Here is a 56,032-nt window from a genome sequence, read left to right on the forward strand (position 1 = left end):
GCCCATCTCGAGGGCGTGGTGCCCGCGAACAACCAGCTCAAGGTGATGCTGCGCATCCTCGACAGCTGGCGCACGCGCGAGCAGACCGGTGCCGGCCGTCGCCTGCACCTGCACTTCTACCACTCGCCGGTCGAGGTTCTCGGCGAGGACCGCGGCGGTCCTGTTCAGGTGAGCGGGCTGCGCTTCGAGCGCACCGAGCCGACCGGCGAGGGCAGCGGGGTGCGGGGCACCGGAGAGTTCCGCGAGATCGCCGTGCAGCAGGTGTACCGTGCCGTCGGGTACTACGGCACGCCGGTCGTCGACGCGCCCTTCGACGAGCACGCGGGCGTCGTGCCGAACGTCGAGGGACGGGTTCGGAATGCTTCCCGCACCGGCGACGCGGAAGCCCGCGTGATCCCCGGTCTCTATGCCACCGGCTGGATCAAGCGTGGACCGGTGGGCCTCATCGGCCACACCAAGTCCGACGCCATGGAGACGATCGCGCACCTCGTGGCCGACGTCGAGGCCGGAGCCGTCCCCGCCCGCACGGTGGATGGCGACGTGCTCCAGTTGCTCGACGAGCGCGAGGTCGAGTACACGACGTGGGACGGCTGGCTCGCGCTCGACGCCCACGAGCGCGGACTCGGCGCGACGCACGAGCACACCCGCGAGCGGGTCAAGGTCGTGCCGCGCGACGAGCAGGTGCGGATCTCGCGGTCGGGGGCCCTGGTCCTGTGACGTATGTGATCGCCCTTCCCTGCGTCGATGTCAAGGACCGCGCCTGCATCGACGAGTGCCCGGTGGACTGCATCTACGAGGGTGACCGGTCGCTGTACATCCACCCGGACGAGTGCGTGGACTGCGGTGCGTGCGAGCCGGTGTGCCCGGTCGAGGCGATCTACTACGAGGACGACCTGCCCGACGAGTGGCAGGACTACTACAAGGCCAACGTCGAGTTCTTCGACGACATCGGCTCACCCGGCGGTGCGGCCAAGTCCGGAGTCTTCGCCACCGACCACCCGATCATCGCCGCACTGCCCCCGCAGGGAGAAGGCCATGGCTGACGCCGGCGCCACCGAGGTGGACGTCGTGATCGTCGGGGGCGGGCCGGCGGGGCTCTCCGCCGGGCTCAACCTGGCGCGGGCACGGGCATCGGTCGTGATCGTCGACGCCGGCCGTCCGCGCAACGCCGCGACCCTGCGGTCCCACGGGTTCCTCACGCGCGACGGCGTGTCGCCGCTCGAGCTGCGCAAGCTCGCCCGCGCCGAGCTGTCGGCCTACCCCACGGTCCGCTTCTTCGATCGAACCTCGGTCACGGCGCTGCTCGAGCAGGACTCCCGCGACGGGGGGCGCTTCATCGCGGCACTGCAGGGCCGGGGCTCCGGCATCCCACCCGCCATCGCGGCGCGCTCCGTCGTGATCGCCACGGGACTGCGCGAATCGTTGCCGCCGATCCCGAGCTTGCGCGCGTTCTACGGCATGTCGATCTTCAGCTGCGCCGCCTGCGACGCGTGGGAGCTGCAGGACAAGGCGCTCGCGCTCATCGGCGAGACCCCGGATCTCACGGCACGCGCCCGCCTGATCGCGCGGTGGACCGACCGGCTCACCGTCTTCACGAACGGGTCCGACGCGGTCGACACCGTCGAAGAGGCCGAGCTCGCGGCATCCGGGATCGTCGTCGAACGCCGGCCGATCGAAGACCTCGAGGGCGACCGGGGCGCCGTCAGCGCGGTGCGCCTCGCCGGCGGCGACCGCATCCAGATCGACGGCGGATTCGTGCGGCCGCAGTGGCACCCGGTGCTCGACTTCCTGGGCGGGATCGACATCGAGCGCGACCGGTTCGGCAACCTCGAGACCGACCGCTCGTGCCGCACATCCGTCCCGGGGCTGTATGCCGCGGGGGATGCCGCAGCCCCCGGCCCGCAGCAGCTCATCGTCGCCGCGGGCCAGGGTGCGCGTGCCGCCGCCGTGCTCGTGCACGACCTCGTCGGCGTGCGCACCGCGCACTGAGCCGTCAAGCCCCCCGGCTTCGTCCGGTCAGCTGGAAGGTCAGCGTCTCAGCCAGCCATTCCTCGAACCGGGCCGGAGACCAGCCGGAATGGGCGACGAGCTCGCCGTAGACCCCCGCAGCCGCGTATGCCCGGAAGATCGATTGGGCCTCCTCGAGCGGCACCGACAGATGCGACTCGAGCGACGCGATCAGCCCGTCCATGACCCGGTTGCGGCCGCGGAGCTTGGCGTGCAGCAGATCCCGCGTCGCCTGGTCCTCGTCCAGCGCGGACTCGAGAATCCGGACGACGTCGAAGTCTGTCGAATACAGCGTGGTGAGCCAACCAGCCGAGCGGCGAATCCGCTCCATCGGATCTGCCACTTCGAGCCCCTCGCGGGCGAGCTCTCGGGCGCGCGACCTCGCAAGCCAGCGCTCGCAGATCGCGGAAAGGATCTCGCGCTTCGCCGCGAATGCCGCGTACACCGTGCGTGTTCCGACACCGGCTTCCTTCGCAATGCCCTCCATGCTCGTCGCCCCGTAGCCATCTCGCGCGAAGAGCAGCTGCGCGGCGTCGGCGATTCGAACTCGTGTCGCGGCATCGTGACCGTGCACGCGGCGATGCCCGACCTGAGCTTCACGATCGCCGACATCGCACAGGTCGGACCGACCGTTTGGATCCGGGCCGAGGGAACCGGCACCAACACGGGTCCCTTCATCGGGGCGCCCAGCGACCGCCCCGTCCACTTCACGGTGATCGATGTCGCGACCGTTCGCGGGGGCAGGATCGTGGAGCACTGGGGGTGCCCGATCGATTCGCAATCCTCGTGCAGACCGGGCAGCTGGGACGCCTCACGTCGTGACACCGCGCCGCGGGGCGGTGATGTTGTCACGAGCTCCGTGCGGGCGCCGCGGCATCCGTCAGACTGGGCGGATGCCGATCATCGACAACGCCGTCTACGTGGACGGCAAGCGGATCACCAACCCGGGCAGCCTCGAGCAGACGTTCGAGTACATGCGCGCGCAGGGCGGGATGGCGTGGATCGGCCTGTTCCGCCCGACGCCCGAGGAGGTCGCGCAAGTCGCCGCCGAGTTCTCGCTGCATCCGCTCTCGGTCGAGGACGCCCTCAGCGGCCACCAGCGCGCCAAGCTCGAGCGCTACGGCGACATCCTGTTCGCGGTGCTGCGGCCGGCGCGCTACATCGACGAGACCGAGACCGTGGAGTTCGGCGAGCTGCACGTGTTCGTCGGACCCGACTTCGTCGTCACGATCCGGCACGCCGAGTCGCCCAACCTCGCCCGGGTGCGCCGTCGGCTGGAGGGTCAGCCCGAGCTGCTCGCGCGCGGACCCGAGGCCGTGCTCTACGCGATCCTCGACGAGGTCGTCGACGAGTACCACCCGGTCACGGAAGGCGTGCGGAACGACCTCGACGAGATCGAGGACGCCCTGTTCGGCGAGGCCGACAGCGGGCTGTCCCGGCGCATCTACGAACTCTCGTCCGAGGTGATCTCGTTCCAGCGCGCCACCGAGCCGCTCACCGGCATGCTCGAGTCCCTCCTGCACGGCGCCGACAAATACGGCGTCGACATCGAGCTGCAGCGCTCGCTGCGCGACGTGCTCGACCACGCGCTGCGGATCAATGAGCGCCTGTCGTCGTTCCGGGTGATCCTCGACAACGCGCTCACGGTCAACGCGACGCTCGTCACCCAGCGCCAGACCGAGACGGCCCTGAGCCAGAACGACCAGGTGAAGAAGATCTCGGGCTGGGCGGCCATCCTGTTCGGGCCGACCCTGGTGGGCACGATCTACGGCATGAACTTCACGTATATGCCGGAGCTCGACTGGCCGTGGGGCTACCCGCTGGCGCTGGCGCTCATGGCCGCGACGTCGGTCACCCTGTACATCGTCTTCAAACGGCGCCACTGGCTCTGAGCCGTGAGGGCCGGTCGGGTCCGCCGTGGGGCAGGATGGCATCGATGACCGATCAGCCCGACGACGAACTGCGAGCGCTTCGCGAGCGCGCATACGGTCGCCACGCCGACATCCACGAGGACCCGGCGGCGATGGCGCGACTGCGTGAGCTCGAGGCGCGAGCGCGAGTCAGCGCGGCCGCTCCCGAGAGCGGGCCGGTAGCCGCCGCGACAGGGACGGATGCCCCCTCCCGGGTGGCCGCGACCGCTCCGGTCGTAGACCGCACCAGCGCAGCGCCGGCGTCGGCAGCGCACGGGACGGCACCCGCGGCCTCCGCGCATGCGGTGCCCATGCCGGTCGCCGGGCGGACCGCGACGCTCGCCGCTCCGCCGGACGCCGCTCAGCTCGACGCGGCTGAGCCCGACGGCGTGGCTGTGCCCGGCGACGTGGCTGTAGCCGGCGACCTGGTAGCGAACCCCTCGCCTCCTTCGGAGGAGGCTTCCACGCCTGCCCGGCCGTGGTGGAGACGACGGATGCCGTTGCTCTGGGTGGGCTCCCTCGCCGCCGCCGTACTGCTCGGCGTCGGCCTGACGCTGGCGGTGCAGGAGCTGAGCAGCGGCACCGTCGCCGAGCTTCACGAGGACGCGGAGATGGAGTGGCCCTCCGAGATCGGGGGATCGCGCGCCGACGGCTCACGCGGCTTCGACTCGTTCTACGGCCTGGCGGTCATCTCGCAGCCGCAGCAGATGGGGCCCGCCCAGACCGACGTCATGGAATGCCTCTCGGTGTTCTCGGGCAGAGGCGACAATCTGTACTACGCAGGCGGGGCGTGCGGGACGGGAGCCTTCCCCGCCACAGCGACGGCGGTCGTCGGCGCGCAGTCGCCGCAGGAGCTTCGCGACCGGTTCACCGACGGCACCGTGCTGCAGTTCGTTCTCGACGGCGATCGGGTCCGCGTCTTCGCCGCGTCGCCCGCGCCGGCGCCGGCCCTGGACGACGGCGATGAGTCACGAGCCGGATGACGAGCTGCGCGCGCTGCGTCGGCGCGCGTACGGCCGCGACGCCGACATCGACCGCGACCCCGTTGCGCTGCGACGGCTGCGTGAGCTCGAGGAGGAGGCGCACCGGCGGATCCCCGAGGGACCGGAGCCCGGCGAGCGCACGACGGCCCCGGCGGACGAGGACGCCCTCGGCACGACACCGGCGGCCGGCATCCGTTCCCCGGTCGGCCCGCTGACGACGCGGGACGCTGTCCTGTCCATTTCGGCGCCGGACGACGGGCCAGACCCCGGGCTTCTCGATCCCGCCACGGAACGTGCCGACGGCGTCGCGGAACCTGCCGACGGCGTCGCGGGCGATTCTGCCAAGCCGTCGATCCCGGCCTGGTGGCGCCGCCGGTCGACGCTGCTGTGGAGCGCCGCGGTCGTCGGCGCGCTGGTCGTCGGGGCTGCGGTCGCTCTGTGGGCGGGACAGCAGCAGGGCCACGTCGCGGTGCTGCAGCAGGCCGATGTCGAGGACTGGCCACGCAACGTCGTCGGTGAACCGCCGGAGGGTTCGCGACTGTTCGAGGACTTCCTCGGGCTGACGGTCGTGATCATGCCGCAGTCCTTCGGCGGAGGCGACGAGACCGAGTGCCTCTACGTCCTGGAATCAGGCGGGCAGGGGTTCATGTCGACGATCGGCTGCTCGGCGGGCGGCTTCCCCGCCACCGCGGCCCTGGCTGTCACCGAGCGTGCCCCCGAAGAGCTCCGCGAGCGATTCGCCGACGGCACGGCGCTGCAGTTCGTGCTCACCGGTTCGCAGGTGCACGTCTACGCCGACGAGCCGTGAACGCTCAGGCGCCGCGGCTCCCGGCATCCGATGCGCTCACGTCGGTGCGGTGGAAGTTCTGGAACGAACGGGATGCCGTCGGCCCCCGCTGCCCCTGATACCGATTGCCATACGGCCCGGAGCCATAAGGGTTCTCGGTCGGCGACGACAGCCGGAAGTAGCAGACCTGGCCGATCTTCATGCCGGGCCACAGCTTGATGGGCAGCGTCGCGACGTTGGAGAGCTCGAGCGTCACGTGACCCGAGAAGCCGGGGTCGATGAAGCCGGCGGTCGAGTGCGTGAGCAGGCCCAGCCGGCCGAGCGACGACTTGCCCTCGAGGCGGGCGGCGACGTCGTCGGGCAGCGAGATGAGCTCGAACGTCGACCCGAGCGCGAACTCGCCGGGATGGAGGATGAACGGCTCGCCCGGATCGACCTCGATGAGGCGTGTGAGCTCGGGCTGATCCTCGGCGGGATCGATGAACGGATACTTGTGGTTGTCGAACAGCCGGAAGTAACGGTCCAGTCGCACGTCGACGCTCGAGGGCTGCACCATCGCGGGATCCCACGGGTCGAGCCCGATGCGCCCCGCGTCGATCTCGAGCCGGATATCGCGGTCACTGAGCAGCACGCAGCCAGCCTATCGGGGCGTCGCTCCCGATCGGCCGGCCGGCGTCACACGCCGTCAGCCCGCCGAGAGACCGGACGGATCAGCACCGCGTGGTCGTGCGTCCGACTCGACGAGTTCCGCGAGGGCAGCGGTGACCGACCCCCATCCGTCGAAGAAGCCCAGTTCTTCGTGCCGATCACGCGACGCGGGATCGGCGTGGCGCACGATCACGCGGTAGTCCGTCCCTTCGGGATGCTCGCCGAGGATGATCTCAGCGGTCATCGGCACCGGGCTCGGGTTGGCGGGCCGCCAAGAACTCGTCACCGCATTGGTGAAGACCAGCCGCTGAGCGGGTTCGACGACGAGGAAGATCCCATCCGTGTGCGGCAGGAACTCGCCGTCGTCGTCTCGCATCGAGGTGACGAAGCCGCCGCCGGGGCGTACATCGAGCTGTTCGGCGCGCGCTTGCGTGGGGGCCGGAACCCACCAGCGCTCCAGTTCCGAGGGATCGGTCCACGCGCGCCAGATCGCGTCCGGCGACGCGCGGATGACTCTCTGCAGGGTCAGGTCGAGGGTCGGGTCGATTGCTCTGGCAGTCATCAGTTCTCTTTCGGATCGGTGACGGATTGTTCGAGACGGTCAGTGCGCGACTCCCAGAGTGTGCGCTGCTCGGCGAGCCAGTCATCCAGCACGGCGAGACGTTCACGGTTCAGGACACAGGTGCGCACCCGGCCCACCTTGCGCGTTCGAATCAGGCCGCTCGCCTCGAGCGCACGCACGTGCTTCATGAACGACGGAAGCGTCATCCCGAACGGACGCGACAATTCGCCGACGCTGGCAGAACCCCGCCCCAGGCGACGGACGACTTCGCGGCGAGTCGGATCGGCGAGGGCATCGAACACTCGGTTCAGCGCATCATGGTTAGCCACAAGGGAAAGTATTGCAGGCAACGACACTTAGCGCAACGGCTAAGTGTCGCGACGAACGCTCTCGAGCGTCACGTGGGGACGTGAACACGCTCGGGTCGAGCTGTACTTGCTATGCTGGCGCGTGGCGTTCCGTCAGGGATGCCACGCGGGGCTGTAGTTCAATGGCAGAACTTCTGCTTCCCAAGCAGACAGCGCGGGTTCGATTCCCGTCAGCCCCTCCATGTCACGCTCAGTCGCCGCCCATGAGTTCTCGCCGTGGGATTTCTGGCGCGATGCCGACGACGACGCGCGCGAAGCGCAGCTGGAGTGGCAGCAGTCGGTCCGGGCCGGCAAGAGCGACCACGAGTTCGGCATGCAGTGCTTCCTGTCCGAGCTCGCGTCGATCGACAACGACGTGCTGCTCCTGGGGGACCGCACGTATGTCGCCGCAGGCGCGTATCTGACCGGCGACCTCCGCGCCGGCGCCGACTGCAGCATCAATCCGTACACCGTGATCCGCGGTCGGGTCGAACTCGGCGACGGCGTGCGCATCGGCGCGCACACCTCGATCCTCGGCTTCAACCACTCGATGGAACCGGGATCGCCCGTCTTCCAGCAGCCGCTCACCTCGCAGGGAATCGTCATCGGCGACGATGTCTGGATCGGCTCGCACGTCGTCATCCTCGACGGCGTGCGCGTCGGCTCGCACGCCGTTCTCGCGGCGAGCGCGGTCGTCACCAAGGACGTGCCCGAGGGGGCGATCGTCGGCGGGAACCCCGCGAAGTTCATCCGATGGCGCGTCGAACCTGAAGACACCGGCGTCGCACCCGACGCTGCCGCCGAGGCCGCCGCACGTGCGCTCGACGACGACCGCGATGACGCGGACGGGACGGATGCTGCGGCGTCTGGTCCGATCGCGAACCACGCCGATCCACGCCCAGCGCCTGAGCTCGAGCCGCAGTCTGAGCCGCGGGTCGAGCATGGCCGGATGACCAGGCCCGAACGGGCCGCCCGAGTCCGGACGGACGCAAACGTCGGTGGGAGCGCAGCGGGGGCCGGCGCGCGGGAGCCGGCGATCGCACGCGACGCCCGATTCGAGGTACGCCGCTCGACGGGGGGAGACGTCGCCCCAGCCTCGGACGCCATCGCCGGCCTCGCGGAGCGCGCCGCCGAGTTCGCGCAGCAGGCGCGGGCCGAGGCATCCGTCATCCTCGATCGCGCATGGCGAGAGGACCTCGAGCTCTTCACCGACCGGCCCGGAGTCGATCCCACGGTTCGCGCACAATGCGACGCGGTCGAGATCGCCGACCTTCTGCTCGGCACGGCGCCGACACAAGCACCCGCGGAGGTGCAGATCGCGCGTCTGCACGCATGGCAGGATGCCGCGACCGGCGCCGTCGCGCCCCTCGACGCGTCGGGTGCACAGGTGGAGGGTCTGCGATTCTCGAACGACGACGTGGCTTACCACGTGCTCAGCGCGGGGTATGCGCTGGACCTGCTCGGATCGGCATTCCCGGCTCCTCTCACGTGGGTGACCGCGGCGACCCCCGCAAGGGTGGTCGACTTCTGCGAGAGCCTGCCATGGGCCTCCGACGCGTGGGGCGCCGGGCACCACGTCGACGGCTTCGGCACCGCGCTGCTGTGGACACGCCGGGCGGGGCATCCGATTCCCGCGGGTGTGGAGGAGGCGCTGTTCGGGTGGCTCCTCACGCACGCCGACCCGCAGAGCGGCATGTGGGGTGCCGCGAGCCCGACCGAAGGGCTGCTCCCCGTCGTGAACGGGTTCTATCGCGCGACGCGAGGCACCTTCGCGCAGTTCGGGATGCCGCTCCCCTACCCCGAGCGGGTCATCGACACGGTGCTGCGTCACGCGCGCGATCCGCGCTGGTTCGGGTCCGGCGCTCGGAACGCGTGCAACGTGCTCGACATCGCGCATCCGCTGTGGCTCACTCAGCCGACCGGGTATCGGGGTGACGAGGTGCGAGAACTCGCGGGACGCCTGCTCTCGGAGGCGCTGACGACCTGGACGCCCGGCGCCGGGTTCTCCTTCCGCGAGCCGAGCGCCGCCACGCAAGGCCTGACCGAGACAGAGCCCGGGCTGCAGGGCACCGAGATGTGGCTCGCGATCGTGTGGTACCTCGCCGACCTGGCCGGCGTCTCGGACGCCCTCGGCTACCGCCCACGAGGCGTGCACCGGCCGGAGCCGGCGGCCGCCCTGCGGTAGACCCGATCGGCGTCTGGCGCGGGGCTCGTACACTGCGGGTATGAGCCGCACCGTTGTGCAACGCCGCGAGTGGGTGCTGCTCGGCGCTGTGACGGGCGCGGTACTCCTCGCGCTGGCGTGGGCCGCGCGCATGCCGGCCGTGTGCACGGCCGCTCTGCCATGCAACCGGGACTCGCGGCTGCTTCCGGCCGTGCTCGGCGCGATCGTGGTGACGCTTCTCGCGGTCGCGACCGCTGTGCTCGCCCACGGGAGTCGGCGGCGAGTGACGGAGGGTGTGCGCAGAAGCGAAGGGCTCATCGCGATCGGCGTCTCCGTCATCGTCGTGGTGGGTGTGGTCTGCGTCGCCGCCACGCTCTTCAGCGCGGGATTGGCGTTGCGCCTCTGACGCACGCGGCGCCGCCTCGGGCTACCGCGCGAGACGGCCGCGATCGACGGTGCCGGTGGCATATGCGCAGCACCGGCGTGCTCACCGTTCCTCCGGGATACCGCCCCCGAGCGCCGCGGGAGGAACCGGTCAGTGGTGCAGCCGGCAGCGCGAGCAACACAGCAGCCAGCGCGATCCGTCGCCGAGAGGACAACGGGTGAGCATGGAGGTGGCTGACCCGAGGCGAGGCGACATCGCTCGGCCCCAGTCTCCGTCGTGCCGACCGTCGATAGGAGCGGACGAAATCCAGGAAGTCGCCTCCGCGCACGCGCACGCGCGTTCAGCCGTGGCGGGCTCGAGGCAACGTCGACTCTCCGGAGCGTTCAGAGCTGGACTCGCCGGCGTCGATCGGCTGGCCCGCGACGCCCAGGTGCTCTCGATCAGCTGCGCGAGTGCGGCAACTTCCATACGTCGGGGTGCACGTCGGAGCCAGAGCGCCGCCTGAGTTACCGCGCTGGAACCGTTACCGTTTCGTGACGTGCCACCCCTCGCCGGGCGCCTCTTGGGGCCGGGAATGTCGGAGGAGGTTCGTATCTTTGTTCTATGAACTCGTTCGGGTCGATTCCCCCAGTGGCGCGGTTGACGGATGCCGTCACCCGCGTCGCCGCGCGGCTCGGCACCGATCCGACCGCGGTGACGGGCCTCGATGACGACGACCTGCTGCGACTGCTGAGCGAAGCGGCGGACGCGCGAAAGGCTCTGGACCTGGTGGTGGCTGCCGCCTCAGCGGAGGTATCGCGCCGCTCCACGCGTGACCTCGGATACGGCGGATTGGCGCAGCGGAAGGGCTTGCGCACCGGCACCGCGCTCGTGCAGCAGATCACAGGACTCGGTCGCCCCGATGTGACCCGCGCTGTCAGAGCCGGGGAAGAGCTCGCTCCGCCGCCGCCGGTGCACGAGGGGCCAGACGGCGGCGATACGGGGACGGATACGGCGGCTCCGACTGAACCCGTGATCGCGGGCTGGCTCGACCGCCTGCGGGGCGCCCTCGCCTCTGGGCTGCTGTCGCAGGCGCAGTTCCACGCCATCCGGACGGGGCTCGGCGAACCACCGGTCGACAGTTACCCGGATTTGGACCCGGACTTCCTGCCGCAGGCGTGGGATCAGGCCGTCGTGATCCTGCTCGACGAAGCGACGACACGGACCGTGGAGGACCTCCGCGATCAGGCCCGGATCGCCAGGGATCGGTTGGACCCGATCGGTGTCACGATGCGATTCGAGGAGCGGTTCGAGAACCGGTCGTTCCGGGTCTGGACCGACCCCGAGACCGGCCAGCGCCACGGTCGGTTTGCGTTCGACGATGATGCTGCCGCATGGGTCGACAGCATTCTGCGCGCAGCGCTGCGTCCCCGGCGAGGTCCTCGATTCGTCGGTGCCGACGCTGCCGAGAAGACTGCCGACGCCGAAGCCGACGTTCGCAGCAACGAACAGCTTCAGTACGACACGCTCATCGCGATTCTGCGCACCGGCGCGAACGCCGACCCGACGCAGGCGTTCGGCGACCGGCAACCCGGAGTGCGGATCGTCGCGGACGCCAGCGCCATCTCCGATATCGACGACCGGGGCGCGATGAAGGTCGTCGGCGTCGGGCACCTTCAAGACGGCGGGCAGGCGTTGCCGCCGGGAGTCGTTGAGAAGTACCTGTGCGACGCAGGCGCCGTACCCGTGATCTGGGACGCGCCGGGCCGTCCACTCGACGTCGGGCGCGAGTTGCGCCTCTTCACCCGCAAGCAGCGAATCGCGATCGCGGCGCGTGACGGCGGCTGTCTCTGGCCAGGCTGCGACCGGCCGCCCTCCGAATGCGAGTACCACCACAGCGACCATTGGTGGGAGCACCACGGCAAGACCGACGTCGACGACGGTGTGCTCCTATGCCGCAACTGCCACATGCGCCTGCACAACCAGGGCTGGCGCATCACGAGGGAACGCGCTCCCGACACCGGCATCGACACCTACTGGTTGCACGCGCCGCCCGACCCGATCACCGGCGCGATCGCCGATCCGGTCGAGCTGCGCTCGAAATCACCGCGGCGGTTCCGCGCGGCATGACCCCGAGTGTGTGCCTCGAAAACGAACACATCTGGGAGCGAGAAGACGGAGCGCACGGCAGACGCTGGCTGACAGGGGTCAGTCCAGTCCGTGGTCGTGGCCTCGGATGATCGCTTCCGGCGTGAGGGTGCGGATGCGGCGGATGCGGCCGACGGCGAGCGCGGCGCCCAGGAATGCCACAAGCCCGACACCCACAGCCGCCAGTGCGTATCCGCCGGTCGAAAGCTCCGCCAGCACCATCAGCCAGACAGCTCCAGCGAACGCGACGACGCTGACGCACAGCAGGACGATCGCGGGCCAGTAACGCATCGCCCCACTCTTCCAAACCGCGCCGCGCAGCGAAAGGATCACACTCCGCGCGAGGGAGCGACCGCCGGGTGCAGGTGCTCGGATGAGAGCGCGACGACCGCCTGCCGCGCGCCGGCATCGAGGCATCCCTCGAGCGAAGCACCCGCGAGCGACGCCGCCAGGAACCCGGCGAAGAACGCGTCGCCGACACCGTTCGTGTCCACCACCGAGACCGGATGCGCCGGCACGGACGCCCGCTCCCCCGACGCGGAGAGCGCGATCGCGCCCCGGCTGCCGAGCGTGCACACCGCGATTCGCGGGCCACGGTCGAGGCATCCCGCCATCAACGCCCACGGGTCATCCGTGGCATCGTCGTTCATGAACACCACGTCGGCGGCGCGCGCGAAGGGCTCGTGAAACGCCGATACCCCGTCGTAGTCGTGCAGGTCGGTCCAGATCGGAGCACCCGCCTCGCCCGCCCGCCGGCGTTCGACGAGCGAGGAGCCGACGCCGCTGAGGTCGACGACCGCGATGTCGGCCGCGGCGATCGCTTCCGCCATCAGGGAGACGGACCGATCGGATGCCTCAGATGGCGTCGCGACATACAGGCTCACACGCTCACCGGCCGGCGTCATCAGATTCACATGCCGCTCCGTCTGCGCGGACGGATAGCTCTGGAACCGCACGCCGGCGGACGACAACGCCGCAACCACCTCCCGGCCGGCGTCGTCGTCACCGACGAGCGCGTGCAGAGTGCTGTCGGTGCCCAGATCGGCAAGATGCAGCGCCTTGCCGGCCGACGTGCCGCCGAGGGTGTGCACGTCGCCGAGCGCGAACTGCATGTGCGGCACCGGCTCGGGAAGGCGGTCCAGGGTGATGAGATGGTTCCACGCAGCAGGGCCGCAGACGACCACCGTGGCGCGCGAGGAGTCAGTCACTCCAGAAGTCAACCACCACTCCTCCGCCCCACCGGCGGAGGGTCACGCGCCTCGGCGCCTCGTCGATCAAGACCACACGCGAGTCGGTGTCACCAGCGGTCCGAACTGCGCGAGCAGTACCGCGGGGTGCCCGTCCGTGCCCTTCGAGCCACCACCCCAGCCGTCGCGGCGCTCGAGGCGGAACCACACCCGGGAGCTCCGGATCCGGCACGACACCCTCCGAGGAGCCACCGCCGACCACCGCCGCCGCCACCCTACCGGCGGCAGGTCACGTGCCTCGACGCCTCGGCCACGCAGACCACACGCGCCTCGGCGTCAGCAGCGGGCCGACCCGCGCGAGCAGCTCTGCCGGGTACGAATCCGCGCGACTCGTGCCGCTTCTCCCGCCGCCGTCCGGGCGCACGAGACGGAACGAGACCGGCAGTTCGGCATCCGGCGCAAAGGCCTCCGAGAAACCGCCGCCGACCACCGAGCCGACCGCACGCTCGAGTTCCGTCGCGGTGCTCTCCCACTCTTCGTCGCACGCATCGCAGCCGCACGACGGGTAGCGGTCCTCGAAGAGGAAGCCGGCATGCACGACGACGCCGGGGAACGACGTGAAGACGAACGTGAGCGGTGCAGCGGTCTCGGCCGACGGGCTCACGCGCACAGCGCGGACCGCGTCCGTCGGCGGGTGCAGTAGGTCGCCCACGGCGTCGGGAGCTTCCTCCACGGCGGCATCGAACTCGTCCACCAACCACGCGATGAGAGCATCGCCGACCGTAAGGAGCGGCGCGAACCTCTCCGGATGGCTGATGACCGAGTACCAATCCTGCGGCGGAGACACGTGCGTTCGGCGGCCACCGTACGGCCGCCCCTCGTCATCGAGGAACGGAGGCACCGCTATGGCGGGCCGCACGTACTCGGACATTCAGCAACCGTAGCGCGGCCGGTATCCGTCGCTGATCTGGGCGAACACCCGGCCGGTCAGCGCGTCGTCGCCGCCCGTTCCTTCAGCACCGCGGCGAGTCGCTCGAGCTGCGACGGGTCCTCGAGCGCGGAACCGACGGCAGCGACGCGCACGCCGGCATCCAGGAACTCCTCGACGTTCGACGCGTCGAGCCCGCCGGTCGCCACGAACTCGACGTGCGGGAAGGGCCCGCGGATGTGCTTGAACCATCCGCTGCCGAGCCACGTCGCGGGAAAGGCCTTGAGCCACGTCAGTCCCAGCGAGACCGCGAGCTGAACGTCGCTGGGCGTCGCGACGCCGGGAAGGATCGGGATGCCGGCATCCTGCGCCGCGCGCACGACGGCCGCGTCGAGACCCGGCGACACCAGATAGGCGGCTCCGGCATCGCGGGCGACCGCGACCTGCTCCGGCGTGATGATGGTGCCGGCACCGACGCTCTTGCCACGCGACGCCCCTCGCGCGACTAGCTCGCGCAGGGCACGCTCGTCCTCCGCGGTCTGCAGCGGCACCTCGACCGAGTCGATGCCCAGATCCCACGCGGTCTCGGCCAGGGCGAGGGTCCGCTCGACCCCCATCCCGCGCAGGATCGCCATGAGCGGTGCCCCCGCGAACGCGGTCTCGAACCAGTCGATGTCGCCCGTCGTCGTCATCAGTCGTCTCCTTCGTCCACGGAATCCTTGGTGGTGCGCAACGTGCGGGCCGCACGTGCGTGGCCGGCGCGCAGCCGGTCGGCGATCGGGTGACCCGACAGCCGCCCGGCGAGGTACCCGCCGGCGAACGCGTCCCCGGCGCCGACGGCTTCCACGACCTCGACGACGAGGGCGGGTTCGAACACCTCGTCCGCGCCGACGAACGCTGTCGCGCCGACATCGCCGTCCTTCACCACGAGCTCGCCGACGTCGGGTAGGAGTGCGCGCACCTCGGCGGCGGCATCCGTTCCCCACAGGTTCTGCGCCTCGTCGCGGCCGACGAGCACGATGTCGGCCCGCCGCGCCAGATCGAGGAGCACGGGCGCAGCGGTCGGCGCCTCCCAGAGCGGCGCACGGTGGTTCACGTCGAACGACACCGGCACGCCGTGGTCGCGCGCCCGCGCGATCACTAGCGACAGGAACGCCGCCGCCGATGCGGAGATCGCGGCGGTGATGCCCGACACGTGCAGCAGGTCCACGCCGTCGAACGACACCGTCTCGGCGTCGACCTCCGACAGGTGCGATGCGGCCGAATCACGTCGGTAGTACAGCACTCCGTGCCCGGGATCCTTCACATAGAGGCCCGTCGGATGCGCGTCGTCGAGCACGACGCGAGAGACGTCGACGCCCCGCTCGGACAGCTGCCGCATGATCCTGCGGCCGAGCGCGTCCGCGCCGAGGCGGCTGAACCACAGGGCGTGGTGGCCGAGGGCGGCCACGTGCGCCGCCACGTTCGACTCCGCGCCGCCCGCGTCCAGCAGGAACGTGTCGGCATCGGTGGCGGAAACGGCGACGGCCGGCGTGACCATCGCCATCGTTTCGCCGATGGCGAGGAGCGTCGGGGGCATTCCTCCAGCGTAGTCAGGCCGCGGCATCCGTCATTCCCGCGTCTCTCTCCACTCCGACACCGCGAGAATCCGCCCGGCGGCCGAGGCGGCGGGTGGCACGCACCGTCTCGGCCGCCTGGATTCTCGGCGCTGGTGAGGGCCGATCGGCGACGGCATCCGTCAGCGAAGGTCGGTCACGGGCGCGGCGTCCATGTCGTCGAAGGCCTGGTTCTCACCGGCCATCGCCCACACGAACGAGTACGCCGCGGTGCCCACGCCCGAGTGCAGCGACCACGACGGCGAGATGACCGCCTGCCGATCGGCGACGAGCAGGTGCCTGGTCTCTTCGCGCTCGCCCATGAGGTGCACCACGCGGGCGTCCTCGGGCAGGTCGAAGTAGAGGTAGCACTCCGTGCGGCGGTCATGGGTGTGGGCGGGCACGGTGTTCCACATCGACCCCTCGTGCAGCTGGGTCACGCCCATCACGATCTGGCAGCTCTTGACGCCGTTCTCGTGGATGTACTGGTTCAGCGTGCGACGGTTCGAGGTCGCCTGGTCGCCGAGCTCTCGCACGGTGCCCTCGCCGGGCGACACGAGTGCGGCCGGGTATGCGGTGTGCGCAGGCGCCGAGAACAGATAGAACTGCGCGCCGGTCTCGCCGTCGGCGTCGGCGAACGACACGGAACGGATGCCACGGCCGAGGTACAGGCACGCTCCGGTGACGAGCGTGTAGACCTCGCCGTCGGCGGTCACGGTGCCGGTGCCCCCGACGTTGATGATGCCCACCTCGCGGTGCTCGAGGAAGTACTCGCTGCGGATCTCGGGGTAGCCGCCGAGTGCCAGCTCGGATCCGGCGGGCACAGCGCCGCCGAGGACGATGCGGTCGTGGTGGGTGTAGGTCAGCCGGATCTCGCCCGGCACGAACACGTCGGGGATGAGGTACGTCGCTCGCAGCTCCTCGGTCGTCATGCCGGGGATCTGCGCCGGATTGGTGGCGTATCGCTGGGGGATGTGCGTGTCGGTCACGGTATGTCTCCTGTGGATTGATCGGGTCAGCGGACGAGCCAGCCGCCGTCGACGGGGATGATCGCGCCGGTGACGTAGGCGGCGGCGTCCGAGGCGAGGAACACGAAGGCTCCCTGCAGATCGGATGCCTCGCCCCAGCGGCCCGCCGGGATCCGGCTGAGGATAGAAGCGGCACGGTCCTCGTCGGCGCGCAGCGGTGCGGTGTTGTCGGTGGCCATGTAGCCGGGCGCGATCGCGTTGACGGTGACTCCGCGCGCCGCCCACTCGTTCGCCAGCGCCTTCGTCAGCCCCGCCACAGCATGCTTGGACGCCGTGTATGCCGGAACCAGAATGCCGCCCTGGAATGACAGCATCGAGGCGACGTTGATGATGCGACCGCGCCCCTGTGCGAGCATGTGACGCCCTGCGGCCTGTGACAGGTGGAAGACGGCGTCGAGGTTGACCGCGAGCACGTCGTCCCAGTCCTCGAGGGGGAACTCGGCAGCCGGTGCGCGGCGGATCGTTCCGGCGTTGTTGACGAGGATGTCGAGGCCGCCGAGTTCGGTGATCACCTCGTCGACGGCCGAGCCGAGGTCTTCGGGCGTGGCGCTCACGAGATCCCGCTGCAGGCGGAGGACGCGCCGGCCGGTCGCCTCGACGAGGTCTGCGGTCGCGGACGCGTCGCCGCGGTCGAGCAGTGCGATGTCGGCGCCTGCCTCGGCGAGCGCGACCGCGGCGCCCTGTCCGAGTCCGCGACTGGTGCCGGTGACGAGCGCGACCTTGCCGTCGAGCCGGAAGGAATCGAGGATCATGCCGTGGCCTCCTGGTCGGGTGCGGCGGTGGTGGAACCGGTCGTGAGACCGCTGGTGAGAGGGCTTGTGAATCGCGTGGTGAGCTCGCCGATGCCGGAGATGCGCACCGTGACGGCGTCGCCTGCAGCGAGCGGCCGATGCACCTCCTGCGCGGCGGGCAGCTTCTGCGGGGTGCCGGTCGACACGATGTCGCCGGGCTCGAGGGTGAGCACCTGGCTCAGATGGTGGATGACGAACGCGACGCTGAAGATGGTCGTCGACGTGGACTGCGAGACGGTCACCTCGCCGTCGCGCACGACCTCGACCAGCAGATCCTGCGGGTCGGGCACGTCGTCAGCCGTGACGATCCACGGACCGATCGGCGCGAAGCCGTCGGAGCACTTGCCCAGCGCCCACTGGCTCTGGCGGCGCTGCCACGCGCGGTCCGACACGTCGTTGAGGATCGTGTACCCCGCGACGTGGTCCAGCGCCTCCTCGATCGAGACGCGCTGCGCCCGGCGGCCGATCACGACGGCCACCTCGCCTTCGTAGTCCACGTCGGTCGCACCCGGTGGAATCGCGACGAGGTCGTTCGGCCCGCCGAACGTGTTCGGTGTCTTCACGAAGACATCCGGATGCTCCGGCTCCGCCTCGGGCTCGGCACCGTCCGGCACGTGGCCGCGGTAGTTGTATCCGAGGCACAGCATCTTGCCCGGCATCACCGGAGCAATCAGCGTCGCCGGATCGAGTACCGGCAGGGAGGACGGATCGGATGCCGCCACCGCCGCGCGCGCAGACGCCATCGCCGCGGCATCCGACAGCAGCGTCGTCACCGACCCTGCCACATGGCCGAGATCGAGCAACCGGTCGCCGTCCGCCGCCGGGACGACGGCGCCGGGCCGCGAGCCGTCGTGCGTCGAGTACGTGACGAGCCTCACCAGTACTTCCTCCACTCGGGCCGTGCGACCCGCATGAGCGCCTCGAGGTAGAAGTAGTCCCCCCACAGCGTGCCCTCGTCCACGCCGTTGCCCTTCGGCAGGTCGTAGACGCTGTGCAGCAGCAGCGCGTCGGCCTCGTCGGGCGCCGCGGGCGTGTAGTTCGCGATGAGGGACGCCAGGATCGCGTGCGCCCGGCCCGTCCACTCGGCGGCACGCGCGGCATCCGTCTCCACCGTCGCCAGCTCCAGCAGCCCGCACACCGCGATCGCCGCGGCCGAGCTGTCGCGCGGGGCGTCGGAGCCGTCGGTGTAGACGAGGTCCCAGAACGGCACATCGTCGGCGGGCAGGTGGCGCAGGAAGTACTCGGCACAGCGCCGGGATGCCTCGAGCAGTTGCTCGTCGCCCACGACCGCGTAGTTCATCGCGAACCCGTAGATGCCCCACGCCTGACCGCGGGCCCAGCAGGACTCGTCGAAGGCTCCCTGTTCGGTCGCACCGCGAAGGGGCTCGCCGGTCTCGGCGTTCCAGTAGAAGGTGTGGAACGTCGAGTCGTCCTCGCGCATGATGTGCTCGCGCAGCTGCGCGGTGTGCCGGCGCACGGCATCGGCGAAGCGCTCCTGGCCGGTCTGCTCGCCCGCCCATGTCAGCAACGGCATGTTCATGAGGCTGTCGATGATCGTGCGGCCGCGCTGCGCCGGGTCGGACAGGTCACCCCATGCCTGGATGATGCCGGCCGGCTCGAGGAAGCGGCGCATCAGATGGTCGGCCGCCAGCAGCGACGCCGAACGTGCCGACTCGTCGCCGAGCAGGCGCCAGGCGGCCACCGTCGAGAGCGTGTACAGGAAGCCGAGGTCATGAGTGTCGAGATCCTCGCCGTCGCGCACGCGACGCTCGAAGTCCTCGGTGTCCACGAGGGCGGCGTCGCGGAAGGCCGCGTCCTCGGTCAGCTCCCACGCGAGCCACAGCATGCCGGTGCGGAAGCTCGTCGTCCACCCGCGGTTGCCGCCTTCGCCGATCGCCCCTTCTGCGGGGCGCAGCTCGTACCGGTCGTCGACGGTCGTGTCGCCCGGAAAGCTGCCCCCGAAGGTGGTGATGTTGCGGCGGACCGTGGCGAGTGCCGCCGCAATCGCGGCGTCGGTCTCGCGGGAGGATGCTGCCGCGCTGGTGCCCTGCACGGGCGAGGTGGACGTCATGGGGAGGAATCCTTCGTTGGAGAGCAGACGGGACGCGCGCCGGTCAGGCGCGGGCGGTCTCGTCGAGATCGAGATCGAGATCGGGGTCGAGGACCGGACGCAGCGTGTACCGCGAGTTCGTCCAGGCGAGATAGAGGGCTGCGGATGCCGTGAGCCCGAGTCCGATCGCGGGCGCTGCCGCGAAGACCGCGGCCTGCACCGCGAGCGCCGCCAGCGAGACCGCGGTGAGGTACCAGCGGCGCAGCCCGAGGTATCCGCTCGCCCGCAGCACATCGCGAAGGCGCGCCGTCGGCACCTCGGCGATCGCGACGAGCGCGATGAGGCCCACCGCGACGGCGAGCACGGCCAGCACCGCGAGGAGCGGCACCGTGAACACGGCGGCCGGGGTAGCCGACAGCATCCGGACGTCCACGAGCAGCACCACGACGAACGCCGTGACACCCGCACCGATCAGGAGCGCACGGCGCCAGGTGTCGCGCAGCCCGGCACCGAAGGCGCGGATCGGGCCGCGCCCCCCGTCGCCGTGCTCACGGAATGCACGGAACGCCGCGGCGAGCCCGGGTGCGGCGAGCGGCGCGGCCACCGCGAGGAGCGGCCACGACCGGGCGGGATCCGTCGTCGCGAGCAGCACCACGAGCGGGAGCGAGGAGACCAGCAGCAGGAGGTTCGTGATGAGCCCGAGGTACAGCATCCCGATCATGGATGCCCACATCTCGTGCGAGACCAGGCCGTTGAGTCTCTGAAGAGCACCGGTTCGCTTCATGGCTCAGCCCTTCAGTCCACTGGTCGCGATGCCCTCGACGAAGTACTTCTGGCCGAGGAGGAAGATGATCGCGATGGGAATGACCGAGATCGTCAGACCCGCGAAGAGCAGCGCGTAGTTGGTGTCGAAGAGGTTGGACACGAAGCTCTTCAGGCCGAGCTGGATCGTCCACAGGTCGGGGTTGCGCAGGTAGATGAGCGGCCCGAGATAGTCGTTCCACGTCGTGACGAACGTCAGCAGGGTGAGGCTCGCGAGTGCCGGGATCGACAGCGGCAGCATGATGCGGCGCCAGATGCCGTACTCGCTGAGTCCGTCCAGGCGTGCCGCCTCGGACAGCTCCTCGGGGATCGTCTCGTAGAACTGCTTCATGAGGAACACGCCGAACGCGCCGAACGCCTGCAGCAGGATGATCGCCCACAGCGTGTTCGAGACCTTGAAGTTCGACAGCAGGATGAACTGCGGGATCATGTACGACTGCCACGGCACCGCGATCGTTCCGACGTACAGCAGGAACAGGACGTCGCGCCCGCGGAAGCGCATCTTCGCGAAGCCATAGGCGGCGAAGGATCCGGTGAGCACCTGGAGGAAGGTCACGACGACCGCCAGGAACAGCGTGTTGCGGATCCACGTCAGCATGTCGGACTGGGTCCAGATGTCGATGTAGTTCTGCCACACGATCGTCTCGGGGAACCACTGCACCGGCACCGAGAACACCTCGTTGGCAGTCTTGAGCGAGCTCATGACCATCCAGGCGAAGGGCGTGAGCAGGCCGATCGCGAAGACGATGAGCGCGAGGTACATCGCGATCCGCGCCACGCGACGCCCGGGGGTCATCTTCTCCGTATCGGTCTGACGCGGGGCGTCGCCGGTGAGCTTGCGCAGCCCACGGCGGGGCGCCGGCGGCGCGACGATCGCGACGGTCCGAATGTCGGTCTGGGTCTGGCCGGCCATCAGATGCTCCGTTTCTTGTTCCACAGGAACTGGAGGATCGTCACGATGATGCACATGAAGAACAGCGCGACGGCCGCTGCCGAGGCGTAGCCGAACTGGCTCTCTTCGAAGCCCTTGCGGTAGATGAACTGCGACAGCACGAGCGTGGACTGTCCGGGTCCGCCATCGGTCATGACGAGGATCAGGTCGAAGATCTTGAACGAGTTGATCGTCAGCATCACGGTGACGAAGAACATCGTGGGCCGCAGGCACGGCAGCGTCACGTTGACGAATCGCTGCCAGACGCCGGCGCCGTCGACGCGGGCGGCCTCATGCAGCTCGCGCGGCACGGTCTGCAGGCCGGCGAGGAAGAGGATCATGTAGTAGCCCATGTCGCGCCACGTGCCGACGATGACGACGGCGGGCATCGCCCACTCGGGCGAGGTGAGCCAGCCGGGCGGGTTCTGGATGCCGATGAACCGGAGGAACTCGTTGATCGGGCCGAACTCGGGGCTGAAGAGCAGGTTCCACACCACGGCGATCGCGACGATCGAGGTGATGTAGGGGAAGAACGCCGCCGTGCGGAAGAAGGCGACGCCGCGCAGCTTGTTGTTCAGGAGCAGTGCGAGACCCAGCGAGACGACGATGGTCAGCGGGATGTGCAGCACCGAGTAGTAGAGCGTGTTGACGACCGAGATGCGGAAGCTGCCGTCGCCGATGAGTCGCTCGAAGTTGGCCAGGCCGATCCAGTCGGCCTTGCCGAAGACGTTCCAGTTGGTGAACGCCATGTAGAACAGCACGACGATCGGCACGAGGGTCAGCACGCCGAACCCGATGAAGTTCGGGAGGATGAAGCTCCAGCCGATCAGGGTGTTGCGCAGGCGCAGCTTCGAGCGGCGGCGGCGCGGCGGCACCGACGGCGGCGCTGCGGCCGCCTCGGTCGCGGTGATGGTCGCCATGGCGGACCTCCGGGTGGGATGAAGAAGACGTGGGGGTGTCCGGCGGCGGGCTCAGGTTCGGGTCCTGAGCCCGCCGCGGGACGGAGGCCGACAAGGGGCCGGCCGGTCGTCAGCGAGCGAGTCGTTCAGACGATCGAGTCGCCCAGACGGTCGAGGTCAGTCCAGTCCGACCTCGTTGGCGACGCGCTCCTGCGCCTCGGTGATCGCGTCGGCGACGGGCATCGATCCCGACATGATCGCGGTGTGCATGTCGTTCAGGATCCCCTGGATCGCCGCGGTCTTGTTCGACGTCGGGTTCTCGGGGAACACCTCGTGCGTCGAGTAGGCGAACTTCGACAGGTCGTCTGCCGGTGCGCCGTCGACGGCGAAGTACGTCTCGACGACCGTGTCGCTCAGCAGCGCCGGCGTGATGCCGATGCCGGCGAGGATCTGCGCACCCTCTTCGCCCGCCGCGAAGGCGAGGAAGTCCTTGGCCGCCTGTACCTTGGAGTCGTCGATCGCGGCGTTGATGCCGAAGCCCGTCGGGTCGCCGAAGGTCACCGGGGTGTTGTCCAGGCCAGCGGTCGAGTCGTCGACCTGCGGGATCGGCGCGATGCCCCACTCGAAGTCGTCCGCGTCGCCCGACGCCTGCTGTGCGATGAGCGTCGCGACGAACCACGTGCCCATGGGCAGCATGGCGGCGTTCTGCTTGCCGAACTCGCCCTGGTACGTGAGCTGGTTCGCCTTGGCGGTGTTGAAGTCGACCTGGTATCCGTCGCCCTGGAGCGCGAGCACGTTCTCGTAGAACGGCTCCATGTACTCGTAGTCACCGGTCAGGACGTCGGTGTCGGACTGCGCGCTGGCGAATCCCTGCACGGTCGACTGCCAGTTGTGGAGGTAGGCGCCCTTAGCCGTGCCGCCGGCGGCGGCGATGCCCTCGGTCAGCGCCGCGGCGGCCTCGCTGTAGTCGTCCCACGTCCACGAGCCGTCGGGGTACTCGACGCCGGCCTGGTCGAAGAGGGCCTTGTTGTAGAACAGCACCCACGAGTCGTTGCGGTACGGAACCGCATACGCGGTGCCGTCGACCTCGTACGACGAGGCGCCGCTGATGCCGTCGGGCAGCTCGACATCCGACACGTCGAGGAGCTGGCCGCCTTCGACGAACGTCGGGACGAACTTGACCTCCTTCTGCGTGATGATGTCGGGGCCGGAGCCGGCGGCGAGGTCGGCGGTGAGCAACGTGTTGTACTCGGCCGGGTCGTAGCCCTTGAGCTCGATCGTGACGTCGGGGTTCTCTTCGGTGAACGCGTCGGCCAGCGCCTGGAACTCCGGCGTGGTGTCGAGGCTCCAGCCCGACAGGGTGAGCGTGACCGGACCCGACTCCTCTGCCGGGGTCTCGGAGCTGCCGCTGCAGGCGGCGAGCGAGAGCGTGGCCACGACGGCGACGCCGGCCGCGGCTGCGAACTTGCGCTTCATGGGGGGTACTCCTTTGTGATTGCCGGACCCGTCATCGGGCCCTTCGGGGTTACCGGATCGCGCCGGGCGCTTCGCCGGGGTGTGCGAGGCGACTCGTGGTCGCCGTCCCGTCCGGCCAGGTGACCGAGACGGTGGTCTGGGGTCCGTCGGCGCGCAGGGCGACCGAGGCTTCGGCATCCGCCGCGTCCGCGGGCGGCGCGCCGGTGAGTTCGACGAGGGTCGCGATCCACTCTCCGACGGAGACCGGATACTCGACGACGGGCACGGCCGCCTCCCCGCCGAGCGGGCTGGCGTCGCGGCGCAGCTCGATGCGCAGCTCGCCCTGACCGAGAAGGGGACGGATGCCGCTGCGCAGGCCGTTCGCGACGGCCGCGGCCGAGGCATCCGGTGCCGACTTCGCGACGGTACCGTCCTCCACAGTGCCTTCCGCCACAGTGCCTTCCGCCATAGTGTCGCCTGCCAGGGCCCAGCCGCCGACACGGAGGCGCAGCGACGCGGGGTCCACACCGGGCTCGAGCGACTCCACGCGCACCAGACGCACCTCCCACGGTCCGCGGACGAGCGAGTGGGCGGTGACGACGCCGGCGAGCTCGACGTCGCCGTCCAGGCCCGACCCGTGGCGGTGCGGCGAGGACCGCGGGGTGAGCCAATGCGCGTGCGAACGAGACGCCGCGATGCCGAGGCGGCCGTGCTCGTCGTCCTGCACGCGCACGTCGACGAGCTCCATCGCGGCGCGATGGGTCGCCCGGCCGGTCGCGTCGACGAGCGCGACGGACTGCTCGAGCGGCTCCTCCCATGCGCGCTCGTCGGAGAGAGGAGCGGTCGCCGTGGAGTAGCCGATACGGGCGTAGAGCGGCGAGTCGCCGACGAGGCTGCCGGCGGCCGCCTTGTCGGTGCCGTGGTTGACCACGCGCACGATGCCGTCATCCCGCGTGGCCGCGATCACCCAGCCGGCCGAGCGGACGACGCGCAGCTGGTCGCCCGCTTCGACGGGCAGCGGCACCGACGGCGCCGACCACACCGGGTGGTCGGCGGTCAGTGCGACGCCGAGCAGCCCTTTGACGGCCCAGTACGGCGATCCCGGGCCGGAGTACGACTGCGCCAGCCGGCGCCACTCGTGGTGCCAGCCGATCGTGAGCACACCGTCGGCACCGGGCACGTCGTGCTCGTCGAAGTGGGCGACGACGGCGTTCGCCGCGCGGCGCAGCTGTCCGAGCGGTACCGAGGGCACCTCGGCGAGCGCGCCGACCCAGAAGGGCGCCGCGGCGGCGAAGCGGTAGATGAGGCTGCGGCCCTGGATGAGCGGCGATCCGTCGGCGCCCACGAGGGCCACTGCATCCTGCAGGAATCGGTCCAGGCCCGCGACATCGGTTGCCGTGCGGCCGGCGGCGAGTTCTTCGGCACCCTGCATGCGCGACCACAGCACCGGGTACACGTGCAGCGCCCAGCCGACGTAGTGGTCGTAGGCGCGCTCGGGACCGTCCGAGATCCAGCCGTCCTCGCGCACCAGCGAGTCGTGCAGCGCGAGATCGTCGGCGATGTCTGCCGCCGACCAGGGTCCGCCCACCGAGCGCAGGAACGTCTGCACGACGACGCGGAACCACAGCCAGTTCGTCTTCGGGTAGGTCGGGTCACCCACGACCGGAGCGAGGTAGTCGATCACGCGCTGCTGCGTGAGGGCGTCGAGTCGGTCCCAGATCCACGGGCGGGTCATGTCGAGCACGAGCGCGAGTGAGGCCGCCTCGACCTTGGCCTGAGCGTGCTCGTCCAGGCGGACCCAGCGGTCCGCGGCATCCGGATTCACTCCCGTGACCACACCGCGACGGTAGAAGTCGGCGAGGTCGTCGAGGCCTTCGCCCTGAGCGCCGACCAGACGGAACCCGGCGAGCAGGAACGTGCGGGCGAAGCCCTCGAGCCCGTCGACGGCTTCGCCGTACCCGCCCTCCGCCCCGGGGAACGTGATGCGGGCGTTACCGGGCGACGCGTAGGATCGCGCGGAGTCGAGCAGACGGTCGGCGTAGGCGAGCCACTGCTCACGCGACCAGTCGGCGCTCACGGCGGAACGCCGCGATGTTGATGCCGGCTGCTCGATCGTCACGGGATCTCCTTCGATTCGTCACCGCCCTGTCCCGACGCGAGCGGGAGGGCGACCGTTTGGGAGCGTAGCAATCCGTTTCGGTCATTGCAAGGCTGATTCAGATTCGTTATGATCGTTTGTGATCGCTTTGCTGAGTGATCGATGATCGACGAATCGATGAGGAGACGCTGTGACGACGACAGTCCCCACGTCCCCTCCCATCTTCGAGGGCGTGCTGGCGGCGCGGTACCGCGCGCAGACCGGCGTCGATGCCGGCGGCCTCGAGCGCGCACTCTCGGCCCTCCTGGTCGCATCCGACGACGCGCTCCCTGTCCCGCCAGCCGACGACCGCACGGTGTGGGGTTCCGGGGGCAGCGTCGATCCGGTCGCCGTGGCCGAGATTCTCCACCGCGCCCAAGCCGAGCGTGCCCAGCCGTGGCCCGTTCCCCTCGCAACCGCCGCCGCGCGCCTGCACGACGACGGCGACCGAGAGGGCTGGGAGTCCGTGGTGTTCGAACGCCAACGACGCCTCTCGCGTGCCGCCGTCGCCGCTGCACATACGCTCGCCGACGAGGCGCTCGGCGAGGTGCTCGACGGGGTGTGGCTGCTGTGTGAGCAGAGCTCGTGGTGCTGGCCCGCGCACGATGACGCGCTGCGCACGCACGGCTCGGTGCTGCCGGTCGTCAGCGACCCTTATCTCGACCTCGGCGCAGGAGAGGTGGTCGGTCAGCTCGCCTGGATCGACCACCTGCTGGGCGGGCAGCTCGAGGCCCGATATCCCGGCATCCGTTCCCGCATCCGGCACGAAGTGCGTGTTCGCGTGTTCGAACCATTCACGCGGCGCCGCGACTGGCACTGGCTCGGACTCGACGGCGACGTGCACAACTGGAACCCGTGGATCCACGGCAATGTCCTGGTCGCCGCGCTGCGCCTGCTCGACGCGCCCGACGACGCCGCCGAGCGCGCACGCATCGTGGCGCTCGCGATCGAGGGCATCGACCGGTACGTCACGGCGCTTCCGGCCGACGGCGCGATCGACGAGGGGTACGCGTACTGGTGGAACGGCGCCTGCCGGGCGCTCGAGGCCCTCGACATCCTGCGCCACGCGACCGGCGGCGCGCTCGACGCCGCGGACGTGCCCGCGCTGCGCGAGACGGTCGCCTTCCCGCACCGCATGCATCTCTCGGACGGCTGGTACCTCAACCTCGCCGACGGTCAGGCCCGCCCGCCGGCAGCGCAGCCCTGGCACGCGCTGCATCGTGCGGCACGTGCCGTGGGGGATCCGGATGCCGCGGCCCACGCCGCCGCACATCGCGGGGCCGGTGAACCCGCCGCCACCGAGCACGAGGGTCTCGGGCGACTGCTGCGAGGCATCACCGACCCCGAGTGGGTCGGTGCCGCCGCGGCGACGTCGCCGCTCCCCCGCGATGTCTGGCTCGCGTCGACCGAGGTGCTCCTGGCCCGTCCTCGCGCGGGATCGGCCGCCGGTCTGACGTTCGCCGCGAAGGGCGGCCACAACGACGAGCACCACAACCACAACGACGTCGGATCGTTCGTCGTCGCCTCGGACGGCGTGCCGGTCATCGTCGACGCGGGCAGGCCCACCTACACGCTGCAGACGTTCGGCCCGGGTCGCTACGACATCTGGACGATGCAGAGCGGATGGCACAACGTGCCGGTGATCGGCGGCGTCGAACAGGGCGCGGGCGCCGGGTTCGCGGCATCCGGTGTCGAAGCGCTCATCGCGGATGCCTCGACCTCGCTGTCGATGGACGTCTCGGGCGCATATCCGGGCGTCGCCGCGCCGTGGCGGCGCACCGTGCGCCTCGACCGCGAAGCCGGCCGCGTGACCGTCGAGGACTCGTGGCCCTCAGGCGGCTCGACCGGCGGGTCGTCGACGTCGATCCGGATGCTGCTCGCCGGTGACGTGCGCCTCGAGGATGCCGAGATGCTCATCGTGACGCCCCTCGACGGCGCGTCGCCGGTGCGGATCTCATGGCCCGCCGGCGTGCCCGCTGCCCTCGTGGTGCGCGAACTGGACGACCCGATGCTCTCGGACGTGTGGGGGCGGAGCCTGACACGCCTCGACCTGGACGTGACGACGCACGACCACCTCGTGGTCACGATAGAACTGGACCAGACGAACGCGGAGGACGCCCGATGACCGACCAGAACCCGGCGCTGCTCGCCGCGGAGCGGCGTGCCCACGTCCTGGCCGCCCTGGAACGCGACGGCGCGGTGAGGGTCGCGCAGCTGATGGACGAGCTCGGTGTCGCCCCGGTGACGCTGCGGCGCGATCTCGCGCAGATGGAGCGCGAGGGTCTGCTGGTGAGGGTGCACGGCGGAGCGGTGCCCTCCGCCGACGGCCCGGGGCATGCCGGCGACGGCGGCTCGCCGCATCCGGTGCTCGCGACCCGGACCGGATCGATCGCGCTGCTCGTGCCGTCGCTCAACTACTACTGGCCGGGCGTCGTGCGCGGCGCCGAGGCCGAGGCGAAGCGCATCGGCATGGACGTCGTGCTGCGCGGCGCGTCGTACGAGCTGCAGGACGAGCGGCCCGTGCTGGACCGGCTCGTGCACAGCGAAAACGTGCGTGGCCTCGTGGTCGCGCCCAACACCGACACCCCGCATGCTCAGGACGTCGTGCAGTGGATGGCCGAGTCGGGACTGCCGAGCGTGCTCGTCGAGCGGGACGCCGTGCTGCTGCCCGACGGCGCGCCCGTCGAGTCCGTCACGACCGACCACGCCCTGGGTGCGGTCCTGGCGGCCCGGCACCTGGCCGCGCTCGGCCATCGCCGCGTGGCGCTCATCATCTCGCGCAACTCCCCCACGTCGCGCAAGATCACGGCGGGCTGGGAGGCGGCCTGCGCCGAGCTCGGCCTCACGCCGAGCGACCACTTCGAGTCCGTGCTTCCGCCGCGGACCAGCCCCGACTTCTCGTCCGTCGTCGACGCGACGCTGGATTCGGCGCTGGCCAACTCGGTCACCGCGATCGTCGTGCACTCCGACCCCGAAGCCATGGCCTTCGTCGACCTGGCGCTCAACCGCGGCATCTCGGTGCCCGGAGACCTGTCGGTCATCGCCTACGACGACGAGGTCGCCGAGCTCTTCTCCCCGGCGCTCACCGCCGTGAGCCCGCCGCGCGCAAGTGTCGGCCAGGCCGCCGTAGACCTGATCGCGCGGCGCCTGGACGACCCGGACCGGCCGGTGCACCGCGTCGTGCTGAACCCTCGCCTGATCGTGCGCGGTTCGACCGCCCCTCCGCGCGGCGCCTGAGCCGCGGGCGGGGTCAGCCGGCGAGGGCGGCCGTGCGCCAGTCGGTCAGCACCCGCGCGATGGCCCGGGAGTGCGACCACGGCATCTCGGGCACTTCGAGCCTGCCCTCGGCGAGCGCCAGCGAGAGCGCGTCGGCCTCGGCGGCCATCGGCTGCACGACCGGCAGCTCGACCACGCGCTCGGCGCCGCCCTGGCGCACGACGATGGTCGTGGCGCTCGCGGCACGGCCGCCCCACGCGTCCGGAAGGAACAGCTCGCCGCCGGAGAACCGAATGAGCCCGGATGCCGGGAGCTCGCGTTCGATCGACGTCGAGACCGCCGCGGTCACCGGTCCGAGGGCGACCTCGGCCGACGCGGAGCCGTCGACGCCTCCGACCAGTTCGGCGTCCACCGCGCTCACCCCGGGGGCATCGATCGGCGCACCCGCCGCCGCGGCGATCTGCACGGCGAGGGCGACCGGGTAGCAGCCGACGTCGAGGATCGCGCCACCGGCCACCTTCGGATCGAACAACCGGCCGTCGCGCGACCCCGCCGCGAAGCCGAACGCCGCCTCGAGCCACTGCGGCTCGCCCAGCTCACCGCCGGCGGCGAAGTCGTTCAGCGCCTGCGCGAACGGACCGAAGCGGGTCTTGAACGCCTCGAGGAACGGCCGCTGTGTGCGCGCCGCGGCGGCGAGGAGGCGCTCGACGTCGTCGGCATCGGGGCTCGCCGGCTTCTCGCACAGCACTGCCTTGCCCGCCTCGAGCGCCCGGATGGCGAGCTCGGCATGCGTCGTGTGGACCGTGCCGATGTAGACGGCGTCGACGTCGTCACGCGCGAGCACCTCGTCGTAGGTCCCGGATGCTTCGGCCCCGAACTCGGCGGCGAACGCCGAGGCCCGTTCGGGGGACGAGCTGCCGACTGCGTGCAGCACGCCGAACCGCGAGCTGCGCAGCCCTGCGACGAAGTCCCTGCTGATCGCTCCCGGACCGAGCACGGCCCATCTCGTACGCTGCACGCCACGACCGTACCAGCGCGTGCGCATCGCCCCCGTCCTTGCCGCGAGAATCCACCGGACGGCCGAGACGGCGGGTGATACCCACCGTCTCGGCCGCCGGATGGATTCTCGGCGCGCGAGTGCGCGTCGGTGGCGGCGTCAGCGGGTCACCGTGACCGTCAGCTCCTTCGAGGTCGTGGTGCCGGCGGCGTTCGTGAACTCGACGACGTAGACGTACGATCCCTTGGGCTTGGCCGACACCGGCAGCCTGGCCTGCTGCGCCCCGGGGCTCGCCGCCACGAGCGATCCCGCGCCGACCTCGACGCCGTTCTCGAAGAACCGGTAGGAGGTGGCGTTGGTGCCCCACCACAGGTCGGCGACCACGGTGTACTCGCCGTCGCCGTCCTTGTTCGCCGCCGAGATCGCGGGCATGCCGGGCGCGGCATCCGTCACCGTGACGGTGAGCGGGCGTGTCGCGGTCGTCCCCTTCGAGTTGAGCAGTTCGCCGGTGAACACGTATGTGCCGTTGGGCAGGCCTTCGATGTCGACGACCGCATGCTGCATGCCGGGCGAGCTCACTGTCAGCGGCACCTTGGCGACGAGCTCGCCGTCGCGGTACAGCTTGAACAGCGACCCGTTCTCGCCCCACCACAGGTTCATCGTCACCTGGAACGTGCCGTCCTCGAGGCCGGTGTCCCAGCCGTCGTTCGATGCCAGCGAGGCTCGGGCCGGCGCCGTCTTCGCGCCGTCGTCGGACGGGACCTCGGGAAGGGTGACGGGTGCCGTGGCGGCCGACCGCTCCCCCTCGCCGAGCTCGTTGACCCCGGCGACCTCGTAGGAATGCGTCGTTCCCAGCTCGAGCCCCTCGATCACGCAGCTCGTCTCGGTCGTCTCACAGACCGCCTCGGTGCCGCCCGCCTCGTATACGCGGTACTCCGCGAATCCGGGCCCCGTGAGACCCGGGGCATCCCACGTGACGGTGATCGACGTGTCGCCTGCCGGCGTCGCCGTGGCGTTCTGCGGCGCGCCGGGCAGGGTGGTATCGGCCACGGCGAGCCACGAGATGACCGGCTTCTCGCTGCCGGCACCCTCGTTCGTCACGACGTACTCCGCCGTCGCCGGTGCCGTCAGCGTGAACGTCAGCGGCGCGGCGAGCGGCGTGTTCGAGCCCGACAGCGGGATGTTGCCCTTGGCGAGCTCGACTCCCGCGACCGAGACGGTGTGGTTCATCGTGCGGTTGAGGTTCCACCACTCGGTGAAGCCGCCGGTGAGCGTGTAGGTGCCCGCGTCGAGCGGCAGCCGGTAGGTCAGCCGTGTGGTGTCCTGATAGAGCCCGGTCGAGTACTTGTCGTCGATGTCGGTCGCACCCTTGACCTTCATGCCGTCGGCGACATATCCCCACTGGTCGGCGGATGCCGACACCTGATCCACGGTGTCGTTGCGCAGACCCTCGACAGCCGCCGCGACGGCGGAGTACTGCGGCGAGGCCACCCCGCCCGTGCCCGAGTCGACGTAGTACACGAGGGCCGGCGGGACGATCTCGAAGCTCGCGACCACGCGCTCGTCGCCATCGGTGAGCCGGCCGGTCACGGTGAGCTTGCCGAACTCGGAACGCGGTTGAGCAGCAGACTCGGCATCCCACTCCACCCGCTTGTCGACCCCGGCGACCTGGACGGTCTCGGGCAGCTCGTCGTCCAGTCCCAGCGCGCCTTGCACGCCGAGGTCCCGCGGCAGTCGCTGCACGTAGACGAGAGCCAGTCGGGCGTTGTAGCCGCTCGTGCCGTTCGTGCCGAACTCGACGTCCACGACGGCATCCGTCTCGAGCGTCAGTGTCTGCGCCACCGGCGTCGCGGCACCCGTCGATACCGCCGTCTTCGTCGTCGCCTCGGCACCGGCCGCTCGCACCGTGGAGTACACGTTGGTGGTGAGTCCCGCACGCGGAGCCTGCACGGCGACCAGGTGGTAGTTCCCGGCCGGAAGGCTCAGGTGGTAGGTCACCGGCTTGTTGTAATCGGCCCCCACGAACGACGAGCCCCAGTCGCGCGGGTTGCCCGCCTGCTGGGTCGTCGCCGCGGTGGAATAGCCCCACGTCGCCCCTGCGGCCGAGCCGTCCCATTTCTGGTCGGCGACGCTGTTGCGCAGGTCGGGGAAGGATGCCTTCGCCGCGGCGAATGCCGAGCCCTCGGCCGCGCCGCCCGAGCCCGAGTCGACGAAGTACTCGAGGTCGGCCGGCAGGACGAGCACGGTCGCGCTGAAACGCTGGTAGTAGCCCGACGACAGCTTCTCGCTCGAGCGGCCGGTGGCAGCGAACGTGCCGAGCTCCGCCGTCCTCCCGGCTGCGGAGCTCGACGCCAGGCTCCACGTCACCTCAGCGTCCGTGCCCGCCAGGTCGAGTGTCGCCGGCAGAGCCCGCTCGTTCGAGACGATCGTCACGACCCCGAGCTCCAGCACGTCGGGGCTGACATCCTTGGGAGTGAGCGCGTCGGCTGCAGCCGCGAGGCGTCCGGCGATCGCGGCCGCGCCCTCGGCGTCCAGTCCGTAGGCCGTGGGGTCGCCGACCGCCTGCCGCGCGTCCGCGACCACTGCGGCGAAGACGCCCCACGTCTCGGCACTGTAATCGCCCTCGTCGAATCCGGCGACCGAGTCGATCGCCGCCGACAGCGGTGCGGTGTCGACACTCGCGGAGTCCGCGGTTGCCGTGATGACGCCCACGGCGTCAACGTTGATCGAGCTGTCGTTGGCTGTCTTGACGACGACCGTGTGCGGGGCGTTCTCGAGGCCGCGCAGGATGAACGCGGTCTTCTCGCTGCCCGCCGCGAACGTCGGAGCGGCCGCTACGACGGTGACGCCGTCGACGATGACGTCAAGGGTCGTGGCCCCGCTGTTGGTGCCGATGATGTCCAGGCCGGTGCCGGTGAACGCGTACGTCATCGCCGCGCCCTTCGCGGTGCTCTTGGACGCGGTCCGCTGCCACTCGAACATGCCCTGACCGTTGACGTGGCTCCAGTTGCCGTCGAACTGCAGCACCGGAACCGAGCTGTCGTCCCAGCTCGACTGGTGCATCCCGTCGATGATCGACGCGTAGTACGGCGTGTAACCGGGCACCCCCTCGACCTTCAGGTTGTCGAACTGCACGAAGTTGAAGCTCGATCCCAGCTGCACGCGGCCCGCCGCCTGCGGCGCGGCATCCGTGAAGGTGGCCACCTCGACGCCATTGACGAGCGCGGTGTAGACGTTGCCGGCGACCTTCACGGCGATGGTGTTCCAGACGCCCGGCCCGGGCTTGAATGCCGCTGCCGGCGTGCTGGCCACGCTCCCGGCCGAGAGCGTCGTGCCGTAGCGCATGAAGGTCCACGCGCCGGTCGGGTCGATCCTCAGCTCGGCGGCCGAGACGTTCTGTCCATTCGGCGTGCCGCCCTGCTCGCGCGCGCCGATCGACGCGTACTGTGCTCCGGCTGCCTCGAAGAGCACGTCCGCCGAGACGGTGTAGTTCGCCCAGCGGGCGTCGCCGATCGTGGTCTTGGGGTCGCCCGCGTTCCACGCGCCGCCGGCCATGTCGGGTCCCACCTGCTGGCGCAGCACGCGGCCGTGCGCGGCATCCCCGGTCACGACAGACTCGAACGCCCCGTTGGTGTCGTTCGTGTAGCGCGGCGTCACCCCGTGGTCCTCGGCCTGCACGGCGGGCGTGCCCTCCGGCTTCGCCTGCGCGCCACGCGCGTCGAGGAACGACTCACCGGTGTCGACGAGCTGCCCGGTCGCGGGGTCGTAGCCCTTGATCGCGCCCTGCTCGCGATAGTCGAAGTCGTCGCCGTACAGGATGCCGTCATCGGTCACGCCGTTGACGGCCCCTGACGCGTCGGTGTCGAGCACGTCGCGACCGCCATCGGCGGCGGTGTACTCCTTCGAACTCGGCAAGGAGCTGCCGTAGCCGTCCTTCGCTGTCAGAGTGCCGTCGGCTCCGGCCGTCGCGTGGTCGAGCGTGGTGACTGTCATGGCCGACCACGGCTTCACCGTCACCGAGTACGAGCCGTCCGCGGCGGGCGCGAGCTCGCCGATCGGCTGCAGGTAGTTGGCGTCGTACGCCTCGCCCTCATCGGCGGCGCGTGTCTCCCACAGTTCTGCCGTGGCGTCCGAGCCCAGGCTCAGCCCGTTCGCGGCGATGCGATAGGTCTTGGAGAACTTCGAGTCGTTGACGATGACTGTGGAGAAGTCGGAGGCGTCGGGGGCGGCGAGTGTCGTGTACGACGCGCCGCCGGCTCGTGCCCCGCCCGGCGGGTTGCCGGTTCCGAGCTCGCTGCGCGAGGCCTGCGGGATCGCCCGCCAGATGCCGGCGGTGTTGTCGGCGTTCTCCCACCCGAGCTTCGCGAACTGCGTGAACTGCTCGATCGCGGCCAGGCCACCGTCGTAGTACAGCCACCCCGACCACGGCTCGCGGGCGTTCACGAGCTCTTTCGACGAGTACTGGAACCCGTCGTAGAACGAGCCGATCGCGGGCTGGAAGATGTTCATCGTGCGGCGGGATGCAGCGAAGCCGGTCGTCACCCAGTTGGCCATCTCGAGCGCACTGTTGGTGCCGCCGAACTCGGTGCCGAAGCCGCCCTGCTCATCGCTCGCGTTGTTGTTCGGACGATCCGCCGAACTCGAGAACGTCGATTGGCCCTCGGAGTTCCACACCTCGAGGTCGAGCTGCTCCGCGATCTCTTTCATGTTCCCGGCGCTGTCGTCCGCGCTGGAGTAGTGGAAGCCGACGATGTCGACGGCCTCGCGCAGCGACGAGTCGGTGGGCGAGGTCATCGCGTCGCCGAACGACACGGGCGGGGTTCCCACCGTGTCTGCGGCGATGGTCTGGATGGCGTGGAAGAGATCCTTCTCCTCGTCCGACGCGAAGCCGTTGTTCGGGTCCGAGGCGGTGGCGCCTTCGTAGCCCGTGGTGTCATTGGCGACCCACGCCGAGAAGTCCTTGTAGAGCTGGATGTCGGGAGTGCGGGTCTCGTTCGTGTCGGGGTTGATCGAGTCGACCATGACGCCGAGCTCGCGATAGGCCGCGAGCAGCGTGTTCTTGTACCAGATGTACTGGTCCGCGTGGCTCGTGACCCACGTCGGGCGGTTCCACCGCAGGATGCTGACATGGAGGTCGCCGTGCGCCACGAGCTGCGCGTCGGCGGCCAGCTGGAACCCCGGCTCGCGCAGGACGTTCGGGTATTCGTCGCGCGAGCGCATCGTCGCGGGGTTCGGGCCGGTCGAGGTGTTGCGATCGTTGCCCATCTCGATCTTGACCGTGTTCATGATCGGGTGGTCACCACCGAAGAGGGTCTCGATGAGCTCCCAGTACTTGTCGGGATGCTGCGCCTTGTAGTCGAGCAGCAGAGCACTCGTCGAGTTCGCTGAGAGCACGCCGAAACCCTTGAAGGTGAGCCCGTTGCGGTTCTGCGCCGCCGCCGCGATGTCTGCGCCGTCGACCGTGACGGTCACCGGGTCGGCTCCGGCGGCCGCCGCCGGAGAGAAAGGGATCGCGACCGTGGCCAGCGTCACCGCGGCCGCGGTGAGGGCGGCAGCGATCCGGGCCGATGACATCTTCGCCATGGAGTTCCTCGTCGTCGAAAGAGAGCCCACTCGGGTCGCCTGTCAGGGAATCACCACCGCATCACCGCAGGAAAGCCAGTCGACCAGACTCGAACACATTCGCACTGAATCACACAGCCGGCGCGGAGTGATGCCTTGATTCCGCGGCATCCGTCTGGCCCCGCTATCGTCAATCGAACACGTTCGCACGCACGCATCGAAGGAGATCGTCGTGGAGCCCCACTCGCCTCCGCCGTTCGGCCTGTCTCGGCGCGAACGCATCATGGACGAGCTGCGCCGCGTCGGATCCGTCCGCGTCGCCGATCTCGCGCGCGAGTTCGGCGTCGCCGAGCTCACCATCCGGCGCGACTTCGGCGCTCTCGCGGACCGCGGCCTGCTCACCCGCGTGCATGGCGGTGCGACCCTGCGCAGCCGGCTCGACACGTCCGTGCCGCGCGCCGCGCCGACCTCCGGTCCGCCGCGGTTCCGGGTCGGCATGGTCGTGCCGTCGCTGGGTTACTACTGGCCGCACATCATCGTCGGCGCGCGGGCCGCCGCGACGGATGCCGGGGTCCAGCTCGTGCTGCGGGGCGCCAGCTACTCCCCCGCCGACCAGCGGCGCCAGATCAGCTCCCTCGTCGAGTCGGGCACGCTGCACGGGCTGATCGTCGCAACCGAGACGCAGGGGCCCGAGGGCTCGGCCCTGCTGCAGTGGCTGGACTCGCTTCCGATCCCGGTCGTGCTCGCCGAACGGCGTGTGCCGTCCGCCCTCGCCCTCACGCGGCTGGAATGGGTGACGACCGACCACGTGTTCGGCGGGTCGCTCGCCGCGAACCACCTCGCCACCCTCGGCCATCGCCGCGTGGGGCTGCTGGCCTCGCCGGGTTCGCCGACGTCGTGGCAGCTCCGCCGCGGCTGGGCGCGAGCGCTCGACGAGCTGGGCATGACGGGCACGTTCGACCTCGATACGGCGCTCGACGCACTCGACGGCGGTGAGCGAGAGAGGACGATCGACGGCCTGCTGCGCACCTGCCGCGACACCGCCACGACGGCCGTGCTCATCCACTCCGATCCGCAGGCCGTGCTCTTGCAGCAGCACGCCCGTGATCACGGCTGGTCCGTCCCCGACGATCTCGCCGTCCTCGCGTACGACGACGAGGTGGCTGAGAGCGCCGAGCCGCCCATCACCGCGCTGCGGCCGCCGAAGCCGCAGGTGGGGCGACTGGCCGTCGAGACGATGGTCGGACGCCTCACCGACGGACCGCGGCGCCCCGTGCAACGCGTGTATCTGCTGCCCGAGCTTCGCGTCCGGGATTCGACGGCTCTCAGCCGGTGAGCGACCCCACGAGGTGGTCGTTGCGCCGGCGGATGAGGCGGCGCAGGTAGGGAACGAGCACGAGCCGCTCGACGAGGGCACCGAAGATCGGCGAACCGACCGTGATCTCGTCGGTCATCAGGGTGCCCGAACCGTCGGGCTCGAACGAGTGTGCGTGACGGAAGACCCGGAACGGTCCGCGCACCTGCTCATCGACGAACCGGCCAGGACGCTCCAGCTCGCTGATGTGAGAGGTCATCGTGAACCAGACGCCGAAGTGCCGCGCCCGCCATGTGACGGTCTCGCCGAGCCCGATCCGGCCGCTCGTCACCCCGGCGATCGCTCGCTCCCGCGAGCCGGCCATCGAGTCAACGTGCGCATCGATACTGAGCGACGCGTCGAAGAGCACGCCGGGCGGCACCTCCGCGTGTGTCACGAGACGGAAGACCGACGGCATCCGTCGATCATCTCATCGGGGCGGGGCACCTGGGGACGGTGGCGCGTGACAGCGGAACCAGCCGTCGCTAGTCTCGCGGAATGGAGCTGCTGCCCCTTGTCGTCGTCGTCCTCGCCCTGACCGTGACCGCGGGGATGCTGACGGTGATGCTTCTCCGGCGTCGGCCAAGCGACCTCTCGTCTGGGCACGACGACTTGCGTCGCGTAGGAGACGACCCCGCACCGTCTCGCGGCGAGGCCGCCTCCCGTGCAGAGGGCGAAGCCGCCTGGATGCGCCCCTCCGGGGTGTGACGGTCACGCCCGTCTGCGGTCCGGGTCACGCGAGCGGCTCGGCCGCCTCGCGGGCCGCACGCGAGGACGATCGCACGGCGCCGATGCTCGCGGCGATCACCAATGCGATGCCGGCGACCTCGAGCCACGTCATATGCTGGCCCAGGAATACGAAGCCCGCCAGTGCCGCCGTCGCCGGCGCCAGGCTCATCAGGATCGCGAATGCCGCAGCCGGGAGTCGTCGCAGGGCCACCAGCTCGAACGCGTACGGGATCGTCGACGAGAGCAGCGCCACGGCCGCACCGAGCGCCACCAGCTCGATTCGCAACAGGGCGGCTCCGGCATCCGCGATCCCGAAGGGCAGGGCGATCACGGCGCCGACCGCCATTGCGAGCGCCAGCCCGTCCAGCCTGGGGAACGCGCGACCGACCCGTGCCGACGACAGGATGTAGAACGCCCAGCTCGCGGCGGCGCCCAGCGCGAACACGACCCCGAGGGGGTCGAGGCGGTCCCAGCCTCCGCCACCCAGCGCGACGACGCCGCCCAGCGCGAGCAACGCCCACAGCCACGCCGAGGCACGGCGGCTGGCCACGATCGACAGCACCAGCGGTCCGAGCACCTCGATCGTGACGGTGACGCCGAGCGCGAGCCGCTCGAGCGCGAGGTAGAACAGACCGTTCATGACCGCGAGCACGAGCCCGAAGAGCACCACGCCCGACCAGTCCGCGCGGGAATGCCCGCGCAGCGCTGGGCGGGCGATGAGCAGCAGCACGACCGCCGAGAACACCAGGCGCAGCATCACCATGCCGAGCGGTCCCACCTCGGGGAACAGCAGCACCGCGAGGGAAGCGCCGACCTCCTGGCAGGCGAGCCCGACGACGACCAGCATGATCGCCGGCGTCGTGCCGGCGCGACCGGTCAGCCGCGTCACTGAGGTGCCGGCGGCGCGCACACCGCCGCAGCGGCGATGGCGTCGCGGTACTGCTCCTGCGTCCACGGCAGGCCGGCCTCGGGCATCTCCTGGCCGTCGGCCGCATGGGCCTTCGATGCGATCGCCGCCAGCTGCCACGCCAGGTACCCGCCGACGGATTGGTCCGCGGCGGAGTTGTTCAGCACGACCGCGACCGTAAGCCCGCTGTCGGGGTCCGAGAACGCGGCGGTGATGTAGCCGGGGACCTTGCCGAACTGCCCGATCAGCGGCCCCGCCTGCATCGCCCCGCCTGCCGCCGTGTACCACGACGGCGCGTCGGGTGCCGGGGGCAGCGCGTCGGCGAACCGGTCCTCGTCGGTCACGATCGCGCCGGCGGCGAGCGCCTGCGCGTAGCGGCCGAGGTCGTCGATATCGGTGACCACGCCGGCGTCGGTGAAACCGATCGTCGACGATGCCCCGGTGAGATCCAGCGGCGCCGCACAGTCCAGCACACCCTCGGCGCCCGGCATCGCCTGCGCGCCGTCCAGAGCGGTGCCGGCGTCGAGCGCCCCGAGGTGGGTCGCCTCGAGATCGAGCGGATCGGCGACGTAGGCCTGGATGAGGTCGGCCGCCGACCTTCCGGTCGCGCGCTCGAGCGCCAGCCCGAGCAGGAAGTAGCCGGCGTCCGAATCGCGATACGCCACGCCCGGAGCCGCTTCGCGCGGCTGGCCCAGACCGAAGCTCGCCAGGTAGCGCGGGTCCCACATGCGGTTGGGGTTGGTGAGCCAGGTCGAGTACAGCTGTCCGGTGAAGGAGCCGATTCCCGAGGTGCCGTCGCACAGCTGAGCCAGGCTCACATCCGACAGGTCCGGCACGCCCGCGACGTACTCCGAGACGCTGTCGCCGAGCTTCACCGTGCCCTCGGCGGCCACCTTGTAGAGCACGTCGCACGTCATCGCGCGCGTGACCTTGCCGGCCCGGAACTGCAGCTCGGCAGTGACGTCTGCGCCGCCGTCGGGGCGCTCCGTGCCGAGCCCTGCCACCCAGCTGCCGCTCCACGGCGCCCACACGCCCACGATCGCCCCGGACGAGCCGGTGACACCCATGGCGTGGGTGACGGCATCCTGAAGCTGCTGGATCGTCTCGTCGGGCAGCGGCGCTTCGGCCTGCGGGGGAATGTCGACCTCGACCTGCTGGCCGAGCGAGCATCCCGCCAGCACGAGCAGGCACGCGACCACGCCGGAGACCGCCGCGACGGCGCGGTGTTTTCTGGAGCGGGTCCGCATGATCACCCCCCGATGCTCGTGCAATGAATTCAAACACACCGCGGTGGGCTCCGCCGTCCGGCGATCCGTAGGGTGGAGGGATGCCGCACCTCTTCGACGACGCCGTGCTCGCGGCGGTCCTCCGCCACATGAACGGTGATCACGCCGACGACAACCTGCTGATCGCCCGCGCGTTCGCAGACGCCGACGCGGTCGACCGCGGCGCGATCGCCTCGGCATCGATGACGGGCTTCGACGGCGAGGCCGGACGCTGGGTCGCGACCCTCGCCGACGGCACGACGGTCACGGTGGACGTTCCGTGGCCGGGCGGCCCGATCACCGAGCGCCCGGAAGTGCGGCGCGAGATCGTCGCCCTGTACGACGAGGCATGCCGGCGTCTCGGCGTCGAGCCGCGTCCCCACGCGTGACACCCACGCGAATTCGAGGTTAGGTCCACCTAACCTTTTCGCTACACTGGGCCCATGAGCGACCCGATCCCCTTCTCCGCAGCGCTGCGCGAGCGCTCGAGCCGGGCCCACTCGTCGAGCGAGCACGCCGGCTTCATGGCGGACCTCATGAAGGGCGAGGGGACCCGCGAGGACTACGTCAACCTCGTGGCGCAGCACTGGTTCATCTATGAGGCGCTCGAGCGCACTGCCAGCCAGATGCGCAACGATCCGGTCGCGCGGGTCTTCATCAGCGACAAGCTCACGCGGCTCCCCGCGCTCGAGGCCGATCTTGAGTTCCTCATCGGTCCCGACTGGCGCGATCGGATCGAGCCGCTGCCGACGACTCGTCGCTACGTCGACCGCATCGATCAGGTGGGAGCGACCTGGCCAGGCGGCTTCGTCGCCCACCACTACACGCGCTACCTCGGCGACCTGTCAGGCGGACAGTTCATCGGCCGCCTCATGTCACGGCGCTTCGGCTTCGAGACCAACGGCATCGGGTTCTACCTCTTCCAGGACATCGCCGACCCCAAGGCCTTCAAGGACATCTACCGCGAGCAGCTCGATGCGGCCCCGTGGGACGCCGAGGAGCAGGAGCGCGTGATCGACGAGGTGCTGCTGGCGTACCGCTTGAACACCGAGCTCTTCGACGACCTCGCCGCCGCGAAGGCCGCCCAGGTCGCCTGACCGCCCCGTGGCGCCGTCCCGAGGCCAGGGACGCCCCCGTCACCGTGGTTCGACCCCGCTCGGCCAGCGCGAAAACACCAGTCCGTCGCGCGACTCGCCGCCCACTCGACGGCTCCACCGGCGTGTCGCCGTTACCGACTGGTGTTTTCGCAGCACGTGGGGTGGCGGAGAAGGCCTCGGGATGCCTGAAGCAGGTCAGCCCTTCGGGGCGCCCTCCCGAGGCCCGGGACGCCCCCGTCACCATCGTCCTTCCCCGCTCGGCCGGCGCGAAAACAACAGTCCATCGCGCGACTCGCCGCCCGCTCGACGTGCCCATCGGCGTTTCGCCGTTACCGATTGGTGTTTCCGCACCACCTGGGGGCGGAGAAGGCCTCGGGAGGCCTGAAGCTGGTCAGCCCTTCGGGAGGACCGGGGTGGATGCCTGGGCGCGTACACCGGCCATGAACCGCTGCACGTCGGGGTCGACCTGGATGTCGCGCGGCCGCAGCGGCCGCGACAGGTAGAGGCCGTCGAGCGAGGTGAGCCGCGACAGTGCGACATACGTCTGCCCGGGTGCGAACGCCCCCGAGCCGAGGTCGATGATCGCGCGGTCATAGGTCTTGCCCTGCGACTTGTGGATCGTGACCGCCCACGCCAGGCGCAGCGGGAACTGCGTGAACTCGGCCACGATGTCGCGCGTCAGCTGCTTCGAGCCGGGGTTGTAGGAGTAGCGGTACTTCTCCCACACCGCCGGCTCGACGTCGAACTCCTCGCCCTCGACGTCGACCCGCACGCTCTCGCCCGCGATCCGCGTGACGGTGCCGATCGTGCCGTTGACCCACCGCGGCGGCTCCCCGAACGACCCGGTGTCGTTGCGCAGGAACATCACCTGTGCGCCGACCTTCAGCTTCAGCTCGATGTCGGCCGGGTAGGCGGCATCCCCGCGCCCGAAGTCCCCGTTGACCTCTGCCATCGCGGTCTGCTCGCGCCCGACGAGCTCGTTCAGGTGGCGCCGGTTGATGTTGTTGACGATGTCGTTGCGGGTCGCCAGCGTGATGATCGGATGCTCGCCATCGGAGGGGTCGGGCGGGGTGCGCGCGCCGGTGTCGTTGAGCACCTGCGCGATGTCGGCGGTGACCCGCCCGTACCGCACCGCATTCAGCATCGACTTGAAGGCGGGATCGGACTGGCGATGGATGTCGACGAGCTCCCGGATGTGCAGGTCGGCGCCATACGAGCCGACATCGAGGATGCCGTCCGTCGCTGTCTCACCCACCCACACCTTCGCGTCGAAGAACCAGAACGAGCGGTAATGGTCGCGCACATAGCGCAGCTCGTCGCCACGCGGCGGTACCGGGGCGAGCTGGTACGGGTCGCCGAACATCACGATCTGCGTGCCGCCGAACGGCTCGCCGCGGCGCCCGCGCGCCAGGCGCAGCGACCGGTCGATCGCATCCATGAGGTCGGCGTTGACCATCGAGATCTCGTCGATCACGAGGGTGTCGATCGCGTTGAGCAGCTTGCGTGTGGCGTCGTTCTGGGGCTCGTCGTGGGAGCCGATGATGCCCAGTGGCAGCTTGAAGAGCGAATGGATCGTCTGACCCTCGACGTTCAGGGCCGCGACGCCGGTGGGCGCGCACACGGCGATCTGCTTCGACGTGTGCCACGCCAGGTGCTGCAACAGCGTGGACTTGCCGGTGCCCGCGCGTCCGGTGACGAAGACGTGCTCGCGAGTGTCTTCGATGAGCCGGAACAGCGCCTCCTGTTCGGCGGAAAGGGGCGGCGTGGTCACCGATTCATGCTAACGACCGGATGCCGGGGCGGGGCGCCCCTCGCCGCCATCGGTGGACGGGATCCGGCTTTCCACAGGCGCCCCGAGCCACGGCTCCGCGCCCGGGGGAGGCTCTGCATCCCGCCACCGCCCGGTGCCGGCGACGACCTCCGCCATGATCGAGCGGAACCGCGGGCATGTGGTGATGTCGTGCGCGGTGCAGCGCAGGGCGTGCTCGGTCATGCGGCGGGACCGTTCCATGTCGGCCATGCGCTGCTCGAGGTCGGCGATGTGCTCCTCGAGCACGCGGTGGCGCTCGGGCGCCTTCTCGTCCAGCAGCACGCCGATCTGCTCGAGGCTCATGCCGGCGCGCTTGCTGCGGACGATCACGGCGACGCGCACGAGGTCGTCGTCGCCGTATCGCCGCCGGTCGCCCCCATCGCGCGCGGGACGCAGTAGGCCGACGTCTTCCCAGTGGCGCAGCACGTGGGTGGGCAGATCGAACCGCGCCGCGGCATCCCCGATCGACAGCTGACTTGACTTCATGTCGACATGAAGTCACACGATCGTCTCGGACGCAAGTCCACCGAGGGAAAGGACACCCATGTACGACGCGATCGTGATCGGCGGCGGCCCGGCCGGGCTTCAAGCGGCACTGACTCTGGGACGCATGCACCGCCGCGTGCTGCTGCTCGATTCGGGCGAGTACCGCAATGCGACGGTCGAGCACGCCCACAACCTGCTGACCAACGACGGCCGCGATCCCGCCGAGCTGCGCGCCCTGGCGCGCGCCGAGCTCGCCGAGTACGCCACTGTGGAAGTCCGCCAGGAAGCCGTCGAATCCGTGTCTGGCACCGCGGGCGAATTCTCGGTCGCCACCGCGCGCGGCACCGAGAGCGCCAGACGGCTGATTCTGGCGACGGGCGTCCGCGACGAACTGCCACCGGTGCCCGGCCTGGCCGAGCAATGGGGCCGGCGGGTCGCGCAATGCCCGTTCTGCCACGGCCACGAGTTCGCCGGTCAGGTCATCGGGGTCGCCGTCGCGGGGGAGCACGCGCAGATGATCGAACGGATGCTGCGCCCCATCGGATCCGCCGTTGTCATCGTCTCGCCGGCCGACCTGGCCGCGGTGCATTCGGTCGACGACGGGCTGGAGCTCGAGCGCACCGACGGCACACGTGAGCAGGCGGCAGGCCTGTTCATCTCGCCGACTCCGCACCAGCGTGCGCCGTTCGCCGCCCAGCTGGGGTGCGGCATCCTGCCCAGCGGCGGCGTCGAGATCGACGGGTTCGGCTGCACGACGGTGCCCGGCGTGTACGCCGCGGGCGACATGGCGCACACCGCGGCGATGCCGGGGCCACTGGTCTCGCTCGCCGCCGCGATCGCTGCGGGGCAGATCGCCGCGGCGGCGGTCGTGCGCGAACTCATCGCGGACTAGAGGGTGGGCGGGGTCGTCTGGTTGGGGCCGAAGATGACGTCCGCACAGGACCTTCGCGGAACGGGTTCCTAGACTGGTCGCGTGGAGCCAGGGGCGGTGGAGACGCACTCCGGTCACGCGGGGGCGTCGCCGGGCGTCGCAGCGACCCCGCCCGCGGCCGCTTCACCGTCGACCCCACGCCTCATCCAACCGCCGCGCAAGCCGCGCGGGCGCGCGCGTCTGGCCGTGGACCTCACACTTATGGGTGTCGTGGGGCTGCTCCTCGTGGCCGCCGTTCCGGCGACATGGGGTGCCCTCGAGCGGCAGTTCTACAGTCCGACCGCGTTCGTCGAACGGTACCTCGGCATGCTCGCCGACGGCGACGCCGCACAGGCCCTCGCGGTGCCCGGCGTGGCGGTCAGCTCCGCCGAGCTCGAGGCGGCGGGCCTGCCGGCGACGGCGAACGAGGCACTGCTTCGCGAGGCCGCGATCGCGCCGTTGCGCAACGTGCGGGTCGTGGGCGAGGAGGTCGACGGCGACATCACGCGTGTCACGGTCGAGTATGACGCGCGCGGCTACCCCGGCACCACCACGTTCGCAGTCGAGCGCGACGGCGCGATAGGCCTCGCACCGACGTGGCGCTTCGCGACCAGCCCGCTCGCTGTCATGAACCTGCAGGTCGCGGGATCCATGCAGTTCGACGTCAACGGGTTCACGATCGACAAGCGCCAGGTCTCACCGAATGGGGCGGATGCCGACCCCATGGCGCCCGTGCCGCTGCTGGTGTTCTCACCGGGGCTGTACTCGGTGTCGGTCGACACGGCGATCTCGAGCACCCCCGGCGTGGCCGTGCTCTCGGACATCCCGTTCGACGCGATCCCGGTGCAGGTGCAGGCGCAGGCCACGGACGAGTTCGTGGCGGTGGTGCAGGAGGAGGTCGAGAAGTTCCTCACCGCGTGCACGACGCAGGAGGTGCTGCAGCCGACCGCCTGCCCATTCGGGTACTTCGTGCAGGACCGCATCGACTCGCTGCCGAAGTGGTCGATCACGCAGCAGCCGACCGTCGAGGTGACTCCCGACGGCGCCGGGTGGAGCATCCAGCCCGCCGAAGCGGTCGCGCACATCGAGGTCGAGATCCGGTCGCTGTTCGACGGCAAGGTGCGCCCCGTGAGCGAGGACGTGCCGTTCATCGTCAAGGGTTCGATCACGGTCCAGCCCGACGGCCGTGTCTCGATCGTCGTCACCGGCCCCGACACCCGCTAGACCGGACACCCGGGGCCCGTCGCCCCGATGGCTCAGCCGCGCGTGCGGGCGTCGCGCTCGGCGAGGGCAGCGAGCCGCTCGTTGTAGGCCTCGAGCTCGGCGTCGCCGGTCCGGTCCGCGTGCCGGTCGCGGCGCTTCGTCTCGCGCGCGTCGCTGCGGCTCCACTGGATCGCCACCGTGATCGCCAGGATCAGTGTCGGGATCTCGCCGATCGACCACGCGATGCCGCCCCCGATGTATTGGTCCTCGAGCGGCGTGGCACCCCACGTGCGCCCCATCGAGCCGAACCACTCGGCGACCATGAGGCCCTCCTGCATCATGATGGCGATGCCGAAGAAGGCGTGCATCGCCATGATGCCGATGAGCAGCACCAGCCGGCCGGGGTAGGGCAGCCGGTAGGGCACGGGGTCGATGCCGATGAGGGTCAGCACGAAAAGGTAGCCCGTGAAGAGGAAGTGGGCGACCATCCACTCGTGGCCGAGGTGGTCGTACAGCGACCAGCGCAGCAGGTCGGTGTAGTAGAAGACCCACAGCGAGCCGATGAACAGTCCCGCCGCGATGAACGGATTGGTGAGGATGCGCGCCACGGGCGAGTGCACCGCCCACAGGATCCATTCGCGACCGCCGCGCGTGCCGTCGTCGCGCTTGCGGATGGCGCGCGCTGCGATCGTGACGGGCGCACCGATGACAAGCAGCAGCGGGATCGCCATGGTCAGCAGCATGTGGCCGACCATGTGCATGCTGAACAGGTAGTCCTGGTAGACGTTGATCACACCGCCGGTGACCCACACCAGCAGCAGCCAGCCGGCGACCCATGAGATCGTCCGCGACAACGGCCACGCGTCGCCGCGCAGCCGCAGCCGGCGGACGCCCGCGAGGTAGAAGAAGACGGCGAAGCCGGCGACGATCACCCAGAGCAGGTCGATGTTCCAGGCCGTGAGCCAGCGTTCCGCGGTGAGCTCGACCGGCAGCGGCGCCTCCGTCAGGCGCTCCGCGGGCGACAGCACCTCGGGCAGCAGCACCAGAGACGGCGGGGGAGTGCGGGCCAGTGCCGCAGCCGCCCCGCTCGCGACGCCCATGAGCACGAGCTCGAACGTGATCAAGGTCCAGAAGGCGCGGGATGCCGCATCCGTGCCCAGTCGCCCGATCAGGCGTGATCGGTACCAGGCGCCGAAGAGGCCGAGCGCGATCAGGGCGACGATCTTCACGCCGAGGATCGCACCGTAGGGCGAGATCAGCGCCGACCAGTCCTGCAGGCCGAGTGCGGCGCGGACGGTGCCCGAGACGGCGACCACGGCGAAGGCGGCGAGCGCGATGCTCGAGTACCGGGCGACGGTCGCCGTCAGGTCTTCGCGGGACTGCAGCGGGCGCACGATCACCAGCAGGAGCAGTCCGCCCAGCCACACCGCCGCGGCGATGATGTGCAGGATCAGCGCGGTCATGGCCTCGTGGTGGAAGGCCTCCTCGCCGGAGTGGCCCTGCGTGCCCATGGGCACGAGCGAGGCCGCCGCGAGGATCGCGACGAAGAGCGTGGCGGTCCACGACCGCACGGCGAACGTGAGCACCGTGAGCGCGGCGCCGGCGATCGTGGTGATGAGCCACGTGCGTCCGCCCTCGAGCTCGACGAGATAGCGACCCAGGAGCGCTCCGAACTCGGGGCCGGCGTCGATGGCGGGGTTGTACGCGGCGATGAACGTGAGGAAGCCGGTGGCGGCCGAGGCGAGCGTGAAGATCGCAGCCGAGATGGATGCCGTATCGAGGGCGATGTCGAACTCGCGGTCGCCGGCTCGGAGCGTGAACAGCGCGGTGACCAACACGCCGACCATGCCCGCCGCCGACAGGTTGACGAACAGTTTCGCGACAGGAAGCCCCCACCGCGCGATAGGTCCCGGGTCGCCGATCGCGAGCGGCGCCGCGCCGCCGCCGAAGGCCAGCGCCCACACCAGGACGACGAGCGCGGCCGCGACGAGGATCGCGGGCCCGGCGGCCCGCAGCGCGCGGGAGTTCACACGTCCCAGCCTACGTGGACCTCCTCAGCTCTCCGGTCGTGCGGCAAGGCAGAAGGGGGATGCCGCGGGTCGCGGCATCCCCCTTCGAAAGGTCTGTCGGGTTACTTGACGGCAGCCTTGAGCTTCGAGCCTGCGGTGACCTTGACGCGCTTGCCGGCGGGGATCTTGATCTCTTCGCCGGTCTGCGGGTTGCGGCCGGTGCGAGCCGACGTGGCGACCTGCTCGAACGAGAGCCAGCCGGGGATCGAGACCTTGCTGCCCTTGGCGACTGCCTCGGAGACGGTGGAGAAGAGGGAGTCGAGAACGCCCGAGACGGCGGACTGGCTCTGCCCGGTCGCGCTCGCGATGCTCGCAACGAGCTCGGTCTTGGTGATGGACTTGTCAGCCATTTGGTTTGTCCTCCAAAGACGACTCATCGCCGTCTTGTCATTGCTCGGACCGGACGGCATCGCCCCCCGGCTGGTCTTGTTCGACCGGTCCCGAATGTACCCGACAATGCCGACAAATCCGCGTATTTCCGCGGTTTTCTGACGGTCGACACGGCGTGTCGTGTGACTGGAGTGACAAATGTGACGAAAGTGAAGTGCACGCGGTCCGAAGTTCACTCTCGGTGGGACGCGATAACCTCACGTGCCGTGCGCGCGAAGGCGGGCGCCACGCGGTCCTGCCCGTCGAGATAGCCGCCGACGAGGGCGGCGTCGCGCAGCAGCACGAGCGCCGCCGCGACCTCCTCAGCATCCTGCAGCCCGGCGCCCGTGGCGAGTTGCTTCAGCGTCCCGCGGAACCACTCGCGATGCTCCGCGATGAGCTCCCGCACCGGTCCCTGCGCGGGATACTCCGCGGCCGCGTTGATGAAGGGGCAGCCGCGCGTGTGCCGGTCGCGGATATCCTGCGCGATCCCCTGTACCACGAGATCGAGAAGCACGTCGGGATCGTCCGAGGACTGCGCGGCCTGCGCGAACAGCGCCCTGAGCGCCTCGTCCTCGCCCTCGAGGTAGGCGAGCACCAAGCCCTCCTTGCCCTGGAACTGCTTGTACATCGTCGCGCGCGTGACGCCGGCCGCCTCGATGATCCGGTCGACACCGACGGAGTGGATGCCCTCGCTGTAGAAGAGGTCGGTCGCGGCGGCGAGCAGTCTCTGCCGGGCGGAAGAGGGGCGGGGTGCCGCGGCATCCGTCATGGTCGTCATCTGTGGGCCTCCGGCCTCCATCGTCGCATCCTCTGCTTCTTACGGGAATGTCTTGTGTAGATAGAACGTTCGGTCTACTATCAGATTACCTCGTCCGGACATGCCGGGCGCCGCACTGGCAAGGAGACAGAAATGAACACCACGACCAAGGCCCCGATCGTCCTCATCCACGGTCTCTGGATGACCCCGAAGAGCTGGGACACGTGGGCCGAGCGCTTCCGCGCCGCCGGACACGACGTCATCGTGCCGGGCTGGCCCGGCATCGACGACCGCGAGGTCGCCGACATCCGCCGCAACCCCGAGGCGCTCAAGGGCATCGGCTTGAAGCAGATCGCCGACAACTACGAGCGCATCATCCGGTCATTGCCGCAGAAGCCCATCATCATGGGCCACTCGTTCGGGGGAGTCCTCACGCAGATGCTGGCCGATCGCGGTCTCGGCGTCGCGTACGTCGGAGTCGCTCCCGGGCAGACCGCGGGTGTCACGACGCTGCCCTTGTCGACGCTGTGGACGGGGACTCCGATCCTCTCCAACCCGTTCGGGATCAATGGCGCCAAGCCCCTCAGCAAGCGCCACTTCCACTTCACCTTCGGCAACGATCTCAGCCGCGCCGAATCCGACCGGCTCTGGGACGAGTACGCGGTCAACTCGTACAACCGCGTGTTCTTCGAGGGCGTGACGTCGGTGCTCAACGAGAAGGGCGGCGTCACCCACGTCGACTACGGCCGCACGGATCGCGCCCCGTTGCTCGTCATCACCGGCGAGATCGACCATGTCGTTCCGCCGGCCATCGGCAAGGCACTCGTGAAGAAGTACCGCGCGAGCGGCAGCCCCGCGATCGTCGAGTACAAGGAGTATGCCGGCCGCACCCACCGCCTCGTCAGCCAGGACGGATGGGAAGAGATCGCCGACTACGCCCTCGAGTGGGCGACCAGCCACGCTCAGACCGAGACCGCAGCCTCGGGCCGGTGAGCGTCGGCCCGCACGGCGGCCCGCGTCAGGCGTGGAGACGCCGGAGCGCGGCGACGACGTCGTCGTGCCAGCGCCGGGCGGCGGGTAATGCGCCGGCGAAGATGGGGGTGTCGTGCGTGACGCCCTGGTACCGCACGACGCTCGCATCGACGCCGGCACGGCGCAGCGCCGCGCCGTACGCGTCGCCGTCGCCGCGCAGCGGGTCGTGCTCGGCGGTCAGGATGACGGCGGGCGGAAGGCCCTCGTGCGACGCGGCGAGCAGCGGCGACGCATAGGCCTCTCGAGCCTGTCGCGGGTCGGCGAGATAGGTGCGCGCCACCGAGCGCAGCTCGCGCAGAGCGATGAAGCGCGGGATGCCGAGCGGCCGTGTGGCCCGCAGGTCGAGGTGGCGGCCGGTCAGGTCCACGACGGGCACCTCGAGCAGCTGCAGGCGCAGCGGGTGCCGGGCGCGGTCCCGGTTGACCAGCGTCAGGGCAGCCGCGAGGTTCGCGCCCGCCGACGTGCCCGCCACGCCGATGCGCCTCCGGTCGATGCCCAGGTCGTCCACGGAGGCGAACAACCACTCCAGCGCCGCGTACGCCTGCTCGACCGCGACGGGGTACGGGTACTCGGGCGCGAGGGCGTAGTCGACCGCGGCGACGACGACACCGGCATCATGCGCACGACGCCGATGCGCGGCATCCGTCGTCGGATACCCGATGCCGCCGATGCGGAAGGCTCCCCCGAAGAACGAGACGACCCCCGGCAGCCCGTGCACCGGCGGATCGCCGCGGTCGGGGTGATACACGCGCACCTGGACCGCGGGCCGGCCGTCCACCTCGACGACGTGCTCGGTGGTTCGGACCGGCGGTCCCGCCATTCCGACCTTGTGCAGCTCGCGGCGATCCCACGCGAGAGCGGCCTTGCGGTGCCGTGCCCGCGCGCGAGCGTGCGGGCCGAGCGGCGGGTCGGAATCCCCCGCCGCCGCAGATCCCGTGCCCTTCGGCTTATGGGCCGTCGTCTTCGCGGATCCGCCGCCTCCCATCCCCATCGCCGGAGCCGGTCCCTTGGCGAAGGGCCACAACGCGCTCAGCCGCGAGCGCACCGATCCCAGTGCCTGGTCGAACAGGTACTTGCGGTGAACGCGCAGGCGCTCTTCGAAGAACGGATCGAGATCCACCGGCCCCTCCCGTGTCGGTTGAGTCAGAGCTTAGAGCCGCGCGCTCGGGCGCGCCCCTGGCTTGACGTCGGCCGTAACCCCGCTGCGGTACGGCGAAGGCCCGGAGTTCCGAGGAACTCCGGGCCTTCGAGGCTTCGTGCTGGGCTTACCAGGACGACTTGGTCACGCCGGGCAGCTCGCCACGGTGCGCCATGTCGCGGAAGCGGACACGCGAAATGCCGAACTTGGTGAGGACACCACGGGGGCGTCCGTCGATGACGTCGCGCGAGCGCACGCGCACGGGCGATGCGTTGCGGGGCAGCTTCTGCAGGCCCACGCGAGCGGCCTCGCGCTCCTCGTCGGTCGACGTCGGCGACACGAGCGCCTTCTTCAGCTCGGCGCGCTTGGCGGCGTAGCGGTCGACGACCACCTTGCGCTGCTCGTTGCGCGCGATCTTGCTCTTCTTGGCCATGAGATCAGCGCTCCTCTCGGAATTCGACGTGCTTGCGGATGACCGGGTCGTACTTCTTCAGCACGATGCGGTCGGGGTTGTTGCGGCGGTTCTTGCGCGTGACGTAGGTGTACCCCGTGCCCGCGGTGGAACGCAGCTTGATGATCGGACGGACGTCCTGAGCCTTCTTCGCCATTAGAGCTTCACACCCTTCGCGAGGAGGTCCTTGACGACGGACTCGATGCCGCGCGCGTCAATCACCTTCATGCCCTTCGCCGACACGTTGAGCTTGATGTTGCGGCCCAGGGACGGAACGAAATAGGTCTTCTTCTGCACGTTCGGGTCGAAGCGGCGCTTCGTCCGGCGGTGCGAGTGCGAGATGTTGTGACCGAAGCCGGGAACTGCTCCAGTCACCTGGCACACTGCTGCCATAGTGATGTCTCCTTAGTACCGTGTGACCGGACGGCCACACCCAAGATCCCTTGTCTGCACCCCACGACTCGGTCCGCCGAATCCGGCGGGTGAGGGAGTGGGATACGAACTGCGTGCTGGAGTGCGCGCAGACAAAGAGTCAGTCTAGCACGGGCGCCGCGGCGCTTCCGCGGACCACTGTCGGCCCGGGCGTCGCCGGATCCCCGCCCCTACTTGACCGTCTTGAGGCGGCTGCGGTCGATCGTGAGCAGCACCGCGCCGATGATGACCACGCCGTAGACGATCTGCTCGTAGGTGGGCGGCACGCCCATCGCGGTCAGCCCCACCCGCAGGACGACGATGATCAGTGCACCCACGACGGTGCGGATCGGCCCGCCGACACCGCCGGTGATGGCGGTCCCGCCGACGATGACCGCGGCGATCGCGGGAAGCTGCAGGGTGTCCGCGAGCGTCGGCCCCCCGGCATGCTGACTGGCAGCCAGGACGACGGCGGCGAAGCCTGCGAACAGGCCTGAGAGCGTGAACGCGAGGACGCGCGCGCGCAGGGTCGAGCCACCCGACATCAAGACGGCCGGTTCGGCAAGCCCCATGGCATGCAGACGGTTGCCGCGGCTGAAAAGCGTGAGAACCAGCGCAACGATGATTGCGAGCGCGATCGCGAGGATGCCCGAGACCGGCATCTGCGCGATGCGCAGGTCGGTGATCCAGCCGATGACATCCCAGTTCTCGCTGATGCGCACCGTCGAGGCGCCCGAGATCAGCAGGCCGAGACCCGAGAGCAGCCCGAGGGTGCCGAGCGTGACGATGAAGGACGGAATCTGGAAGAAGGCGACCACGATGCCGTTGAAGAACCCCACCATCGCGGCGACAACGACCGCCAGCAGGACGCCGATTGCGCCAAGCTCGCCGATCCACAGCCCGATGAGCACCGTGGTGAAGGAGGCGATCACAGCGAAGGACAGGTCGATTCCGCCGGTAAGAATGACGAACATCTGACCGAGCGCGAGGAGGAGGATCGGCGCCATGCTCTCGAGCAGGCCGCGGATCCCGGGGGCGCTGACGAAGTTGGGCTGACGCAGCGCGACCGCAGCCACGAGCGCGACGAGCACCAGCAGGGGCACGATGCGCACGAACAACTCGCGAGTGGACTGCTTCCGCACCACGCTGATCATGGTCGTGGTCGTTGTCATATCGGTCATGGGGTCACACCATCTGCTCGACGAGGTCGACGGGCAGCGGCTTGCTGCCCGGTTCGGCCGTGAAACGCTGGGCGACGCGCCCGTCGCGCATCACGATGATGTTGTGGCTGAGCGAGATTGTCTCTTCGAGCGAATCTCCCAGCAGAACGACGGCCAAGCCCTCGGCGCACTGTTCGCGGATGAAGTTGTAGACGTCCTCCTTCGCGCCGACGTCGAGGCCCCGCGTCGGGTGATCGAGGATGAGTACGCGCAGCTTCGGTGAGATCAGCCACTTGGCGAGCACCACCTTCTGCTGATTGCCGCCAGACAGGTTCGAGATATTCGTCCGCTCATCGGGAGTACGCACCCGCAGCTTGCCGATCCAGTCCTTGGCGAGGGCCCTCGCTCTGCCCCGCAGGAGGATCGGGCCGGCACTGACGGGGCTGGGGTCGGCGAGGAACACGTTCTCCTCCACGCTCATGCCCTCGGCGATGCCCTCGATGCGGCGCTCCGCGGGGACATAGCCGAGACCGGCCCGGACTGCGGCGACGGGAGACCCGAACGACACCACCCTGCCATCGACGACGATCCGGCCGCCGTCCTGAGCCTCGGCCCCGAACAGCACGCGGCTGAGTTCCTCGCGACCCGATCCGACCACGCCCGCGATGCCGAAGACCTCGCCCTGGCGCACCTGGAACGACACATCCTCGAAGCCACCACGACGCGTCAGCCCCTCGACTTCCAGCACAACGGGATTGCCCTCAACCGATCGCTGGAGATCTTCGCGGTAGAACTCGGCCGAGCTGGCACGACCCACCATCAACGTGTGCAGGGTTTCGACGTCTGCGTCAGCGGCGTTCATCTCGCCCACCGTTCGGCCATCCTTGAGCACGTACACGCGGTCGGAGACACGGAGGACCTCATCGAGCCGGTGTGAGACGAAGATCACACTGGCGATCTTGCGCAGGCGTTCGATCTGCTCGAAGAGAGTCTCGAGCTCGGCGCCCTCCAGCACGCTCGTCGGCTCGTCGAGGATGATCACAGGCGCCGAGCTGGATTCCTCCTCGACGTGCAGAGCCTTGGCCAGCTCGACCATCTGACGCTGCGGGAAGCTGAGCTGCTCGACCACCGTCGAGGGGGAGATCGGCGAAGCGATCCTGTCGAGCTGTTCCTGGGCGTCGCGGTGAAGCTTGCGCCAATTGTAGAAGCCGCCACGTATCGCGGTGCCTTCGGCGCCGAGCAGGATGTTCTCGGCGACCGAGACGCTCGTGACGAGCGACTGCTCCTGGTGCACCATGCCGACGCCGGCCTTGGCGGAATCTCGCGCGGTGCGGAACGAGACCACGTCGCCATTCCGCAGGACTTGCCCGGCGTCAGGCTGGTAGATGCCGGTGAGGATCTTCAGCAACGTCGACTTGCCGGCGCCGTTCTCCCCGATGAGTCCCACGACCTCGTTGGGCCGGACTTCGAAGCTGACGCCATCGAGTGCCACGACGTTCTTGAATCGCTTGGTGAGGTCGCGGACCTCCAGTGCGGGAACGCTCACTTGATCACCCGAATCCTTCTGCGAAGTCGCCATCCGGTGGCGGCGACGGCGACGATGATCACGGCGCCCTGCACCGCGATCTGGACCGACGAGTCGAACCCGACGAGGATCAGTCCGTTGGCGAGCACGACGAGGATGCCGACACCGACGAGGCTGCGCAAGACACCGCCCCGCCCGCCGACCAGCAGTGTGCCGCCGAGCACGACGGCGGTGATGGCGGCGAAGAGCGCGTCGCCGCCGATCTGCGGCGAGCCGACACCGAGCTGCATGGCCGAGAGAGAGCCGGCGAGACCGGACGCGAGTCCGGCGAGTACGAAGGCAGCGACCTTATAGGGGCCGACCGCGATCCCGGACAGCTTCGCGATCGGCTCGTCGCCGCCGATGACATAGCCGTAGCGGCCCACCTTCGTATAGCGCTGCACGCCCCACGCGGCCGCGACGACCAGGATCGACACGAGGAACAGCAGGGGTACCGGACCCCAGGACCCGGTTCCCAGCGTGCGGAAGCCCTCGTCGATCAAGCGCGGTGCGCGCCCGCCGAAGAGGACCGTCGCCACGCCGATGCCGATCGCCCCCGTTCCCAGGGTCGCCATGAACGAGGGGATGCCGAGTCGAACGTTCAGCAGACCATTGAGGATTCCGAACGCTCCTCCTACAAGCGTCGCGATCAGCAGCGCGCCGAATCCCAGCGAGATGTCGTTGCGATCGTTCTGTGCGAGGAGGACGAATACGAGCGACGAGGTCGCCATGACGCCCGACACCGAAAGGTCGATGCTGCCGAGCAGGATGACGAACGTCATGCCGGTAGCCACCACGATCGGGATGCTCAACTGTGTCAGCAAGATCGAGAGGTTGCCCTGCGAGAGGAAGATCGGGCTCACGAGGGCGAAGACGAGGACGAGCACGACGAGGGCGATGAGCGGCCCTGCGTCGGCGAGTCGATGACGCCAGACCGACATGGACACGGATGCGGTCGCCTTCGTGTGTGACATGGACTCTCCTGTGTACCTGCGCGACGAGCGTATGTGGAGGCCGCTGTCGTGCGGCCTCCACACGATGGACTGCTACTCGATCGGGCCTTGGGGGCGCAGCCAAGGGTCGTCGAAGTCGGGCTGGATCACCGACAGCTCCGGCGCCTGGGTGAAGTCACCGACGTTCTCGGCGGTCACGACGGTCTGCGTGCCGTAGAAGGCGCGCTCCTCATGGCTCAGCTCGGCGACATCGATCTCGCCCGTGGCCGCCTTGTAGGCGAGCGACAGCCCTGCCCCGCCCTGCCACCACGGGTCGGTCGACACCGTCGCGAGGTACCCGGTGGACTCGTCCTGGATCGCCTCGAGCGCCTCGGGAACCGCGTCGAAGCCGACGATCGGGACCTGGCCCTGCAGACCAGCGGCGCGCAGCGCCTCGAGCGCGCCGAGCGCCATCTCGTCGTTGGCAGCCCAGATTCCGTCGATCTGGTCGCCGTACTTGGCGATCAGGGTCTGGGCGACAGTGAGGCCCTGAGAACGGTCGAAGTTGCCCGCCTGGTCTTCGAGCAGATTGATACCGGGGTGGGCCGCGAGGGCGTTCTGGAGTCCCTCGAAGCGCTGCTGCGCGGCGACGTTGTCGAGAATGCCCTGGATGGCGATGATGTTGCCGGACCCACCCATGTTCTCGAACAGGGTCGTGGCGACCTCCTCGCCGCTGACGCGGCCGTCGAAGGAGATGTGCGCCACCCAGTTGTCGCCGATGTCCCACGGGTTGAGGTCGTCGGGCTTGCTCCACTGCGTCACGACGTAACCGCCGGCATCTGCGACGGCGCGCACGATGGCTTCGGT

General features: G+C 69.9%; 54 protein-coding genes, 1 tRNA gene and 1 pseudogene (2 of these 56 only partly in view). 20 read left to right on the forward strand and 36 right to left on the reverse strand.

Features of this window, described 5'->3' with window-relative positions; translation table 11 throughout:
- The 3 genes in view from ACLKM7_RS05605 to ACLKM7_RS05615 are tightly spaced (each overlapping or abutting the next) and all read left to right on the forward strand, a layout consistent with a single transcriptional unit that may run on beyond the window.
- Positions 1 to 717 carry the 3' portion of an FAD-dependent oxidoreductase gene (locus ACLKM7_RS05605; protein ID WP_436446179.1) on the forward strand. It extends 702 nt beyond the left edge of the window, so only the last 717 of its 1,419 coding nucleotides appear in the window; its start codon lies beyond the left edge, outside the window; it ends in the stop codon at positions 715 to 717.
- Positions 714 to 1,043, forward strand: a complete 330-nt coding sequence (gene fdxA / locus ACLKM7_RS05610; RefSeq protein ID WP_436446180.1) for a ferredoxin — start codon at positions 714 to 716, stop codon at positions 1,041 to 1,043. Before ACLKM7_RS05605 ends, fdxA begins: the two co-directional genes overlap by 4 nt.
- Positions 1,036 to 1,989: an NAD(P)/FAD-dependent oxidoreductase gene (locus tag ACLKM7_RS05615; protein ID WP_436446181.1), complete on the forward strand. Its 954-nt coding sequence runs from the start codon at positions 1,036 to 1,038 to the stop codon at positions 1,987 to 1,989. Before fdxA ends, ACLKM7_RS05615 begins: the two co-directional genes overlap by 8 nt.
- A 4-nt stretch (positions 1,990 to 1,993) precedes the next feature.
- Here the strand turns inward: ACLKM7_RS05615 and ACLKM7_RS05620 are convergent, their stop codons facing one another.
- Positions 1,994 to 2,581 (reverse strand): TetR/AcrR family transcriptional regulator, encoded by a 588-nt coding sequence (locus tag ACLKM7_RS05620; RefSeq protein ID WP_436446182.1) that lies wholly within the window; start codon positions 2,579 to 2,581, stop codon positions 1,994 to 1,996.
- Positions 2,582 to 2,587: 6 nt separating this feature from the next.
- Here ACLKM7_RS05620 and ACLKM7_RS05625 point away from each other — a divergent pair.
- From ACLKM7_RS05625 to ACLKM7_RS05640, 4 genes and pseudogenes are all read left to right on the forward strand, one after another.
- Positions 2,588 to 2,713: pseudogene (locus tag ACLKM7_RS05625) on the forward strand (ester cyclase); the annotation flags it as partial.
- A gap of 187 nt (positions 2,714 to 2,900) precedes the next feature.
- The gene (locus ACLKM7_RS05630; RefSeq protein ID WP_436446183.1) at positions 2,901 to 3,899 is read left to right on the forward strand and encodes a magnesium and cobalt transport protein CorA; all 999 of its coding nucleotides are present in this window, start codon (positions 2,901 to 2,903) and stop codon (positions 3,897 to 3,899) included.
- Between the two features lie 44 nt (positions 3,900 to 3,943).
- Complete coding sequence (locus tag ACLKM7_RS05635) at positions 3,944 to 4,900, forward strand: hypothetical protein (RefSeq protein ID WP_436446184.1); 957 nt, start codon at positions 3,944 to 3,946, stop codon at positions 4,898 to 4,900.
- The gene (locus ACLKM7_RS05640; RefSeq protein WP_436446185.1) at positions 4,881 to 5,708 is read left to right on the forward strand and encodes a hypothetical protein; all 828 of its coding nucleotides are present in this window, start codon (positions 4,881 to 4,883) and stop codon (positions 5,706 to 5,708) included. Before ACLKM7_RS05635 ends, ACLKM7_RS05640 begins: the two co-directional genes overlap by 20 nt.
- A gap of 4 nt (positions 5,709 to 5,712) precedes the next feature.
- Here ACLKM7_RS05640 and dcd read toward each other — a convergent pair whose 3' ends face one another.
- Genes dcd through ACLKM7_RS05655 form a run of 3 tightly spaced genes read right to left on the reverse strand, consistent with a single transcriptional unit; the run spans position 5,713 to position 7,199 of the window.
- Complete coding sequence (dcd, locus tag ACLKM7_RS05645) at positions 5,713 to 6,318, reverse strand: dCTP deaminase (protein WP_168913206.1); 606 nt, start codon at positions 6,316 to 6,318, stop codon at positions 5,713 to 5,715.
- Positions 6,319 to 6,372: 54 nt separating this feature from the next.
- Positions 6,373 to 6,897 (reverse strand): SRPBCC domain-containing protein, encoded by a 525-nt coding sequence (locus ACLKM7_RS05650; RefSeq protein WP_436446186.1) that lies wholly within the window; start codon positions 6,895 to 6,897, stop codon positions 6,373 to 6,375.
- Positions 6,897 to 7,199, reverse strand: coding sequence for an ArsR/SmtB family transcription factor (locus ACLKM7_RS05655; protein WP_436446187.1), 303 nt, complete (start codon positions 7,197 to 7,199; stop codon positions 6,897 to 6,899). The genes ACLKM7_RS05650 and ACLKM7_RS05655 overlap by 1 nt, the downstream gene beginning before the upstream one ends.
- Before the next feature lie 174 nt (positions 7,200 to 7,373).
- Between ACLKM7_RS05655 and ACLKM7_RS05660 the strand changes: the two genes are divergently transcribed.
- The 4 genes from ACLKM7_RS05660 to ACLKM7_RS05675 all read left to right on the forward strand — a co-directional run bounded on the left by ACLKM7_RS05660 (position 7,374) and on the right by ACLKM7_RS05675 (position 11,902).
- A tRNA-Gly gene (locus ACLKM7_RS05660) sits at positions 7,374 to 7,447 on the forward strand.
- Positions 7,447 to 9,429, forward strand: a complete 1,983-nt coding sequence (locus ACLKM7_RS05665) for an acyltransferase (RefSeq protein WP_436446188.1) — start codon at positions 7,447 to 7,449, stop codon at positions 9,427 to 9,429. The genes ACLKM7_RS05660 and ACLKM7_RS05665 overlap by 1 nt, the downstream gene beginning before the upstream one ends.
- Positions 9,430 to 9,469: 40 nt before the next feature.
- On the forward strand, positions 9,470 to 9,814 hold the full coding sequence (locus ACLKM7_RS05670; RefSeq protein WP_436446189.1) for a hypothetical protein: 345 nt from the start codon (positions 9,470 to 9,472) through the stop codon (positions 9,812 to 9,814).
- Positions 9,815 to 10,396: 582 nt separating this feature from the next.
- The gene (locus ACLKM7_RS05675) at positions 10,397 to 11,902 is read left to right on the forward strand and encodes a DUF222 domain-containing protein (RefSeq protein WP_436446190.1); all 1,506 of its coding nucleotides are present in this window, start codon (positions 10,397 to 10,399) and stop codon (positions 11,900 to 11,902) included.
- A 78-nt stretch (positions 11,903 to 11,980) separates the two neighbouring features.
- Here the strand turns inward: ACLKM7_RS05675 and ACLKM7_RS05680 are convergent, their stop codons facing one another.
- The 14 genes from ACLKM7_RS05680 to ACLKM7_RS05745 all read right to left on the reverse strand — a co-directional run bounded on the left by ACLKM7_RS05680 (position 11,981) and on the right by ACLKM7_RS05745 (position 25,725).
- Positions 11,981 to 12,211 carry a hypothetical protein gene (locus tag ACLKM7_RS05680; RefSeq protein WP_436446191.1) on the reverse strand — a complete coding sequence of 77 codons (231 nt, stop codon included), beginning with the start codon at positions 12,209 to 12,211 and terminating at the stop codon, positions 11,981 to 11,983.
- 38 nt (positions 12,212 to 12,249) lie between these two features.
- Positions 12,250 to 13,128 carry a carbohydrate kinase family protein gene (locus tag ACLKM7_RS05685; protein WP_436446192.1) on the reverse strand — a complete coding sequence of 293 codons (879 nt, stop codon included), beginning with the start codon at positions 13,126 to 13,128 and terminating at the stop codon, positions 12,250 to 12,252.
- A 268-nt stretch (positions 13,129 to 13,396) separates the two neighbouring features.
- Complete coding sequence (locus ACLKM7_RS05690) at positions 13,397 to 14,038, reverse strand: DUF6226 family protein (RefSeq protein WP_436446193.1); 642 nt, start codon at positions 14,036 to 14,038, stop codon at positions 13,397 to 13,399.
- Between the two features lie 56 nt (positions 14,039 to 14,094).
- Positions 14,095 to 14,727: a bifunctional 4-hydroxy-2-oxoglutarate aldolase/2-dehydro-3-deoxy-phosphogluconate aldolase gene (locus ACLKM7_RS05695; RefSeq protein ID WP_436446194.1), complete on the reverse strand. Its 633-nt coding sequence runs from the start codon at positions 14,725 to 14,727 to the stop codon at positions 14,095 to 14,097.
- Positions 14,727 to 15,614, reverse strand: coding sequence for a sugar kinase (locus ACLKM7_RS05700; protein WP_436446195.1), 888 nt, complete (start codon positions 15,612 to 15,614; stop codon positions 14,727 to 14,729). The genes ACLKM7_RS05695 and ACLKM7_RS05700 overlap by 1 nt, the downstream gene beginning before the upstream one ends.
- Positions 15,615 to 15,773: 159 nt before the next feature.
- A complete protein-coding gene (kduI, locus tag ACLKM7_RS05705) occupies positions 15,774 to 16,619 on the reverse strand; it encodes a 5-dehydro-4-deoxy-D-glucuronate isomerase (protein WP_436446196.1) in 846 nt (281 codons plus the stop codon).
- A gap of 26 nt (positions 16,620 to 16,645) precedes the next feature.
- The gene (gene kduD, locus ACLKM7_RS05710; RefSeq protein WP_436446197.1) at positions 16,646 to 17,410 is read right to left on the reverse strand and encodes a 2-dehydro-3-deoxy-D-gluconate 5-dehydrogenase KduD; all 765 of its coding nucleotides are present in this window, start codon (positions 17,408 to 17,410) and stop codon (positions 16,646 to 16,648) included.
- Positions 17,407 to 18,327: a fumarylacetoacetate hydrolase family protein gene (locus tag ACLKM7_RS05715; RefSeq protein WP_436446198.1), complete on the reverse strand. Its 921-nt coding sequence runs from the start codon at positions 18,325 to 18,327 to the stop codon at positions 17,407 to 17,409. The genes kduD and ACLKM7_RS05715 overlap by 4 nt, the downstream gene beginning before the upstream one ends.
- Complete coding sequence (locus ACLKM7_RS05720; RefSeq protein WP_436446199.1) at positions 18,324 to 19,520, reverse strand: glycoside hydrolase family 88 protein; 1,197 nt, start codon at positions 19,518 to 19,520, stop codon at positions 18,324 to 18,326. Before ACLKM7_RS05720 ends, ACLKM7_RS05715 begins: the two co-directional genes overlap by 4 nt.
- Positions 19,521 to 19,563: 43 nt before the next feature.
- Complete coding sequence (locus ACLKM7_RS05725) at positions 19,564 to 20,283, reverse strand: ferredoxin-NADPH reductase (RefSeq protein ID WP_436446200.1); 720 nt, start codon at positions 20,281 to 20,283, stop codon at positions 19,564 to 19,566.
- A 3-nt stretch (positions 20,284 to 20,286) separates the two neighbouring features.
- Entirely contained in the window at positions 20,287 to 21,234 is a 948-nt protein-coding gene (locus ACLKM7_RS05730) for a carbohydrate ABC transporter permease (RefSeq protein WP_436446201.1), read from the reverse strand.
- A complete protein-coding gene (locus tag ACLKM7_RS05735; RefSeq protein ID WP_436446202.1) occupies positions 21,234 to 22,172 on the reverse strand; it encodes a carbohydrate ABC transporter permease in 939 nt (312 codons plus the stop codon). Before ACLKM7_RS05735 ends, ACLKM7_RS05730 begins: the two co-directional genes overlap by 1 nt.
- A gap of 156 nt (positions 22,173 to 22,328) precedes the next feature.
- Positions 22,329 to 23,627: an ABC transporter substrate-binding protein gene (locus ACLKM7_RS05740; protein ID WP_436446203.1), complete on the reverse strand. Its 1,299-nt coding sequence runs from the start codon at positions 23,625 to 23,627 to the stop codon at positions 22,329 to 22,331.
- A 49-nt stretch (positions 23,628 to 23,676) separates the two neighbouring features.
- Positions 23,677 to 25,725 (reverse strand): DUF2264 domain-containing protein, encoded by a 2,049-nt coding sequence (locus tag ACLKM7_RS05745; RefSeq protein ID WP_436446204.1) that lies wholly within the window; start codon positions 25,723 to 25,725, stop codon positions 23,677 to 23,679.
- A 169-nt stretch (positions 25,726 to 25,894) separates the two neighbouring features.
- Between ACLKM7_RS05745 and ACLKM7_RS05750 the strand changes: the two genes are divergently transcribed.
- The gene (locus ACLKM7_RS05750; protein ID WP_436446205.1) at positions 25,895 to 27,868 is read left to right on the forward strand and encodes a heparinase II/III domain-containing protein; all 1,974 of its coding nucleotides are present in this window, start codon (positions 25,895 to 25,897) and stop codon (positions 27,866 to 27,868) included.
- On the forward strand, positions 27,865 to 28,980 hold the full coding sequence (locus ACLKM7_RS05755) for a substrate-binding domain-containing protein (protein WP_436446206.1): 1,116 nt from the start codon (positions 27,865 to 27,867) through the stop codon (positions 28,978 to 28,980). Before ACLKM7_RS05750 ends, ACLKM7_RS05755 begins: the two co-directional genes overlap by 4 nt.
- A gap of 13 nt (positions 28,981 to 28,993) precedes the next feature.
- On the opposite strand, the gene ACLKM7_RS05760 is transcribed toward ACLKM7_RS05755, so the two are convergent.
- Both ACLKM7_RS05760 and ACLKM7_RS05765 read right to left on the reverse strand, forming a co-directional pair.
- A complete protein-coding gene (locus ACLKM7_RS05760; protein ID WP_436446207.1) occupies positions 28,994 to 29,977 on the reverse strand; it encodes a Gfo/Idh/MocA family protein in 984 nt (327 codons plus the stop codon).
- Between the two features lie 138 nt (positions 29,978 to 30,115).
- Positions 30,116 to 35,539 carry a fibronectin type III domain-containing protein gene (locus ACLKM7_RS05765; protein WP_436446208.1) on the reverse strand — a complete coding sequence of 1,808 codons (5,424 nt, stop codon included), beginning with the start codon at positions 35,537 to 35,539 and terminating at the stop codon, positions 30,116 to 30,118.
- Positions 35,540 to 35,750: 211 nt separating this feature from the next.
- On the opposite strand from ACLKM7_RS05765, the gene ACLKM7_RS05770 reads away from it, so the two are divergent.
- Positions 35,751 to 36,854: a substrate-binding domain-containing protein gene (locus tag ACLKM7_RS05770; protein WP_436446209.1), complete on the forward strand. Its 1,104-nt coding sequence runs from the start codon at positions 35,751 to 35,753 to the stop codon at positions 36,852 to 36,854.
- On the opposite strand, the gene ACLKM7_RS05775 is transcribed toward ACLKM7_RS05770, so the two are convergent.
- Positions 36,844 to 37,290, reverse strand: a complete 447-nt coding sequence (locus ACLKM7_RS05775) for an SRPBCC family protein (protein WP_436446210.1) — start codon at positions 37,288 to 37,290, stop codon at positions 36,844 to 36,846. The genes ACLKM7_RS05770 and ACLKM7_RS05775 overlap by 11 nt on opposite strands.
- A gap of 80 nt (positions 37,291 to 37,370) precedes the next feature.
- Between ACLKM7_RS05775 and ACLKM7_RS05780 the strand changes: the two genes are divergently transcribed.
- On the forward strand, positions 37,371 to 37,580 hold the full coding sequence (locus ACLKM7_RS05780) for a hypothetical protein (RefSeq protein ID WP_436446211.1): 210 nt from the start codon (positions 37,371 to 37,373) through the stop codon (positions 37,578 to 37,580).
- Between the two features lie 25 nt (positions 37,581 to 37,605).
- Here the strand turns inward: ACLKM7_RS05780 and ACLKM7_RS05785 are convergent, their stop codons facing one another.
- Complete coding sequence (locus tag ACLKM7_RS05785) at positions 37,606 to 38,448, reverse strand: EamA family transporter (protein ID WP_436446464.1); 843 nt, start codon at positions 38,446 to 38,448, stop codon at positions 37,606 to 37,608.
- A 38-nt stretch (positions 38,449 to 38,486) separates the two neighbouring features.
- Entirely contained in the window at positions 38,487 to 39,755 is a 1,269-nt protein-coding gene (locus ACLKM7_RS05790; protein ID WP_436446465.1) for a serine hydrolase domain-containing protein, read from the reverse strand.
- 80 nt (positions 39,756 to 39,835) lie between these two features.
- On the opposite strand from ACLKM7_RS05790, the gene ACLKM7_RS05795 reads away from it, so the two are divergent.
- Positions 39,836 to 40,162, forward strand: a complete 327-nt coding sequence (locus ACLKM7_RS05795) for a DUF2470 domain-containing protein (RefSeq protein WP_436446212.1) — start codon at positions 39,836 to 39,838, stop codon at positions 40,160 to 40,162.
- 54 nt (positions 40,163 to 40,216) lie between these two features.
- A complete protein-coding gene (locus ACLKM7_RS05800) occupies positions 40,217 to 40,870 on the forward strand; it encodes a heme oxygenase (biliverdin-producing) (protein ID WP_436446213.1) in 654 nt (217 codons plus the stop codon).
- Positions 40,871 to 41,261: 391 nt separating this feature from the next.
- Here ACLKM7_RS05800 and ACLKM7_RS05805 read toward each other — a convergent pair whose 3' ends face one another.
- Positions 41,262 to 42,641 (reverse strand): ATP-dependent DNA helicase, encoded by a 1,380-nt coding sequence (locus ACLKM7_RS05805; RefSeq protein ID WP_436446214.1) that lies wholly within the window; start codon positions 42,639 to 42,641, stop codon positions 41,262 to 41,264.
- Between the two features lie 9 nt (positions 42,642 to 42,650).
- On the reverse strand, positions 42,651 to 43,166 hold the full coding sequence (locus tag ACLKM7_RS05810) for a MerR family transcriptional regulator (RefSeq protein ID WP_436446215.1): 516 nt from the start codon (positions 43,164 to 43,166) through the stop codon (positions 42,651 to 42,653).
- 58 nt (positions 43,167 to 43,224) lie between these two features.
- On the opposite strand from ACLKM7_RS05810, the gene ACLKM7_RS05815 reads away from it, so the two are divergent.
- Both ACLKM7_RS05815 and ACLKM7_RS05820 read left to right on the forward strand, forming a co-directional pair.
- Entirely contained in the window at positions 43,225 to 44,058 is an 834-nt protein-coding gene (locus ACLKM7_RS05815; protein ID WP_436446216.1) for an NAD(P)/FAD-dependent oxidoreductase, read from the forward strand.
- A gap of 225 nt (positions 44,059 to 44,283) precedes the next feature.
- Positions 44,284 to 45,300 (forward strand): hypothetical protein, encoded by a 1,017-nt coding sequence (locus ACLKM7_RS05820; protein WP_436446217.1) that lies wholly within the window; start codon positions 44,284 to 44,286, stop codon positions 45,298 to 45,300.
- Between the two features lie 32 nt (positions 45,301 to 45,332).
- Here the strand turns inward: ACLKM7_RS05820 and ACLKM7_RS05825 are convergent, their stop codons facing one another.
- From ACLKM7_RS05825 to ACLKM7_RS05835, 3 genes are all read right to left on the reverse strand, one after another.
- On the reverse strand, positions 45,333 to 47,309 hold the full coding sequence (locus tag ACLKM7_RS05825) for a cytochrome c oxidase assembly protein (protein ID WP_436446218.1): 1,977 nt from the start codon (positions 47,307 to 47,309) through the stop codon (positions 45,333 to 45,335).
- A gap of 101 nt (positions 47,310 to 47,410) precedes the next feature.
- Positions 47,411 to 47,698: an HU family DNA-binding protein gene (locus tag ACLKM7_RS05830; RefSeq protein WP_019180462.1), complete on the reverse strand. Its 288-nt coding sequence runs from the start codon at positions 47,696 to 47,698 to the stop codon at positions 47,411 to 47,413.
- Between the two features lie 212 nt (positions 47,699 to 47,910).
- A complete protein-coding gene (locus ACLKM7_RS05835; RefSeq protein WP_436446219.1) occupies positions 47,911 to 48,498 on the reverse strand; it encodes a TetR/AcrR family transcriptional regulator in 588 nt (195 codons plus the stop codon).
- A 132-nt stretch (positions 48,499 to 48,630) separates the two neighbouring features.
- Here ACLKM7_RS05835 and ACLKM7_RS05840 point away from each other — a divergent pair, with 132 nt between their 5' ends.
- Positions 48,631 to 49,470, forward strand: coding sequence for an alpha/beta hydrolase (locus ACLKM7_RS05840; RefSeq protein ID WP_436446220.1), 840 nt, complete (start codon positions 48,631 to 48,633; stop codon positions 49,468 to 49,470).
- A gap of 25 nt (positions 49,471 to 49,495) precedes the next feature.
- Here ACLKM7_RS05840 and ACLKM7_RS05845 read toward each other — a convergent pair whose 3' ends face one another.
- The 8 genes from ACLKM7_RS05845 to ACLKM7_RS05880 form a co-directional block, all read right to left on the reverse strand.
- Positions 49,496 to 50,629, reverse strand: a complete 1,134-nt coding sequence (locus tag ACLKM7_RS05845) for an alpha/beta hydrolase (protein WP_436446221.1) — start codon at positions 50,627 to 50,629, stop codon at positions 49,496 to 49,498.
- A gap of 145 nt (positions 50,630 to 50,774) precedes the next feature.
- Entirely contained in the window at positions 50,775 to 51,080 is a 306-nt protein-coding gene (rpsN, locus tag ACLKM7_RS05850; RefSeq protein ID WP_127820367.1) for a 30S ribosomal protein S14, read from the reverse strand.
- Between the two features lie 4 nt (positions 51,081 to 51,084).
- Positions 51,085 to 51,255, reverse strand: a complete 171-nt coding sequence (gene rpmG, locus ACLKM7_RS05855; RefSeq protein ID WP_005051772.1) for a 50S ribosomal protein L33 — start codon at positions 51,253 to 51,255, stop codon at positions 51,085 to 51,087.
- Positions 51,255 to 51,491, reverse strand: a complete 237-nt coding sequence (rpmB, locus tag ACLKM7_RS05860; protein WP_168913235.1) for a 50S ribosomal protein L28 — start codon at positions 51,489 to 51,491, stop codon at positions 51,255 to 51,257. The genes rpmG and rpmB overlap by 1 nt, the downstream gene beginning before the upstream one ends.
- Before the next feature lie 209 nt (positions 51,492 to 51,700).
- A complete protein-coding gene (locus ACLKM7_RS05865; RefSeq protein WP_436446222.1) occupies positions 51,701 to 52,690 on the reverse strand; it encodes an ABC transporter permease in 990 nt (329 codons plus the stop codon).
- A gap of 4 nt (positions 52,691 to 52,694) precedes the next feature.
- On the reverse strand, positions 52,695 to 54,215 hold the full coding sequence (locus ACLKM7_RS05870; protein WP_436446223.1) for a sugar ABC transporter ATP-binding protein: 1,521 nt from the start codon (positions 54,213 to 54,215) through the stop codon (positions 52,695 to 52,697).
- Complete coding sequence (locus tag ACLKM7_RS05875; protein WP_436446224.1) at positions 54,212 to 55,207, reverse strand: ABC transporter permease; 996 nt, start codon at positions 55,205 to 55,207, stop codon at positions 54,212 to 54,214. Before ACLKM7_RS05875 ends, ACLKM7_RS05870 begins: the two co-directional genes overlap by 4 nt.
- Before the next feature lie 72 nt (positions 55,208 to 55,279).
- A protein-coding gene (locus ACLKM7_RS05880) for a sugar ABC transporter substrate-binding protein (RefSeq protein WP_436446225.1) crosses the window boundary here: on the reverse strand, positions 55,280 to 56,032 show its 3' portion. Its footprint extends 345 nt past the window's final position; 753 of the gene's 1,098 nt are visible here — the last part of the coding sequence; the start codon falls outside the window, past its right edge; its stop codon occupies positions 55,280 to 55,282.

It is taken from the genome of Microbacterium sp. I2, from assembly GCF_051364985.1.
Taxonomy (GTDB): domain Bacteria; phylum Actinomycetota; class Actinomycetes; order Actinomycetales; family Microbacteriaceae; genus Microbacterium.

Excerpts from the sequence above, each read along its gene's own strand:
- ACLKM7_RS05615 (WP_436446181.1), top strand. The coding sequence starts at position 1,036 with ATGGCTGACGCCGGCGCCACCGAGGTGGACGTCGTGATCGTCGGGGGC.
- ACLKM7_RS05630 (WP_436446183.1), top strand. The coding sequence starts at position 2,901 with ATGCCGATCATCGACAACGCCGTCTACGTGGACGGCAAGCGGATCACC.
- ACLKM7_RS05635 (WP_436446184.1), top strand. The coding sequence starts at position 3,944 with ATGACCGATCAGCCCGACGACGAACTGCGAGCGCTTCGCGAGCGCGCA.
- ACLKM7_RS05640 (WP_436446185.1), top strand. The coding sequence starts at position 4,881 with ATGAGTCACGAGCCGGATGACGAGCTGCGCGCGCTGCGTCGGCGCGCG.
- ACLKM7_RS05650 (WP_436446186.1), bottom strand. The coding sequence starts at position 6,897 with ATGACTGCCAGAGCAATCGACCCGACCCTCGACCTGACCCTGCAGAGA.
- ACLKM7_RS05665 (WP_436446188.1), top strand. The coding sequence starts at position 7,447 with ATGTCACGCTCAGTCGCCGCCCATGAGTTCTCGCCGTGGGATTTCTGG.
- ACLKM7_RS05670 (WP_436446189.1), top strand. The coding sequence starts at position 9,470 with ATGAGCCGCACCGTTGTGCAACGCCGCGAGTGGGTGCTGCTCGGCGCT.
- ACLKM7_RS05675 (WP_436446190.1), top strand. The coding sequence starts at position 10,397 with ATGAACTCGTTCGGGTCGATTCCCCCAGTGGCGCGGTTGACGGATGCC.
- ACLKM7_RS05680 (WP_436446191.1), bottom strand. The coding sequence starts at position 12,211 with ATGCGTTACTGGCCCGCGATCGTCCTGCTGTGCGTCAGCGTCGTCGCG.
- ACLKM7_RS05690 (WP_436446193.1), bottom strand. The coding sequence starts at position 14,038 with ATGTCCGAGTACGTGCGGCCCGCCATAGCGGTGCCTCCGTTCCTCGAT.
- ACLKM7_RS05695 (WP_436446194.1), bottom strand. The coding sequence starts at position 14,727 with ATGACGACGACGGGCGACATCGACTGGTTCGAGACCGCGTTCGCGGGG.
- ACLKM7_RS05700 (WP_436446195.1), bottom strand. The coding sequence starts at position 15,614 with ATGCCCCCGACGCTCCTCGCCATCGGCGAAACGATGGCGATGGTCACG.
- kduD (WP_436446197.1), bottom strand. The coding sequence starts at position 17,410 with ATGATCCTCGATTCCTTCCGGCTCGACGGCAAGGTCGCGCTCGTCACC.
- ACLKM7_RS05720 (WP_436446199.1), bottom strand. The coding sequence starts at position 19,520 with ATGACGTCCACCTCGCCCGTGCAGGGCACCAGCGCGGCAGCATCCTCC.
- ACLKM7_RS05725 (WP_436446200.1), bottom strand. The coding sequence starts at position 20,283 with ATGAAGCGAACCGGTGCTCTTCAGAGACTCAACGGCCTGGTCTCGCAC.
- ACLKM7_RS05730 (WP_436446201.1), bottom strand. The coding sequence starts at position 21,234 with ATGGCCGGCCAGACCCAGACCGACATTCGGACCGTCGCGATCGTCGCG.
- ACLKM7_RS05735 (WP_436446202.1), bottom strand. The coding sequence starts at position 22,172 with ATGGCGACCATCACCGCGACCGAGGCGGCCGCAGCGCCGCCGTCGGTG.
- ACLKM7_RS05740 (WP_436446203.1), bottom strand. The coding sequence starts at position 23,627 with ATGAAGCGCAAGTTCGCAGCCGCGGCCGGCGTCGCCGTCGTGGCCACG.
- ACLKM7_RS05755 (WP_436446206.1), top strand. The coding sequence starts at position 27,865 with ATGACCGACCAGAACCCGGCGCTGCTCGCCGCGGAGCGGCGTGCCCAC.
- ACLKM7_RS05765 (WP_436446208.1), bottom strand. The coding sequence starts at position 35,539 with ATGGCGAAGATGTCATCGGCCCGGATCGCTGCCGCCCTCACCGCGGCC.
- ACLKM7_RS05775 (WP_436446210.1), bottom strand. The coding sequence starts at position 37,290 with ATGCCGTCGGTCTTCCGTCTCGTGACACACGCGGAGGTGCCGCCCGGC.
- ACLKM7_RS05780 (WP_436446211.1), top strand. The coding sequence starts at position 37,371 with ATGGAGCTGCTGCCCCTTGTCGTCGTCGTCCTCGCCCTGACCGTGACC.
- ACLKM7_RS05785 (WP_436446464.1), bottom strand. The coding sequence starts at position 38,448 with ATGCTGGTCGTCGTCGGGCTCGCCTGCCAGGAGGTCGGCGCTTCCCTC.
- ACLKM7_RS05790 (WP_436446465.1), bottom strand. The coding sequence starts at position 39,755 with ATGCGGACCCGCTCCAGAAAACACCGCGCCGTCGCGGCGGTCTCCGGC.
- ACLKM7_RS05795 (WP_436446212.1), top strand. The coding sequence starts at position 39,836 with ATGCCGCACCTCTTCGACGACGCCGTGCTCGCGGCGGTCCTCCGCCAC.
- ACLKM7_RS05800 (WP_436446213.1), top strand. The coding sequence starts at position 40,217 with ATGAGCGACCCGATCCCCTTCTCCGCAGCGCTGCGCGAGCGCTCGAGC.
- ACLKM7_RS05810 (WP_436446215.1), bottom strand. The coding sequence starts at position 43,166 with ATGAAGTCAAGTCAGCTGTCGATCGGGGATGCCGCGGCGCGGTTCGAT.
- ACLKM7_RS05815 (WP_436446216.1), top strand. The coding sequence starts at position 43,225 with ATGTACGACGCGATCGTGATCGGCGGCGGCCCGGCCGGGCTTCAAGCG.
- ACLKM7_RS05830 (WP_019180462.1), bottom strand. The coding sequence starts at position 47,698 with ATGGCTGACAAGTCCATCACCAAGACCGAGCTCGTTGCGAGCATCGCG.
- ACLKM7_RS05835 (WP_436446219.1), bottom strand. The coding sequence starts at position 48,498 with ATGACGACCATGACGGATGCCGCGGCACCCCGCCCCTCTTCCGCCCGG.
- ACLKM7_RS05840 (WP_436446220.1), top strand. The coding sequence starts at position 48,631 with ATGAACACCACGACCAAGGCCCCGATCGTCCTCATCCACGGTCTCTGG.
- rpsN (WP_127820367.1), bottom strand. The coding sequence starts at position 51,080 with ATGGCCAAGAAGAGCAAGATCGCGCGCAACGAGCAGCGCAAGGTGGTC.
- rpmG (WP_005051772.1), bottom strand. The coding sequence starts at position 51,255 with ATGGCGAAGAAGGCTCAGGACGTCCGTCCGATCATCAAGCTGCGTTCC.
- rpmB (WP_168913235.1), bottom strand. The coding sequence starts at position 51,491 with ATGGCAGCAGTGTGCCAGGTGACTGGAGCAGTTCCCGGCTTCGGTCAC.
- ACLKM7_RS05865 (WP_436446222.1), bottom strand. The coding sequence starts at position 52,690 with ATGACCGATATGACAACGACCACGACCATGATCAGCGTGGTGCGGAAG.
- ACLKM7_RS05875 (WP_436446224.1), bottom strand. The coding sequence starts at position 55,207 with ATGTCACACACGAAGGCGACCGCATCCGTGTCCATGTCGGTCTGGCGT.